We start from the raw sequence: 55,579 nt of genomic DNA, 5'->3' as shown, positions 1-55,579 counted from the left end.
CAGCAAACAAGACATTTACTTTGTTATGATCCAAGCGGATAACATCTTGGATATTCATATCTTGTTTGTCAGTGCCTTGAGTCACAGCACTACCGACCACACCGCTAAATGCGGCGATCGCATCTTGAACTCGTGCCCAAATACCTTGATCTGCATCTTGTCCTGTCAGTTCTCGAACGCCCAAAACTTCTACAACACCTTTGAGCTGCTCTTGGTGAGCGCGATTTTCAAAGTTAATGGTATTCAAAGGTCCAATTGCTGCCATTACATCAGCACCAACTTTTTGTGCAGCCTTGTGAACTAATAAGCCGCTCATCACTTGTTGATGCTTCAACAATTCGTGCTGAAATACTTTTTCAAAGAAAGTTAATTCAGAACCTTGCATTAGTTGGCGAACCTTGTCAACCATTTGTTGAACTGTATCTTTCGGTTGTCCTGGGTTGCCATATTGAACAATTACGGTTTCTAAAATGCCTAGATTTTTTTGGTCGTCTTCGAGTATCTTGCGGAAGCGATCGGATATTTCGCTATCGCTGGATTCTCTCAAAAATAGTTGCTCATTTTCAATAAGCAATTGTTGGATTAATTTTATATCTGCTAATTTTGTGGCAATAGCTTTGCGTTTTGTATCGTCTAAACTGGAAACCATTTTTTAGTTCTCCTCAAAAAAGTGTTCTTAATCAGTACTTGTTTTAGATTGACATAGTTTTTCTGGATTCTACCTCCTTCTTTTGAGCGATTACTTCACTACTAAAGACAGAAAGTCAAAGTTTTTTTCCAAGCTTTTATAACTATTCTTTTTGACAGATAAAATTTGAAAATTTACTCCATCGCCAGATAGATATATTTTTGATTTTATTTCTCTAAATTGGCTCAAGGATACTTAAAAGTGGAGATTCGGTGAGAATGCTAGAAAATCCTGGAATGGGAGAGCAAGCCCTAAATAAAGCCGCAGAAATAGGTTTATCTAGCCAGTTAGATGAAGTAGAAAAATTAGATGTAAATGTCAAAACCGATCCACTCAAAGTTGTGCAAGGACAAGTGGATTCAGTCACGATTGAAGGCGAAGGTTTGGTAATGCAAAAAGACCTCCGAATGGAGGAAATGCAAATGGAAATTGATAGTGTTGCTATCAATCCTCTGAGCGTCGCTTTTGGCAAAATCGAACTCACAAAACCTACTACTGGTAATGCACGGGTAGTTTTAACCGAAGCTGATATTAATCGTGCTTTTAACTCTGAATATGTTAGCTCTCAACTCCAAAGTCAAAAAATAAATGTCAATGGAAAACCAACGAAAATCACACCTCAACATATAGAGTTATCTCTACCTGGTGAAGATAAAATAGCATTAAATGCTGAGATATTATTAGCAGAAACTAGTGAAAGCAAGCAAGTTGCATTTTCTGCAATTCCCCGTGTTAGTGATAATGGTCAAAGTGTGGCTTTAGAAAATGTTGATTATAGCGAACGTGAAGAAATATCGCCCGAATTGACAAAAGCCTTGATAGAACAAACTAGCCAAATTTTGAATTTGAGTAACTTTGATTTAAAAGGAATGAGCCTGCGTCTGAAGCAACTAATTGTAGAAGTAGGCAAACTAACGCTGCAAGCTGAAGCTTACGTCGAGCAAATTCCCTCTACTTAAAAAGTAGGATACTACTCGTAGAAGCAGGCAAACTAACGCTGTAAACTAAAGCTGAGGTTGAGTAAATTTTTTCTACTTAAAAATAGGATACTAATCATGGAAACTACAGAACAAACAACTTCCACACCTTATCCCAATATTCCGCCATTAATTGAAAGCGACGATAGAGAATACGGCGATCCAGGCGTACCCAGCACAGTGGCGATCGCCGGACATCCCCTACACCCTCTGAGTGTGATTTTTCCCATAGCCTTTTTAGCCGCCGCCTTAGGAAGCGACTTCGGCTATTGGTTAACTGATGACTTCTTCTGGGCTAGGGCTTCGCTATGGTTAATCGGACTGGGATTAGGTGGAGGTTTATTAGCAGCTGCGATCGGCTTGAGTGACTTTGTGAAAATTGAACGAGTCCGCAAGCGCAGTGCTGGCTGGGCGCATCTAATTCTTAACATTTCTATATTAGTGTTGACACTCGTTAACTTTCTTCTACGGTTGGGCGATGCAGAAGCACGTATACTACCTTGGGGGTTATTACTCTCACTCGTTGTTGGTACGCTAACTAGCGCTTCTGGCTGGTTTGGGGCAGAACTATCCTATCGCCATAAAATAGGTGTGGTAGGCTCTGGTAGTAAAAGATATCCATAGAAGGCAGAAGGCAGAAGGCAGAAGGCAGAAGTCGCAAGTCGCAAGTCGCAAGTTATTCTCCCTCATCTCCCTCACTCTCTACTCTCTTTTTCAAGGCTAAAATTTTGCTTAGTCTTTAGCCTTGAGAATATGCTCAAAAACCGCAATCAAGATATATTTATTATCCTGTCTCTGCTAATTGTGGTAGTGATGGGCTTTTCCTTTAAGTACTACACTGGGCCTGCCCATCAATGGTTTAATAATTACGGAGCGGCTGTATTTTACGAAATATTTTGGTGTCTGTTCGCATTTTGGTTTTTTAGGAGTCGAACAGCCGTGAAGCAAATTCCAATATGGGTTTTGCTCGTTACCTGTATATTGGAGGTTTTGCAACTTTGGCATCCACCGCTGTTAGAAGAGATACGCGCTACATTAATAGGTAAATGGTTGCTTGGTTCTACCTTTAGTTGGTGGGATTTTCCTCATTATGTATTTGGCTGTATTTTAGGTTGGTTGTGGCTGCGACAGTTACAGAGAATAGGTTATGCAAAAAAAAGTTAAGGTTAAACCTAATTCAAAACTTCAAAAGATTGAAGAACAAATTGATGGCAGCCTCACCGTACATTTGAAATCTCCACCAGTAAACGGTAAAGCTAATGAAGAATTACTTAAAATACTAGCTGAAAAATTTGATGTGCCGAAATCGTATATCAGAATTAAATCAGGTTTATCCTCAAGGCAAAAGCTGATTGAAATTGATACAGAGATTTAACGAAACAGGGAACTAGAAGCTGGCTGCTAGAGTCTATTATTACTTAGCACTCCACTATCCCAAGTTGTAATAGTAATTCATCGATGTTTCTTTGGTAATGCTTATATACCTAGATTGAGATTTGACTCGTTCTAACCAAGCTTGAATAGCTGGAAATTTCGTCAAATCAAACCCGCCTTCATCAGCGACATGAGTATAAGCAAATAAGGCAATATCAGCGATAGTGTAACGTTCGCCCACAAAAAATGTGCGATCGCTTAAATGGTTTTCCATTACTGTTAATGCTGCGTAACCCTGTTCGCGTTTTTGCTCTATGGCTACATGATATTCCTCAGCTTTACCCAAAATATAAATCCAAAATCTTGAGGTAGCAATATAAGGTTCATGACTGTATTGTTCAAAAAATAACCATTGCAATACTTGCGCTCTTAAAAAGCGATCGTGTGGCAAGAATTCTGTGTATTCACTCAAATACACCAATATGGCATTTGACTCTGACAAATATTTCCCCGGCTCAATTTCCAAAACTGGTATCTTACCGTTGGGATTTTTACTTAAAAATTCCGGTGTTCGACTCTCTCCTTTTAAAATGTTAATCTCTACTCTTTCAAAAGGCATACCCATTTGTGTCAATAAAAGCCGTATCTTATAACCATTGCCAGAAGGTAAAAAATCGTACAGTTTTAGCGTTTCCATGCACAAAAATATAAGGTTGAATGTGTTGGGATATGAAGGTCTAAAATACAATATCTTACAAAATGATTATTGCGAAACAGGATATTTTTAATATTTTTTGTATCTGGATCTAAAACATTATTAATTATTTAAAAAATAAAAATAAAGTATTATTTATTCCTAGTATTAAAGCGTTGATTGTATTCAGTAGTTCCGAATAAAATTATGTGTGGAAGATTTACTTTAAACCAGTCAGCAGCAGCATTAGCCCAAGTTTTTGAGGTGCAGGCAGTACCAGATTTGGCGGCTCAATATAACATTGCACCTACGCAATTGGTGGGAACAGTGCTACATGACCCGCAAAGCGACGAGCGTGAATTTCAATATTTACGCTGGGGATTAATTCCTTCATGGGCAAAAGATCCAGGAATTGGAGTCAAGCTAATCAATGCTAGGGCAGAAACTGTAGCCGAAAAACCTGCCTTTCGTTCAGCTTTTAAGCACCGACGCTGTCTAGTACTCGCTGATGGTTTCTATGAATGGCAACGACAGCAGGGTAAGAAACAGCCATTTTATTTTCGTCTTGCAGATGGACAACCTTTCGGTTTTGCGGGATTGTGGGAAACATGGCGATCGCCGCAAGCAGAGGAAATAGTCTCTTGTACAATTTTGACAACGGCAGCTAACGAATTACTGCAACCAATCCACGATCGTATGCCCGTAATCATTGCGCCGCAAGACTACAATTTGTGGTTGGATACCCAAGGGCAAACAGCTGAAACTTTACAGCAACTATTGTCTCCCTATGATGCCCAAGCTATGACCGCTTATCCAGTTAGTACCTTAGTAAATAAATCTCAACATAATAGTCCAGAATGTATCATCCCCCTTAGTGAGGGTTAAAATTGGGGACTGGGATTAGGGACTAAGAAGTAGGGAATAGGCAATAGGGACTATAAGACTGTGTACTATGGACTAAAGAGAGTTTTCCCCACACCCAATTCCCAGCCCTAAAGTAGAGGCAAATATGCCAAGAACACAAAAGAACGATAACTTCATTGACAAATCCTTTACAGTGATGGCGGATATCATCTTGAAGATACTGCCAGCTAACAGAAAAGCCAAAGAAGCATTTGTTTATTATCGAGATGGAATGTCAGCCCAGGCAGAAGGAGAGTACGCCGAAGCATTAGAATATTACGAAGAAGCCCTCACACTAGAAGAAGACCCCAGCGATCGAGGTTATATTCTCTACAATATGGGGCTAATCTACGCCAGCAATGGCGACCACAGCAAAGCTTTGGAATTGTATCATCAGGCAATTGAGTTGAATCCACGTCTACCTCAGGCCTTGAACAATATCGCCGTAATTTACCACTATCAAGGCGAAAGAGCTAAAGAAGCTGGAGATATGGATGGTGGAGAAGCGCTGTTTGACCAAGCAGCAGATTATTGGATTAGAGCAATTCGCATGGCTCCCAATAACTATATTGAAGCCCAAAACTGGTTAAAGACCACTGGGCGATCGCAAGTTGACGTATTCTTTTAGTCAATGGTCAGCGATCGGTTTTTAATTAAGCGCTAACTCTTGTACAGACGCGATTAATCGCGTCTGTACGTCTCTACGACAACTAACTACTGACTACTGACAAAATCATGATTGACCGCGAACAAGTTCGTAAAGTAGCCCTTCTGGCCCGTTTAGAATTAACACCAGAAGAAGAGGAGCAATTCACTACTCAACTGGGAAGTATTTTAGATTACGTTCAACAGTTGAGCGAACTGGATGTCAGCGATGTACCTCCAACAACAAGAGCAATTGATGTTAGCAATGTGACGCGAGAAGATGAATTGCAACCGTATCCCGACCGCGAAGCGATTCTTAACAGCGCCCCCGAACAAGAAGGCGAATTTTTCAAAGTGCCAAAAATCCTCAATGCTGAATAGTCAGTGGTCAGTGGTTAATAGCAAAACACAACTAATAACTGACAACTGACCCTTACGGGTGACGCTTCTGCGTCGAAGAGCGCTCTTGAGATCGGCGGTTGCTACCTTGTGGGAAGCCCCAGAAGCGCAATCTAACCGCGATCGCATTTAGCTTTTAATTAATTTGTACTGCTAAAGCACATTGAAATATGCAACGCAGAATTTGAGAAACATTAGACTGACTTTTTAGATTAATTATTTTCCTCACTGTAAATGCCTCTGCAACCCCTGGAGAGGCATTTTGAGTTTGCATTTTCATGATTCTTGTTCAGTACTCAACTTTGTTAAAATGTTCCAAATTAAATTTGGATAAATCATCTACTAAATTTATTAATCATACTCAATTACATTTTTTTAACTTATGACACCAACTTTACTTGGTCGCTGGCAAACTCGATTACTACTATTTGCTACTGTGGGTGTATTAGTATCCTTGCCCTTTGCGATCGGCTTGATTGGCCCTGGTGCTAACTCTGTCTATTTTTGGATACTTGGCTATGTTGCCATTTTTGGGCTGGGTTGGGATGTCCTTTATAACTACATACAAAAATTTCGTTGGGACAGAGATTGGCCCGCAGCTTATCAACTGTTAGCTGGAATTTGGGAATTAGTGTTTATTTTCTGCGGAATAAAACTTTTTGGCTTCTTACCCATACCTTTGCCTAAAGAGGAACTGCCGCTAGGAGCTTTTTTATTCCACTACAGTGTTGTTTGGCTAGCAGTTTTTATTGCGTCACAAAGTCTGATGCGAGTTATTTTCCTACGTTGGCGTTTCCGAGGTGGTCAGTGGTTGTAGAAATAAGATAATAAGGTTAAGAAAACAGGAAACAAGAGAACTTTATTTAATTCCTTTTCTTCTTCCTTTTTTTGGTGAGATGCAGCAACACAATATCTTTACTATTTACGTATAAATTTCTACACAAAGTTAAAAATTTACTGCAAATAATATACAATACAATACAACTAACTCTTGCAATGTCCAATTTTGACAGGAGATTCAGCGCTGTTGCACTGAGTAGACAAAATGCTAGGCACAATTCTAGACAAGCGCTACAGAATTATTCAACAATTGGGTAAAGGTGGGTTTGGCGAAACATACCTTGCTGAAGACATTAGAAGAATGGAGAGGCAGTGTGTCGTCAAGCGTTTGCAACCAACTAGCAAAGATCCATACACATTGCGAGAGGCAAAGCTATTTTTTGATTCTGAGGCCAGAACCTTAGCAAAATTGGGACAACACGACCAAATTCCCGATATTCTGGACTACTTTGAGGAGAATGAAGAATTTTATTTAGTTCAGGAATTGGTTGATGGTGATTCTCTCAATCAAGAAATGACACCCGCTCAGTCTAGACCAGAAGCTGAGGTAATTGGTATTATTTCAGACGTGTTAAATGTCTTGAGTTATGTACACCAGTGTCAGGTAATTCACCGTGACATTAAACCCAGTAATTTAATGCGGCGGTACAAAGATAGAAAAATAGTTTTAATTGATTTTGGAGCTGTCAAGCAAGTTCACACGCAATATGTAAATTCACAAGGGCAGACGACTTTTTCGCGGGTGATTGGTACGCCGGGTTATATGCCCAACGAACAAGCTGGAGGTAGACCGCGTTTTTGTAGCGATATTTATTCTTTAGGCATAGTAGCAATAGAAGCCTTGACTGGTTTACATCCCAGTCAATTACAAGAAGATCCCCAAACGGGTGAAATTGTTTGGCACGAATATGCAAAGGTTAGTCCTCAGTTAACGACAATCATAGATAAGATGGTGCGATCGCACTTTAGCGATCGCTATCAATCCACAGACGAAGTACTCCGTGACTTAAAAAACTTACAATTTCCTCCAGAACCACCACCTCCGCCACCGCCTAATAATAAGAAATTAGTACTCATTAGTGCTTTTCTGGTACTAGGATTAGGTGCATTTGGAGGAGTTAGATATTTCGGACTACATCCCAATCAGGCTGATAACTTTTTTAACCAAGGATTAGAAAAAGTTGAAAAAGAAGATTGGAAAGGAGCAATCGCTGCTTTTGATAAAGCTATTGAGATCGACCCCAACAATGGCGAAGCCTATTTAAATAGAGGTAATGCCCATTCTCAACTTAAAGAATCGCAAAAAGCCATTGACGATTACGATCGAGCACTCACCAATTTAGAACAAGATGTTGCTGGTATTGGTGTTCAATGGCAAATTAGCGAAGAAACCAAGTTACTTACAGTTACTAGCGTCTACGAAAAAACTTCTGCCTTTGAGGGAGGGTTGAAAGCAGGCGATCGCATTCTCGCAATCGATGGTAAATCTACCAAAGGTCAAACTGTTAGTGATGCTGTGAAATTGATTCGTAGTGGTAAAGTCGGTACTCCAGTCACGTTGGATATTACCCGCGCTACTGGCGGTGAGTTCAAGTTAACGCTGAATCGGGTAAGCATTCCCAATAGCGATCGCGCCTCTGCTTACTACAACCGAGGTAAAGCCAATTCAGATGTAGGCAACAAACAAAAGGCAATTGATGATTACACAGAAGCGATTAAGATTAATCCTAGCTATACTGATGCTTACTACAAACGCGGGATTATTCGCTCTGAGTTAGGTAATAAACAAGACGCTATTAAAGACTATACAGAAGTTATTCGACTCAATTCTAATTATACTGATGCCTACTTCAAGCGGGGTTTTATTCGCTATGAATTAGGTAATCCATCAGGAGCAATTGAGGATTATACAGAAGTTATTCGGATTAATCCCAATAATGATGCTGCTTACTATAATCGGGGTGTTGCCCGCCAAGACCAAGGCAACAAGCAAGATGCAATTGAGGATTATACAAAAGCAATACAGATTAATCCTAACTATACAAATGCTTACATCAACCGAGGCAATGCCCTCGGAAATAAACTAGAAGCGATCGCAGATTATACTCAAGCCATTACAATTAATCCTAATTATGGTCTTCCTTACTACAACAGAGGTGTTGCTCAAGGCGCTTTAGGAAACGATAAAGAAGCGATCGCAGATTATACGCAAGCTATTCGTCTTGAACCCAGTCGTGCTGATGCCTACTACAATCGGGGAAATGCCCGCTTTCGTCTCGAAGATAAACAAGGTGCAGTTGCAGATTTGCAAAAAGCGGCAGAGCTTTATCAGCAACAAGGCAAGCAAGACCTTTACCAAAAAACACTCAGCCGTATTAGTCAATTGAGCTTAATTAAAAATTAAAAATGCTTTACTTATGGGGCATTATTTCCATGAGTAAAGCTAAATATTTACTACTACTCTGAAAAAACTTAAAGCAGCTTTTGAACAGCACCACTGAACTGCTCGTAAGCAGAAACTCCTATGATACTTTCTACTAAGTTTCCATCTTTGAAAAATAAAACTGCTGGAATACTACGAAGACCAAATCTTTTAAAAACTGGTTTATTGTTATCAATGTCTATCTTAACAACCTTAACACTATCTTGAAATTCTTCAGCGAGTCGATCCATCAGCGGACTTACAAGGCGACAGGGGCCACACCAACTAGCAGTAAAATCAACAACAACAACTTTCTCTTTGCTTAAGAGAGCATCAAATCCACTTTCTTCAACGTAAGCAACTGTATCAGTAGACATTATTTAATTTTCCAGTGTAAAACGAAACTTTTCGTAAAAAACTAACTATATAAACTATACTCCCTTTTGAGCATTGAATTTACCGATTGCTATAGTGAAAAATCCTTTTTAAAGTCAAATATCCAAAGATGCAGATACATAAAAATCTCAAAATAAATCAGATGAGGATTGTGACCCCACCTGATTTGAAGTTACTGAATTAACATCACTAAAGTATTCAGACCCTTGGACTATTTCTATTCAGATATTTTCGGTTTCCTAAACCAGAAATCATCTAGGATTAATGTGCCGTCTTGTTCCCCATCCTGGATTGACAATAGCGGCTAAATCTTCTTCAGACAATTTGTCAATCTCATTATTTAGTTCTTCGATAGTGAATTTATAGCCGCGTTCTTGAGCAATCTTAATAAAACCTTCTGGGTTAGCTGTTGCTTTGAGTTTTTCCTGTAGTGCTTGATCTTTTTTTACAGCTTGAAAAAGTCGGGCAGCATTTTCTTGTGTCATGACAGTCTGTCTCCCGTTTCAAATATCAGGTTTGAATGCAGAAATTTGACTCCTGCGAATTCACCAAATTCAATCAAGAATTTTTAGATATATAGTTTTGATTTTAAAACAAACCAGAAAAATGTGTGGATTACGACAAAAAAGTATAACTTCTAGGGTGATAATGTACTATTTCGTAAAGTTAAGTTTTAAGACAGTAGCAATATTTAGTTAAAATAGATTGATTCTATTGCGAATAGTCCGTTTAAGCTCTCGTTGATGAAAAATAAAATATCTCAGGACTATTCCACAGTGCGCACCTTTGTGATTATCTTGCAAGCGCTCATTTTAATCAGCTTGATGAAAATTACAGTAATCTTTACGAAGAATCGTAGCTAAACTAAAGACGAGCTACGATTCTAAGTGTTAGTTAAGCAGGAATTAACACTGTATCAATGACATGGATTACACCATTATCAGCAGCAACATCTGGTGTTGCAACAGAAGCATCATTTATCTTGACACCATTAGAAGCGTCAATTTTCACTTCCGATCCTTCAACAGTAGTAGCTGATTTCAGCTTCACTACGTCAGCAGCTAACACTTTACCTGAAACAACGTGATAAGTGAGGATCTTCTTTAGCTTAGGAATGTCCTTCAGTAATGCATCTACCGTACCTGCTGGAAGTTTAGCAAATGCTTCATCTGTAGGCGCAAAAACAGTGAATGGACCCTCACCTTTGAGGGTATCAACTAGCCCGGCTGCCTTGACAGCAGCAACTAAAGTGTTAAAGGAGCCAGCATTTACAGCGGTATCAACAATGTCAGCCATGTGTTTTGATTAATTTCTGTAGATTTCGTAACAAATGTAAACTTTCTTCACATTAAACGGTATCTGTCTTTAGACATATGCTTCATCAAAACAACTGTAAATAGCAAAAACACTGGTATTGCTTATAGCATTTTTTACCAGTGTTATAAATAAAAATCTTTACCTTCGTGGATAGGTATAGTTTTTAGCTATGGTTTGTCTGTCATCTCATAAAATCTCTATGGGCAGCTACAAGCATCTGTGCTTGCCTTAAAACGTTGCCAAATAAATAAGTGGGAATCTGCCAAGCTGCAACGGTAACTTCTTTAGTGAGATCCTGTACGCTAATTGCGATTAATTCATGCTCTAGCGGCTCTCCTTCAACTGCACCAGACCAAGTAAAAGCTAACAAGAAATCATCGTATCCAGGTAGAGATGCAACTAGGCATTCTTCTGGCGTTGCTTGGCAATTAATCCCGTATTCATTTGCCAGTGCTATTAGTTTTTGGAAGTTCTTTAAATTCGTCATTTGTCTTTTGCTTTACATCAACAACGGTTACTATCAAATTTTTTTAACTTGTGAAGATTTAAATGTTTGCTTGGGTTGAAAGTTCTTAAGTTTTTATCAAAGTTGATGCATAAATTTTAGTGCGAATGCTTTAATGTCATTAGCAACAATTGCTACCGTTCTATAAAAGTTTGATTACCTACTTTTTTGGGGATGAAAGAGATGAGAAGGAAGACAAGGAGATATGAAAGATAATTCTTTACTTCTGACTTGAAAAAGGGTGTAGGAAATATTACTTTTTCATGCATGGTGATGAAAATTTTTTCATCGGGACTGCCTTCTACCTCCTGACTTGTGAGAACTGACTACGTAGCAAGCTTTTAGTTGACAGTTATAGTCTAAACTCTGTTATTTTTGCCACAGGTATATCACACAAATCTCTCATGCAGATGTTTTTGCGGAATCAGAAATAATACTGATGTAGCGATAATTGCAGCATCCCAGTTGACTTTTTATTTTGGCTAGTACACAGAGCAAATCTGAAAGTAGGGGAGAAATTATTCAATTCAGAGACGCGAAATTTTACTCTTGTACAATTGCTGTTGTTTACTCTGGACTTAAAGATTGCTATATTTGCCTTTCGCAATCTTGCTATTTCTTCAAAAGGAATTCAAATGTCAAATTTTGAGCTAGTACTGAAGCTGTTGCTCCAGTTAACAGTTATTTTAGTAGCTTGTCGGTTGGTAACTTTTGTTGGACGACGCTATCTTGGGCAAACCGATGTAGTTTGCGAAATGATTGCTGGTGTGATGTTAGGCCCGTCATTGTTTGGCTTAATCGCCCCCGAACTACAGCAATGGCTGTTTCCCAAGGCTGCTATTTTGCTTGCCACAGGAGCAAAGATTCCTAATCCATCAATGTCAATTCTCTTTGCCGTCAGCCAAATTGGCTTAGTAATTTATATGTTCTTGATTGGCTTAGAGTTCAATACCGATTTGATTAAGCAGCGAATCAAGAGTGCAGGTTTAGTTTCTGGGGCGGGCATACTTGCACCATTTACTTTAGGTGCGGCTGCGTCTTTTTTATTGTATGGCAAAGCTGAACTCTTTAAAGAAGGGGTGACTCCTTGGGCAGCAGCTTTATATCTCGGTGCTTCTATGTCGATTACGGCGTTTCCGATGTTAGCCCGAATGCTGTACGAGCGGGGTATTGCTAAAACTCGTTTTGGAACTTTGGCATTAGCAGCAGGTTCCATAGATGATGCAACTGCATGGTGTTTGCTGGCTATTGTGCTAGCAAGTCTGAAAGCCAATGCAAGTATTGCTGCTCTGGCGATTGGTGGTGGTATTGGCTACGTGCTACTTTCAGTTTTTGTGGGACGTTCGGCATTGAGCATTTTCACTCGGATGACAAAACGTGATGGTGGCGTTAGTATTCAAACTCTGACTTTAGTATTAATTGTTTTGATGTTCTGTTCCTGGTTAACCGATGCAGCAGGTATATATGCAGTGTTTGGGGCATTTATTTTGGGTACAGCAATGCCACGCGGCGAATTTGCAGAGCAAGTACGCGATCGCACTGAATATTTGACTACTTCATTTTTACTGCCAATATTTTTTGTCTTCTCTGGACTTAACACTCAAATCGGACTAGTTAACACACCTGCTTTGTGGGCGATCGCGCTCTTAATTGTGGTAATAGCTATTCTAGGTAAAGGCATTGCTTGCATGTTAGCAGCAAGATTGGCAGGAGAAAATTGGCGAGAATCAGCAACTATTGGCGCTCTCATGAATGCTCGTGGTTTGATGGAGTTAATTATCCTGAACATTGGTCTTGAACAAGGTGTAATCACCCCAACTTTATTCACTATCATGGTTATCATGGCAATTGTTACAACGCTCATGGCATCACCGATAGTCGCCTTTTTATTGCAAGGTACAACCTATGCCAAACCCTCCACTTAAGGGGTTTCAAACTAAAAAAATATCCCATCGCTTTGGTGAGCAGAGGGAGCAGGGGGAACAGGGGAGGAAGAATCTTACAATTATCTTCGCTCTTACAATTGAATAATTTAACTTCTGGAAGTCCCGAAGCAAATTTAAACAAAAGCTGGAGAGTTAATAACCTAATATTTATTACTTATAACTTAAGTAAGTATTTACAAATTTACTTTGGTTCCAACTGCTGATTTATCGTAGTAGCGTTTTAGTGCTACTACAAATTCTATTTTTAAGAGCTATCAAGTAGAAAGGCAGAAGTAAAAACCCCAGCACAAGCAGTATTATCTGGTGAAAATTTTACATATAATTACCTTCAAGAACTTGTCTATTTAAATTGATATTGCCAATTCGTCAGTTATTATTGCGTTGAGCTAATCGTCATTTATTTTTCCAGATAATTCGCTTTTAATTCAGAGCTTTAGCCCTAGTTATATACAATTTGCATATTCGTTAGCTTATCTCTTCAATTCTTAATCATTTATTTGAGAATAATGCAAAGATGTTGTAACAACAATTAACATCACGACTAAAACAAGTCTGGGGTGTAAAGATAAAGGATAAAGCGAGAATTTCACGATATATGCTTCGACTGCAAGTAGTGTAAAAAATCAGATTTTGTGATATTCATATCCCATCCCTTATAGATGGAGTAATTTCATACTAGATACTTCACAACGGTATATGTTTCAATTGCAAATGCTGTAAAAATCAGATTTTGTAGTATTCACATACCTTTGTAGTTGAAGTAATTTCCCACTTTGTCTTACCTTTCCAGAAGTTGCCCAAAGGGTGTCTACATCCTTCAGCCTTGAGAAAGAAGATAGTCACTATTGAGGAAACTATGCAAACAGTTATTCTTGTTCTGGTTGAAGTGCTGATTGTTATTGGACTGTCACGGCTAGTAGGATTAGTATTCAAGTCAATTAAGCAACCGTTGGTCATTGGTGAGATTGTTGCTGGGATTATGCTCGGCCCTTCTTTATTTGGTTTAGTTGCTCCCCATCTAGCAGCTACCCTATTTCCACCAGAAACTATTCCTTTTTTAAATGTTTTGTCTCAGGTGGGACTGATATTTTTCATGTTTTTGATTGGACTAGAGCTAAATCCCAAATATCTCAACAATCAACTAGAAGTAGCAGTTTTAACTTCTCACGTCAGCATTTTAGTACCGTTTTCTTTAGGAACATTGCTAGCGCTGCTGCTTTATCCTCTGGTTTCCAATGCTAGTGTATCGTTTACCGCCTTTGCCCTCTTTTTAGGGGCGGCGATGTCAATTACAGCATTTCCAGTACTAGCTCGGATTATTACCGAGAACAATTTGCAAGGCACGCGCTTAGGGACATTAGCGCTAACTTGTGCAGCTGTGGATGATGTGACAGCTTGGTGCTTGCTAGCAGTAGCGATCGCAGTGGCAAAAGGAGGCGGTATTGCTCATGCATTTCCTACCATTATCGAAAGCTTAGTTTACATTGTTTTCATCCTGACGGTGGGTCGTTGGTTTCTGCAACGCTTAGAGCGTCACTACCAGCGTACCAAACGCCTCAGCCAATTATTAATAGCTTTAATTTACATGGGAGTGGTCGCTTCCGCCCTGATTACCGAAGTTATTGGTATTCATCTGATTTTTGGGGCATTTTTATTAGGCGCAGCTATGCCCAAAAATGCAGACTTAGTTAGAGAATTAGCAGAAAAAACAGAAGATTTTGTACTGGTATTTTTGCTGCCAGTGTTTTTTGCCTACAGTGGTTTGCGAACGCAAATTGGCTTGCTCAACCGTCCTAGTTTGTGGCTATTGTGTGCATTGGTTTTAGCAGTAGCGATCGCTGGCAAGTATATTGGCACTTATGTAGCAGCTCGCGTTAGTGGTATTAATAACCGCGAAGCCTCGGCATTAGGTTGGTTAATGAATACTCGCGGTTTGACCGAGCTGATTGTACTCAATATTGGTCTGGAGTTAGGAGTCATTTCACCTTTGATGTTCACCATGCTGGTGATTATGGCATTAGTAACAACATTTATGACCTCGCCACTGTTGGAATGGACATATCCGAAAAGGCTAATCAAGTTAGATGTAGTTGAAGCAGAAACGCAGGAGCAAACAAGTGAAGGCAACGAATCTTACCACCCTTACCGAATTTTAGTGCCAGTAGCTAATCCAAGCAGCCAAAAAGGTTTGCTACAGTTGGCAGCAGCCATTGGTTTTAACAACCAACAACCTGCCGTTGTCAATCCTTTGAGTTTGATTGAATTAGAAGAAGACTATGCTTTTGAGAGTACCCCAGTTGAGGCTAATAGATTAATTGCCCAGCGTCGCCAGCAGTTAGAAGACCTGATTAGCACTTTAGAACCAGTAATCGCCCAACAGTACGTTCATCCCATAGTTCGCATATCAAACAATGTTGCCAGAGAAACTGCACAGATCGCCAAAATCGATCGACCCGATTTAATTCTTGTAGGATGGCATCGCCCAGCATTTAGTAACAATCGCTTAGGCGGACGAGTCGGGCAAATTCTCAGTACAGCACCAGTAGATGTAGCAGTTTTCATCGACCGGGGAGGGGAAAGATTAGAAAATTTATTAGTTCCTTACTCAGCAAATACCCATGATGATTTGGCACTGATACTCGCTCTCAGACTGCTAGTTAATCGTGATACCCGCACTTTGCAGATTTTACAAGCGATCGCAGAAAAACCCATCCAGGATGAATTGAGTTATGAATTGCAGGAAATAATTAGGCAATTGCCAACTAATGTACGCGATCGCATTGAAATCAAGATTGTCGAAGCCTCAGAGCCAATCCAAACTGTAATTGCAGCCTCAGAAAATGTTGACCTCACTATTGCTGGTACTAGCCGCGCTTGGGGTATTGAACGCCAAACTTTAGGACGCTACACAGATGCACTAGCCATCCAATGCCGCTCCTCACTGCTGATTACCCGCCGCTACAGTCAAGTTAAGTCTCACCTCGCTTCCATAGTTTCTGAGGTTAGCAATTCAGAATCAATACTTAGCAACTGAAACAATGAATCATTTCAACTTCAAATCCTTAGCTTTCTACGGAGTAGCAATAGGTTCAGTTTTACTATTGTTTAAAGCTGTCACGGCTTATGGAGAAAACAATCTCAAAGCTCCAGCGACAATTAAGGGTCGTTATCGCCTGACGCTAGCTGAAAATTTTCCAAATTGTGCAAAATCAGATTCTCCGATTTTAGACATTCAGCAATCAGGTGTTTACTTGAATGTCTCTTTATTACCAGCAAACGCCAACGCAGACACAGAGGAACAACATTCCCTCACAGGTATCTTCAAAAATCAACACTCAACTTTATCTGGAAAAGTTGACAGCCATATTCTTTGTCATATCTCTGACACCCCAGGCGATCGTAACAAATTAGTCACAATCAAAATGCAACTGGTAGATCGAGGTAAGATGACTGGTCAACTGACCGTCAATGGCATTTCTCAAACCTTAGGATTTACAGGAATGCTACAGCAAGCCCAAGAGGAATCACAGAAGTCAAAAAGCCACTAAAAGTACTAAGTGCTGAGTTAGGAGCTAAGAAGAGGATAGGAAAGGAAGCTGGAGAGGCAGGGGAAGCAGAGGAGCAGAGGAGCAGGGGGAGATAACTCTTGTACAGACGCGATTAATCGCGTCTCTACTCAGCATTTTGCTATATAAGGAATACAAATAATGTACAAAAAACTAAAAACTAGGCAATTTTTTCAATGCAGCAAGCAGTTATTGCGCTTTAGCTTGTTTGGTTTTTATACAACAATTGCCCTAGAAACTAGTATTAGTATTGCTGCGCCAGTAGCAAAGCTAAATGATTGGCGTTTTTCTCCAGAAGCTCTGCAACTGGAAATTATACTCTCAGCAGGTGCAGTTCCTCGGTATTTTTACCTTTCCCAACCGGCTCGTCTAGTTGTAGATTTGCCAGATACTAAGTTAGGTCATGTTCCCACTCAAAAAAATTATTCGGGAGCAATCCAAAGAATTCGTGTTTCTCAATTAAATGCCACTGTCACTCGCATTGTTCTGGATTTGGCAGCAGGAACATCTATAGATCCCAAGCAGATACAACTAAAACCCGTGTCTAGAAAAAACTCCACTCGCTGGGTGTTACGTCATTTGATTTCTAGCTCTAGTCGTTCCTCTACACAACCGGGAAACTCCCAGCCTTCGCCCAACAACCCACAGCCAAATCCTGATAACTACTATCCACAACTACCTACTAACACACCTCCAAGCTGGAACTACCCACAAACAAGCAATCCAGCCCCAAGTAATTACCTTCAGTTGCCCAGCACGCTACCTGCAACTACTAACCAGCAACCCTTTGTGACTGTACCGCCCCTCGCTCCTAGCAGTTCCTCTCAACTACCTAGTTCTATTCTTCCTCCACCTGCTTTCCCCTATCAACCTAGTAATTTTCCAAACACTCCTCCGACCACAAGTCCTGATTTCCCTATCCCAACAATTCCTAATAACTATCCAACTCCTAAAGAGCAAAATGTTGAGGTGATTGAGTTTGGTCAACCTCTTCCTAAGCATTAATCTTAGATGCAATTTTGAGAACTACCTGCAAGTTCTGCATCTAGAATCTATCTGTTTCCTGAGACGGTGCAACAGCTCCAGGTTGAGACATAAAGAAGTTTTGAGCGGCTTCGTTTTGGTAAATACACCTAATATCAGGTTTTTCGCTGTCCAAGTTACCTGTAAAGCCAAAAGTATTTAGGCGATTCTTACATTCATTGACCTGTTGAGATGTTACAAGCTTGCGTTGCTCTAAAAGTGCCCAGTTATTTTGACGGAGAACACATCCAGGTCGCATACTTGGTTGAGCAACGTAGACATTGAAAGGGTTGAGAGTTACAAACAATCTCGCATCCATTACCATGGCGCTAGCCCCATATTGCACGCAAATTTCCGGGTTTGGTGCTTTAGTATCAATGAATTCACGGGAAGCTACATTTGATGGGCTTAACGTAGTTGTAGAACTAAAAGCAATGCCTATTCCAATTCCCAGAATAAGTACTCCTGCCAAAATAGCAATGGTGGTGAAGTTAAACAAAGGGGATTGGAAAGCAGAAGGTTTAGAAGTAGTAGCCGATCTACCAGTAGATTTACGTCTCATTTTTGCTGGATCGCTTTCATGCCTAAGAAAGTAGGGAGTGGTTTAACCTGTCCCTCTTTCAGTATGCCGAGTCTTGACTGTAATTGCCTGCAAGTTTCTAAAAATATTTTATTTAAATCACAAAAGTAGCAAAGTTTATCATCTCAGATTTAGTCATGCGATCGCTTCTTGTTTTTAGGTTAACGATCGCTTGAGTTTGCCATCAAGGCGATCGCTACTTTGACTTAATTAAGCTGCGATCGCCTTGATTTTTAGCCAACTATCCAGCTTGATAACTGGCTGAGAATGTCTTGGTTAGAGGTTGCCAACGAAAAGCGCGATCGCCACCCCTTTCAACGACCACCTTGACTCGTGGTTCCAAACTCGGCAAAGTTGCTAAAAACTCAACTTCTTGATCGGAAAGAATATGGCCTTCAATTATCCACAAAACCAGCCCCTTTGACTTTGGTGGTAATTGTTCTAATTGATAAGTAACAAGTGGTGGCAAATAGTATACGTAGCCTACTGCTGCGCCACTACCAGTACTTTTTTTTCCGAGATGCGGCGGTCTGACTCCATGAACTCCTGTCAGATAGGCAGCCACGTCGCCCAATCCCCTAGCAGTAATATGAAGAGTAGTATAGCCAGCAGCACGCAACCTGCGTTGATAACGACCTTCAAAACCTCCTTCTAAAGGAACGTACACACCAACAGAGCCAAATTTTTCCAGATCGCGAATTAAACCATTGCCAGTGGTAATTAGTGCCATAGATTTTTGTCCTATCCCACCTAGATATCTCTATTATTTACCGTCGAGCGAAAGATTAAGTTAGATAAACTTCATCCTTTAGTTTATCTGTACCGCGTCAAACCTAAAAATCAATCTCTAAATTCCTGGACAAAGATAAAGAAATGATTTATATTGTTAGATTGTGACCAAACGTGCATTTTCGACTACCTAATGACTGCGATTCTGAACTAGTGTTGGCTAAAGGCTGACGGCTCAATTTAAAAGAGTCTAAACTAGTGCAAACTAGCAGGAGACTGGTAAACTAGAAAAGCTTTCCGGTCAACTTAGGAGCCGACGGCTAGAAAAAAACTCCAGCCAATCCTCAGCTCCATATTTTTGCTCCTGTAGCCCACCCGAACAAACTAAGCAAAACCTCAAACTATAGTTTGAGATGTTTAGTAAAGTAGAAACTGAGCGATAATGTTGGTTTCATGACATTATGTTGGTCTCAGTTAACGGATACTGGGCGGTAAAATCCGCTTAAGTCCCACTACCAGCAAGGCGATCGCCTGCCACTTGTAAAGGTCGTCGGGAAAGCCGGCGAACGCAGTGGCTTTTTAGTTGGGAAACCAACCAAAAGCGATACCTCCAGAAAGTGCCATAGCAATTGCTTGGACGAAAGCATTGCTGCACAAAGCGCAAAGCTCTAAAGCATTGCCTTGATTCTAGAAGTTATTTCTTTCCGTAGGGAAGGCGCTTGTGTCTGTTCTGGCGATCGAGTGACGTTAAAGTAACCGAATTCACCAAACAGTGAGGGCATTAATTGTGTTCGGGAGAAGTTGGAACAACTTCTGGAGGCTCGTCCGTCCTCAACCGTGATTTACACAGTGGTCTTACAAAGTTCGATTCCAAGGTCAGCAAGTAGATAAGGAGAACCAGTTACTGTGTCTGTAGGTATTCTCGGCACCAAGCTGGGCATGACCCAAGTATTTGATGAAGCAGGAGTAGCGATTCCTGTAACTGTCATTCAAGCGGGTCCGTGCACTGTTACACAAGTTAAAACGAAACAGACTGATGGTTACGCCGCCATTCAAGTTGGTTTTGGTGAAGTCAAGCCAAAGGCGTTAAATAGACCATTGTTGGGTCACTTGGCCAAATCATCTGCCCCAGCATTACGTCACTTAAATGAGTATCACACAGATAGCTCTAGCGATTATGCTTTAGGTCAAGAGATTAAAGCAGATATTTTTAGTGCAGGTCAAATTGTAGACGTAGTCGGTACAAGTATCGGTCGCGGTTTTGCTGGCAACCAAAAGCGTAATAATTTTGGTCGCGGTCCCATGTCACATGGTTCCAAAAACCATAGAGCGCCTGGTTCCATCGGTGCTGGTACAACACCAGGTCGTGTTTATCCAGGAAAACGGATGGCAGGGCGTTTGGGTGGTAAGCGCGTCACAATTCGCAAGTTGATTGTGGTGCGAGTTGATGCAGAACGCAACTTATTGCTCATTAAGGGAGCTATTCCTGGTAAACCAGGAGCATTAGTGAATATTCTGCCTGCAAAGCGAGTTGGGAAGTAGTCATGAGTCATGAGTCATGAGTCATTAGTCATTAGCTAAGGACAAATGACAAAAGACAAATGACAAAAGACAAATGACAAAGGACAAATGACGAGATGGTAGAGAGTGTAGTTAAAAATTGGCAAGGAGAACAAGTCGGGCAGGCGACGCTCGAATTGCGAGTTGCCAAAGAAGAAACGGCCGCTCATATTGTTCACCGAGCTTTAGTAAGACAACAAACTAATGCTCGCCAAGGCACAGCCAGTACAAAAACTCGTGCCGAAGTCAGAGGTGGCGGTCGCAAACCTTGGCGGCAAAAAGGTACTGGTCGCGCTCGTGCGGGGTCTATTCGTTCGCCACTGTGGCGTGGTGGTGGTGTAATTTTTGGGCCAAAGCCTAGAGAATTCAACTTAAAGTTAAACCGCAAAGAGCGACGTTTAGCACTGCGGACAGCACTAGTCAGCCGTATCGACGACTTGATAGTAGTAGAAGAATTTAGCAACGAGCTAACCCGCCCAAAAACCAAAGAATTGATCGCAGCACTAGCTCGTTGGGGCGCAGAACCAGAAAATAAAATACTGTTAATTTTGTCTGAGATTGCGGAGAACATTCATTTGTCAGCCCGCAACGTAGAAAATTTAAAACTCATAGCAGCGAACCAATTAAATGTTTATGATTTGCTGCACGCTGACAAAATTATAGTTACAGCATCAGCCTTAGAAAAAATTCAGGAGGTCTACAGTGCCTAACTTCGACCCCCGCGACCTTCCTGACTTAGTGCGTCGCCCAATTGTTACAGAGAAGGCGACCATCCTGATGGAGCAGAACAAATACACTTTTGAAGTGACTCCAAAGGCAACTAAGCCACAAATCAAAGCGGCAATTGAAGACTTGTTTCAAGTCAAGGTCGTAAAAATAAATACAGCCTTACCACCACGTAAAAAGCGGCGAGTTGGTAAGTTTATCGGTTTCAAGCCTCAATACAAGCGGGCCATTGTCACCGTCGCACCTGGGGACGAAGAAAAGATCAGACAAGTTCTATTCCCAGAAGTCTAAAAAAGTTGAGAGTTATGAGTTAAGAGTTACTACACTCAGCACTCAGCACTCAGCAACGCCACTTGCTCCACTTAGGGAGACCCCAAGACCCTAAAGGGTTCGGCAGTTACTCCACTTGGGGAAACCCCAAGACCGTACTGCTTCACCGCAGTGGCTCCTCAGCACTCAGCACTCAGCAAGCACTTAAAACTATGGGTACTCGTTCTTATCGCCCTTATACCCCCAGTACTCGCCAAGTTACGATCTCCGACTTTTCCGAAATCACCAAAACGGAGCCGGAAAAATCGCTAACGAAGTACGTACATCGTCCCAAAGGTCGCAACAATCAAGGGCGGATAACCAGCCGTCGTCGGGGTGGCGGACACAAACAACTTTATCGGATTATTGATTTTAAAAGAGATAAGCGTAGTATTCCTGCCACAGTTGCAGCGATTGAATACGATCCCAACCGTAACGCTCGGATTGCGCTTTTACATTACGAAGATGGCGAAAAGCGCTATATCCTTCAGCCCAACGGATTGAAAGTTGGTACAAGAATTATTGCTGGGCCTGAGTCTCCTATAGAAGATGGCAATGCGTTACCACTCTCGAATATTCCTTTAGGTACGAGCGTTCACAACGTAGAACTGACTCCTGGAAAAGGCGCTCAAATTGTGCGTTCAGCTGGTGCGACAGCGCAAGTTGTCGCAAAAGAAGGTAATTATGTGACCCTCAAGCTGCCTTCAGGAGAAGTTCGGCTGATTCGCCGAGAATGCTATGCCACCATTGGGCAAGTAGGCAACACCGATGCTAGAAACCTGAGTGCAGGTAAAGCAGGGCGCAATCGCTGGAAGGGTCGCCGTCCCAAGGTTAGAGGTAGCGTAATGAACCCTGTTGACCACCCCCACGGCGGTGGTGAAGGTAGAGCGCCTATCGGTAGGTCTGGGCCTGTAACACCTTGGGGTAAACCAACTTTGGGTGCGAAGACCCGCAAACCCAAAAAAGCCAGCAGTAAATTGATTGTGCGCCGTCGTCGCAAATCATCTAAACGCGGTCGTGGTGGTCGTGAATCTTAAAAAGTTATGAGTAGCGAGTAACCAGTGCTGAGTGGAATTTTTAAACTCAACACTTGAAACTCAAGACTCAAAACTTCAAACTCAAAACTCAGCACTCAGAACTCAGCACTAAAAAATATGGGTCGTTCTCTAAAAAAAGGTCCTTTCGTTGCCGATCATTTACTCAGCAAGATTGAAAAGCTGAACGATCGAAACGAAAAACAAGTTATCAAAACTTGGTCGAGAGCATCGACAATTTTGCCCCTGATGGTAGGTCATACGATCGCCGTTCATAACGGAAGACAACACGTTCCAGTTTTTATCAACGAGCAGATGGTAGGACACAAGTTAGGTGAGTTTGCCCCGACACGCACTTATAGGGGTCATGGTAAAAGTGACAAAAAAGCGGGTAGGTAAGTTGTCAGTTGTCAGTTGTTAGTTGTTTATTGCTACTGACAATTGACCGCTGACCGCTGACAAAATTGGAGAAAATTATGGCTGTTGATACTAATGAAGTAAAAGCGATCGCCCGTTTTATACGCATGTCTCCCTTTAAAGTGCGGCGCGTACTCGACCAAATTCGAGGGCGGTCATACCGAGAAGCGCTAATCATCCTGGAATTTATGCCCTATAGGGCTACCGATCCAGTATTGAAACTTCTAAGAAGTGCTGCGGCCAATGCCGAGCATAACGCTGGATTAGACCGGACTCAACTGATAATTACCCAAGCATACGCAGATCAAGGTCCAGTACTAAAACGGTTCCAACCTAGAGCGCAGGGAAGAGCTTATCAGATTCGCAAGCCGACATGTCATATTACTTTAGCCGTTGCTGCTAATCCCGATGCTGAATAAGCATCCTGACATGAGAAATCGGGTAAAGTAAGAAATTTTAGAGGAAGTATTTAGTGGGACAGAAAATTCATCCAGTTGGTTTTCGTCTGGGTATTACACAAGAACATCAATCTCGTTGGTTTGCCGTTCCTGACCGCTATCCAGAACTTCTCCAAGAAGACCACAAACTCCGTAAATACATAGAACAAAAGTTAGGCAGACTCGCTCAAAACAACGCCGGAATTTCCGAAGTCAGGATTGAGCGCAAAGCAGACCAAATAGACCTAGAAGTTCGCACGGCTCGCCCCGGTGTAGTAGTAGGTCGTGGTGGGCAAGGCATCGAAGCATTGCGTACCGGACTCCAAGAACTTTTGGGCAGCAATCGCCAAATTCGTATCAACGTAGTTGAAGTCCAACGAGTTGACGCTGATGCTTATTTAATTGCCGAGTACATCGCTCAACAATTGGAACGCCGCGTCTCCTTCCGACGGGTAGTAAGGCAAGCAATTCAGCGTGCCCAACGCGCCGGTATCCAAGGTATTAAAATCCAAGTCAGCGGTCGGCTCAACGGTGCAGAAATTGCTCGTACAGAATGGACGCGTGAAGGTAGAGTACCTCTACACACCTTAAGAGCAGATATTGACTACTCTTACTGTACGGCTAAGACAGTTTACGGCATTCTGGGGATCAAAGTTTGGGTGTTTAAGGGAGAAATTATCCCCGGACAGGAAGAAACTCCACCTCCACCAGCAGCACGCGAACGCGAGCGCGAACCCCGTCGCCGTCAACAACAGCGCCGTCGCCAGCAATTTGAAGATCGCTCAAATGAAGGGTAATAAGGACTGGGGACTGGAGACTGGGTACTGGGTAAAATTGCACCCAATCCCCAATCCCTAATCCCCAATCCCTAATCCCCAATCCCTAATCCCCAGTACCTAGTCATGTTAAGTCCTAGAAGAACGAAATTCCGCAAGCAACAGCGCGGACGGATGGAAGGTCTAGCCTTCCGTGGCAGTACCCTCAACTTTGGTGATTTTGCACTCCAAGCTCAAGAACCAGCTTGGATTACCTCTCGTCAAATTGAGGCTTCTCGTCGGGCAATGACCCGTTATATTCGTAGGGGCGGACAAATCTGGATTCGGGTTTTCCCTGACAAACCCGTAACTATGCGCCCCGCTGAAACCCGGATGGGTTCCGGTAAAGGTTCGCCAGAATTTTGGGTAGCAGTAGTCAAGCCTGGAAGAATTTTGTTTGAAATCGCTGGCGTTTCCGAAGAAATCGCCCGTGAAGCTATGCGCTTGGCTTCATTTAAGCTGCCAATCAAAACCAAGTTTATTGTGCGCTCTCAGCCACAGGAGCAGGAGTAGGTTATGCCTCTTCCCAAGATTTCAGAAGCTAGAGAATTAAGTGACGACAAATTGGCTCAGGAAATTGTCGCCATTAAAAGACAACTATTTCAGTTGCGCTTGCAAAAAGCCACAAGACAGCTAGAAAAGCCCCACCAGTTCCGACACGCCCGCCATCGCCTAGCCCAATTATTGACAGTAGAGGCAGAACGCAAACGGGCAGCAAGTCAACCGCCTCAAGAAGAAAAGTAGGAGATTATGGCAATCAAAGAACGAGTTGGCTTGGTAGTGAGCAACAAAATGCAAAAAACGGTAGTAGTTGCCGTAGAAAACCGCGCTCCCCATCCCAAGTACGGCAAGATTGTAGTTCAAACTCGGCGCTATAAAGCTCACGATGAAGAAAATCAGTGCAAAGTGGGCGATCGCGTGCGAATTCAGGAAACCAGACCCCTGAGCAAAACCAAGCGCTGGCAAGTCACAGAAGTCCTGAACGCCAAAACTACAACTTAATGGTTGTTAATTAAGTAACAACTTCACAAGGGAGATTAATTGTGATTCAACCCCAAACTTACCTGAATGTCGCGGATAATAGCGGTGCGCGTAAACTCATGTGCATCCGCGTTTTAGGCGCGGGCAACAGTCGTTATGGTTTTATCGGCGACAAAATAATTGCCGTTGTCAAAGATGCCATTCCTAACATGGCAGTCAAAAAGTCTGATGTTGTGGAAGCGGTGATTGTTCGCACTCGCCACAATATCCGTCGCGACAGCGGTATGACTATTCGCTTTGACGATAACGCTGCTGTAATTATCAACAAAGATGGTAACCCCAGAGGCACGCGGGTCTTCGGCCCAGTTGCACGGGAACTGCGCGACAAAAACTTCACCAAAATTGTTTCTCTGGCTCCGGAGGTGCTGTAATGGCAAACCAAAAGCCGAAAGTATTCTACAAAATGCACGTCAAAACTGGCGATACAGTGCAAGTAATTGCAGGCAAAGACAAAGGTAAAGTTGGTGAAGTGATTAAAGCACTACCCCAACTGAGTAAAGTTGTTGTTAAAGGTGTAAACATTAAAACCAAGCACGTTAAACCCCAGCAAGAAGGGGAATCGGGACGAATTGTCACTCAAGAAGCTCCTATCCATAGCTCTAATGTGATGCTTTATTCCACCAAACAAAACGTTGCTAGTCGAATTTGCTATACCTTTACAGCAGAAGGGAAAAAAGTCAGAAAACTCAAGAAAACTGGCGAAATCCTCGATAAATAGCGGACAGTGAAGAGTTAAGTATTAAATTTGACTTATAACTCATAACTGATAACTTTGTCCCCTGACCAAGACCAGGGAGAATCAAAACAAAAACTATGGCGACTACAAGACTCAAAAACTTATACCAAGAGACAATCGTCCCCAAGCTGACTAATCAGTTTCAATATACCAACATTCATCAAGTACCGAAGTTGGTGAAAGTTACTATTAATAGAGGATTGGGGGAAGCGGCTCAAAATGCCAAGGCGCTGGAAGCGTCTTTAAATGAAATTGCCCTGATTACCGGTCAAAAACCAGTAGTGACGCGGGCAAAAAAGGCGATCGCTGGCTTCAAAATTCGTCAAGGTATGCCTGTGGGCATTATGGTGACTCTTAGAGGCGAGAGGATGTATGCCTTTCTCGACCGACTAGTTAGCTTGGCACTGCCTAGAATCCGGGACTTTCGCGGCGTTAGCCCTAAAAGCTTTGACGGTCGCGGCAACTATACTCTAGGTGTGAGAGAACAACTAATTTTTCCAGAAGTCGAGTACGACAGCATCGATCAAATCCGTGGTCTGGATATTTCCATCATCACCACAGCGAAAAATGACGAAGAGGGCCGCGCCTTACTTAAGGAATTGGGAATGCCCTTTCGCGATCAATAAGTTCATCTAAAGAGGGAACGATGGCGGCTAACGACACAATTGCAGATATGCTGACGCGCATCCGCAATGCTAATTTGGCAAGGCATCAAACTACACAAGTGCCAGCCACAAAAATGACACGTAGTATTGCCAAAGTACTGCGGGAGGAAGGTTTTATTTCTGAATTTGAGGAAGCAGGAGAAGGAATAAAGCGGAATCTGGTGATTTCCCTGAAATATAAGGGTAAAAATCGTCAGCCTCTGATTACCACCTTAAAGCGAATTAGTAAACCTGGTTTGCGCGTGTATTCCAACAGAAAAGAATTACCAAGGGTACTAGGTGGCATTGGCATTGCCATTATTTCTACATCCAGTGGCATCATGACAGACCGCGAAGCACGTCGTCAGAACTTGGGTGGTGAAGTACTTTGCTACGTTTGGTAATTATTAGTCATTAGTCATTAGTAAAGACTACTGACAACTGACAAATGACAAAGGATAAAAGTCATGTCTCGTATTGGTAAACGTCCAATTACTATTCCCGCTAAAGTACAAGTAACGATTGATGGCACAAAGGTAATTGTGAAAGGGCCTAAGGGGGAACTTTCTCGCAATCTACCAGTAAATGTCACAGTCTCTCAAGAAGGGGAAACATTACAAGTAACCCGTCGGGATGAATCTCGTACCTCCCGCCAACTGCACGGTTTAAGCCGGACTTTAGTTGCCAATATGGTCGAGGGAGTTTCCCAAGGTTTTCAACGCCGTTTGGAAATCCAAGGTGTGGGCTATCGGGCACAAGTTCAAGGTCGTAACCTAGTTTTGAACATGGGTTATAGCCATCAGGTGCAAATTGCTCCACCAGATGGAATTCAGTTTGCAGTGGAAGGAACTACTAACGTTATTGTCAGCGGCTATGACAAAGAAATAGTCGGCAACACAGCGGCTAAAATTCGTGATGTTCGTCCGCCAGAGCCTTACAAAGGTAAAGGTATTCGCTATGCAGGCGAAGTGGTAAGACGCAAAGCTGGTAAGACTGGTAAGAGTGGTAAGAAGTAAAAATGAAACTTACTCGTAAAGAATCAAAACAGCGTCGTCATCGACGTATCCGTGGCAAAGTTCACGGTTCTTCAGAACGCCCACGTTTAGCCGTATTTCGCTCTAACGAGCATATTTACGCTCAAGTAATTGATGATACTAAGCATCATACTTTAGTGGCAGCATCAAGTGTAGAACCTGAATTGAAATCTAGTTTAGCTTCCGGAGCTAACTGCGAAGCATCATCGCAAGTCGGCAAATTACTTGCCGCGCGATCGCTAGAAAAAGGCATCACCCAAGTAGTATTCGATCGCGGTGGTAACTTATATCATGGTCGTGTCAAAGCGCTAGCTGAGGCCGCACGCGAGGCTGGTTTAGATTTCTAAATCGGTCAGTGGTCAATAGTCAGTAGCAACTGACAACTGACAACTGACAACTGACAACTGACTAATAGAGAGCATTAATTATGGCAACTGGTCGTCGTAAAGCTAATCGCGCAAAAAAAGAAGAAACCAACTGGCAAGAGCGAGTCATCCAGATCCGACGAGTCAGCAAGGTCGTTAAAGGAGGTAAAAAACTCAGCTTCCGAGCAATTGTGGTCGTCGGTAACGAACGCGGTCAAGTTGGTGTCGGAGTAGGCAAAGCCTCAGATGTCATCGGTGCTGTGAAAAAAGGCGTAGCTGATGGCAAAAAACATCTAATCGACATCCCAATCACCAAATCCAACTCGATTCCCCATCCCATTGATGGCATTGGTGGCGGTGCTAAGGTGATTATGCGTCCTGCCGCACCCGGTACTGGAGTAATTGCTGGCGGTGCTGTCCGGACTGTATTGGAGTTAGCCGGAGTTCGTAACGTCTTAGCTAAACAACTCGGTTCCAATAATCCACTTAATAATGCTAGAGCCGCAGTTAACGCCTTATCTACACTGCGTACTTTTGCTGAAGTCGCTGAAGATCGCGGCATTGCTATTGAAAATCTCTACATCATCTAAGTCATTGGTCATTAGTCATCAGTTAAAAAACACTGACAACTGACCCTTACGGGTGACGCTCCTACGTCGCTAACGCTTCGCTAACGCCAGTCGCTTATGGGGGAAACCCCCAAGACCGCGCTAGCTCACAACTCACAACTGACAATTTTTAGCTTATGAGACTCAACGATGTTAAGCCCCAAAAAGGCTCAAAAAAGCGCCGCCGCCGTGTAGCGAGAGGGATTTCCGCCGGACAAGGTGCTAGTGCTGGTTTGGGTATGAGAGGTCAAAAATCTCGTTCTGGTAGCAGTACTCGACCGGGTTTTGAAGGAGGTCAACAGCCGTTGTACCGTCGTCTACCCAAACTGAAGGGCTTTCCGATTGTGAATCGGAAGAATTACACTACGATTAATGTAGAGAAGCTAGCTTCTCTTCCTGCCAATACAGAAGTAAATTTGACCTCTTTGAAAACAGCAGGAATTCTGACTGCCGTCAAAGGGCCATTGAAAATTTTAGGTAATGGCGAATTAAATGTGCCTCTTAAGGTACAAGCAGCAGCTTTTACGGGTCAAGCTCGTAGCAAAATTGAGGCAGCTGGTGGAAGTTGTGAAGTTTTATAAAGAATGAAGGATGAAGGATAAAGGATGAACAATTTAGACTTCACATTCTATACTTCAAACTTTGGACTTCACACTTCAGACTTCATACTCCAAAGGTAGCACTCTATGATCAGTCGAGATAAAGCCCCAACGGCTCAAGAAACTTTTATGCAGATGGCACAAGCAGCTGGACTCAGAGGTAGGCTGCTTGTCACCGTCGGTATTTTAATTTTGGTGCGTCTGGGCATCTTTCTGCCCGTACCCGGTATTAATAGAGAGCGGTTTCACGAAGCTATTTCGGGCAATAATTCCATATTTGGTTTATTAGATATATTTTCTGGGCGAGGACTTTCGACTTTGGGAGTCTTTGCTTTGGGAATTTTGCCCTTCATTAATGCGTCCATTATCATCCAATTACTAACCGCTGCAATTCCATCTTTAGAAAATTTACAGAAAAACGAAGGCGAAGCAGGTCGGCGGAAAATCTCCCAAATTACACGTTATGTGACTGTAGGTTGGGCAATTGTTCAAAGTACAGCTTTTTCAGCTTTATTCTTGCAGCAATTTGCTTTAACTCCAGGTCCGCTATTTGTAGCTGAAACTGCGATCGCCTTGACTGCCGGTTCAATGTTCGTCATGTGGGCATCGGAACTGATCACAGAACGCGGTATTGGTAACGGAGCATCATTGCTGATTTTTGTCAACATTGTCGCTTCATTACCCAAATCATTAGGCGATACCATTGATTTGGTGCAAGTTGGCGGCAGAGAAATAATTGGTCGCGTGATTGTGCTGGTGCTGGTATTCCTGGCAACGATTGTTGGTATTGTCTTTGTTCAAGAAGGCATTCGCCGCATCCCAATTATTTCAGCCCGTCGCCAAGTTGGTCGGCGAGTTTTAGCAGAACAGCGTAGCTATCTACCACTGCGGCTCAATTCCGGCGGTGTAATGCCGATTATTTTTGCAGCAGCCATCCTGAGTTTGCCACTTTTAATCGCCAATTTCACCAAAAACCCGGAAATAGCAAATATTGTCAACACTTACTTGAGTCCTGGTGGTTCTGCACCTTGGGCTTATGCCTTGGTTTACTTAACCTCAATTGTTTTCTTCAGCTACTTCTATTCTTCATTGATTGTCAATCCAGTAGATGTAGCGCAGAACTTGAAGAAAATGGGTTCTAGTATTCCGGGTATCCGTCCAGGTAAGGCGACTAGTGAGTATATAGAACGGGTGATCAATCGACTTACTTTTTTAGGTGCTATCTTTTTGGGCTTTGTTGCTATTATCCCCACCGCTGTCGAAAGTTCTTTGGGAGTGCCAACCTTTAAAGGATTGGGTGCTACCTCTTTACTAATTTTGGTCGGTGTGGCGATTGATACAGCCAAACAAGTTCAAACTTATGTTATTTCTCAGCGCTATGAAGGAATGGTGAAACAATAGTGACGCGATTAATCTTCTTGGGGCCGCCTGGATCTGGTAAAGGAACTCAATCTCAAACTTTGGCTGAAAACCTACATATCCCCCATATTTCCACAGGTGAAATATTAAGGCAAGCCATGAAAGAGCAAACTCCGTTGGGAATCAAAGCTCAAAACTATGTAGATAGCGGCGAGTTAGTTCCAGACCAGCTCGTACAGGATTTGGTTCAGGAGCGTCTTAACCAGCCAGATGCCCAATCTGGTTGGATTTTGGATGGTTTTCCTCGCAAAGTGACACAAGCAGTTTTTCTAGAAGAACTGCTGGAAAAAATCCATCAAAGTGGCGAAAAGGTAGTTAATTTGGATGCGCCAGATGAAGTTGTGGTAGCACGTTTACTGGCTAGGGGACGAAAAGATGATAGCGAAGAAGTGATTCGTCGTCGTCTAGAAGTTTACCGCACGGAAACCGCTCCTTTAATAGATTACTACCGCGATCGCCAAAAGCTCCTAACTGTTAACGGCGACCAACCCCAAGAAGAAGTAACTAGCGAACTTCACAAGGTAATCGCTTGAGAAGAAAGGATTCGGGAGTAGTGAAGATTCACTACTTCCTACCTGACAGGAAGTAGATCGATTTTAGCTAAGATATATTAAGAAACTGTTGATATATTTTTTAAAATGTGTTCTCTTGCAGCTATGTGCTGCGGCTGAACAGGAGAATGTTGAGTTGAGGAAAAAATAATTGTCTAAGCAAGATTTGATTGAAATGGAAGGCACGGTTACAGAGTCTTTGCCCAATGCGATGTTTCGCGTTGACTTGGACAATGGCTTTAACGTTTTAGCACATATCTCCGGCAAGATTCGCCGCAATTACATCAAGATTTTACCTGGCGATCGCGTCAAGGTAGAATTAACTCCTTACGACTTAACTAAAGGTAGAATCACCTACCGTTTGCGTAAGAAGTAAATGCAACTTAATATCTTCATCGGAGGCAAGTAAATTATTTAACCGAACAATGGCTATTTAGTCTTGGCTTATCTCCCCGCGAACTGTCAATAGATCGAAATTTTACTTGGCGATCGCGTCAGAGTGAAGTTTGACAGTGCTGACATGACAAAAAGCAGAGTTACCTATCGGTTTCGTAAGAAGTAACAAGTATATGTAGAAGATACCATAAAACCATTTTTTTTGGTTTTACTCATTCATTTAACTGAATAAATGTCCATAGAAATGCTATAATTTGCTATTTGGAGTCAGTTAGAAAAGGCATGAAAGTTAGAGCCTCAGTCAAGAAAATTTGTGAAAAGTGTAACGTAATTCGCCGTCGTGGGCGCGTGATGGTGATTTGCGTGAATCCCAAGCACAAACAACGTCAAGGATAGCGCTCTTAGATTTCTGAGAGTGAGGTGCGATCGCACACAGTCACCAAAAATAAGTATAGACGCGATAATTTCGCGTTTTTGCAACAGTAATTGCCAGAAAAATAGGGAGAGATTGATTGTGGCACGTATTGCCGGAGTAGACCTTCCACGCGATAAACGCGTTGAGATTGGTCTGACTTATATCTACGGAATTGGGTTATCCAGATCGCAGGAAATTCTAGCGGCTACAGGCGTAAACCCAGACACCCGCGTTAAAGACCTAAATGATGCTGATGTGGCAGCCCTGCGAGGCGAAGTAGAAAGCAACTATCAAGTTGAAGGGGATCTGCGGCGCTTAGAGGCAATGAACATCAAGCGCTTAATCGACATTGGAGCTTATAGAGGCCGCCGTCATCGCATGGGCTTACCAGTTAGGGGCCAAAGAACCCGCACGAATGCTAGAACCCGTCGGGGCAGAAGGCAGACAGTGGCAGGTAAGAAGAAGGCTCCAGGCAAATAATTCTTCAACCCTTGCTAATCAGAGCAAGTTTTACCTTAAATTAATCGAACAAACATGGCAAGACAACCAACTAAAAAAACTGGGAGTAAAAAACAGAAGCGGAACGTTCCCAACGGAATGGCCTACATCCAGTCTACTTTCAACAATAGCATTGTCACCATTACCGATCAAAACGGAGATGTCATCTCTTGGGCCAGTGCTGGTTCTAGCGGTTTTAAAGGTGCAAAAAAGGGAACTCCCTTTGCAGCCCAAACCGCTGCTGAAAGTGCAGCACGTCGAGCTATAGATCAAGGGATGCGGCAAATTGAGGTGATGGTCAGCGGGCCGGGAGCAGGTAGAGAAACTGCTATTCGGGCACTCCAAGGAGCAGGACTGGAAATTACACTGATTCGGGATATTACCCCCATTCCTCACAATGGTTGCCGTCCTCCCAAGCGTCGCCGAGTTTAAATACAACCTGTGAGGCGGTATGTAGGCGAAAAGTTTGAGCCAAGAAAAGTCACCTGAAATGGTTGCTTGAGCGTTTGGCATACAAACTGTCAAGCAGGGTGAGTGCGAAACAAATGAAGCACAGATTGGGCGATCGCAAGCAAATCAGCTCTTCCTAACTTAGGAGGGCTGCTCAACTTTGGATAACCCAAAATGACAATCGCTTGGAGACCTAAATTAGGAATATCAAACACGCCGATCGTATATTGGCAATTTGATACACCTAAAGGCATCTCAAGGCAATAAAGTAAATTAAATTTCGAGAGGCAATTGATTTGCCTGCTAGCAGCACCTTAACACAAGGGAGGCTACTCCGTGGCGCAGTTTCAAATTGAATGTGTAGAGTCTAATACAGAGGAAAGTCGAAGCCATTATAGTAAATTTGTTCTGGAACCTCTAGAGCGCGGTCAAGGAACAACAGTTGGCAACGCGCTGCGGCGGGTTTTACTGTCCAATCTAGAGGGGACAGCAGTTACAGCAGTGCGGATTGCAGGCGTTACACACGAGTTTGCGACAGTTCCGGGCGTGCGCGAAGACGTGTTGGAAATCCTCATGAAAATGAAGGAAGTAATCCTCAAAAGCTATTCATCGCAACCCCAGATTGGTAGATTGCTCGTAAACGGGCCTGCTACAGTCACTGTGGCTCATTTTGATTTACCCAGTGAAGTAGAAGTCATCGATCCCACCCAGTATGTAGCCACCTTAGCAGAGGGCGGCAAACTGGAAATGGAATTTCGGATCGAGAAAGGCAAAGGGTATCGTACCGTAGAGCGCGGGCGTGAGGAAGCGACATCTTTGGATTTTCTGCAAATCGACTCGGTATTTATGCCAGTGCGGAAAGTTAACTATAGTGTCGAGGAAGCCCGTGGAGATGGCTCTAGCTCTATTACAAAAGATCGACTTTTATTGGAAGTTTGGACAAATGGTAGTGTCTCGCCTCAAGAAGCACTATCCTCAGCCGCTGGGATCTTGGTAGAGTTATTCAACCCCCTAAAAGATATCTCCCTCGACCAACCCGGCCCAGACTCAGAAATTCCGGACGACCCCACTGCTCAAATTCCTATCGAAGAGTTGCAACTTTCTGTACGGGCGTATAACTGTCTCAAGCGAGCGCAAGTTAACTCTGTGGCCGACTTATTGGATTATACCCAAGAAGACCTGTTAGAAATTAAAAACTTTGGTCAGAAGTCAGCAGAAGAAGTTGTTGAAGCTTTACAGCGACGCTTAGGCATTACCCTGCCACAAGAAAGAGGGTCTAAACACAGTTAAGCTAAAACCGTTAATCATAACATAGTGCATTCTTATGCGTCACCGCAATCGAGTCAAAAAACTCAGTAAACCAGCCGATCAGCGCCGCGCTCTGTTGCGGGCGCTGACTACTGAACTGATCCGTCATGGTCGGATTACCACTACTTTAGTTAGAGCTAAAGTACTGCGAAGCGAAGTAGATAAAATGATTACCTTAGCTAAAGACGGCTCCTTAGAATCACGTCGGGCGGCTCTTGGTTACATCTACGACAAACAACTGGTTCATGCTTTGTTTGAGCAAGCGCCGACTCGGTACGCTAACCGCCAAGGTGGTTATACCCGGATTCTCCACACCGTACCTCGTCGGGGAGATAATGCTGAGATGGCAATTATTGAACTGGTTTAGAAGAAGGCAGAAGGCAGAAGCAGAAGCAGAAGGGTAATATGGCTCAGTTGTTTGAGACTTCATAACTCGATACTTCCGACCTCAGCCTAGAGTTAATTCTATGTTAGATAGCCACCAGCCTACACCAACTCAGCGAGTGGCCCTGGTAATTCAATACTTGGGCACTCATTTTCATGGCTGGCAACGGCAGAAGAAACATCGTACAGTTCAAGAAGAGATTGAAATAGCGATCGCTAAAATTCTTGGACATCATGTAACACTGCATGGTGCTGGGCGTACTGATGCTGGAGTTCATGCTGCCGCTCAAGTCGCCCATTTTGAAGCTACAGGTTTGATTCCGGCTCACAAGTGGGCCACAGTTCTGAACAGCTATCTGCCCCCAGATATATTAGTAAGAGCTTCAGCTAGTGTAGATAATCGTTGGCACGCTCGCTTTAGTGCAGCTTATCGACGGTATCGCTACACAATATACACTGAAGATCGACCGAACTTGTTCGTGAAACCCTTCAGTTGGCATTATTATTATGCACCTCTGGATGAATCCTTAATCCAAGCTGCCCTGAAACCTCTTTTGGGAAAGCATCATTTAGCTGCTTTTCACCGTGCAGGCTCAAAGCGATCGCATTCCTGGGTTGAGGTGCAAGCAGCGGAATGTCTTCGCAGCGGGCCATTTATCCATATTGAAATACAGGCAGATGGATTTTTATATGGTATGGTACGCCTTTTGGTAGGAATGCTGGCGCAAGTCGGCTCCGGACAGCGGACGCTGGCTAGCTTCACCGAACTCTGGAAAGAACAACGCCGAGAAGAAGTGAAACACGCCGCACCTCCGCAAGGCTTATGCCTGTTACGAGTCGGATATCCAGATTTTCCCTTCAAGAGCGAGATTTGGTACGACACCCTGCCAAAGCTAGTTATTAGTCAGTAGTCAGTAGTCAGTCGTTATTAGAACTGACAACTAACAACTGACAACTAACAATTAACAACTAACAACTGACAACTAACAAATGACAACAAGTAAAACATACCTTCCTCCTCAAGAATCCCTTGAGCGTGAGTGGTACGTAGTAGATGCTACTGACCAACGCCTCGGTCGCCTCGCCAGTGAAGTCGCCCAAATCTTGAGAGGCAAAAAGAAAGCTGAATATACTCCTCACTTAGATACAGGTGACTTCGTAATTGTCGTCAACGCTGAAAAAGTCGCAGTCACTGGTAAAAAGCGTACTCAGAAAGTCTACCACCGCCATTCTGGTCGTCCCGGTGGGATGAAGACAGAAACCTTTGCCAAATTGCAACAACGTTTACCAGAACGGATTGTCGAACATGCTGTTAAAGGTATGCTACCTAAAAATAGCTTGGGTAAACACTTGTTTACAAAATTGAAAGTTTACGCAGGGCCGACTCATCCCCACACAGCGCAAAAACCCAAAGAATTAATACTTAATACAATTCCTGGAGTAGAAAATTAATGGTAGTAGCAGAAAGCAATAGCGGTCGCGCCGTGTACTGGGGTACTGGTCGTCGTAAGTCCGCAGTAGCACGGGTACGCTTGGTTCCCGGTAGCGGTCAACTGATTGTGAATGGTAAGCCTGGAGATTTGTACTTCCAGTTCAATGCCAATTACCTGGGAGTTATTAAAGCGCCTTTAGAAACTCTCGGACTAGAAAACGAGTATGACATTTTAGTAAAAGCAGAAGGCGGTGGCTTGACCGGACAAGCTGACTCTGTTCGTTTGGGAGTTGCGCGTGCTTTATGTCAACTAGACCCAGACAATCGCCCACCTTTAAAAACTGAAGGTTATTTAACTCGCGATCCACGGGCAAAAGAACGGAAAAAATATGGTTTGCACAAAGCCCGCAAAGCACCTCAGTACTCGAAGCGATAGGCTATTGGGGAACTCGGGGTCCCCTCTGGGGATTAGGGGCAATGGGAATCGGGGATTGGGGATTGGGAAGAATTATCGATTTAAACTTTCCTCTTCTTACGTAGTCCCCAGTCCCTAATCCCATTTGAGACTTGAAAGTTATAATTTATATAGATTCACCACAAAAGGAACAATGGCTAAATCTGATATTCATCCCAAGTGGTATCCAGACGCGAAAGTATATTGCAACGGTCAAGTTGTGATGACTGTTGGTTCTACTAAACCAGAATTACACGTAGATGTTTGGTCTGGAAACCATCCTTTTTACACTGGTACTCAGAAGATTATTGATACTGAAGGTCGAGTAGAGCGCTTCCTTCGCAAATACGGTATGTCGGGCGAACAAAGCTCTGGCGGCAAAAAGAAAAAGTAGCGGGTTGGCTCTGCTGTTAACGACGACCCCGCATCAGCTGGGTCGATTGTCATTTTTTGCCGAGCCAATTTGTTATTTTAAGGAGCGATCGCACTCGTCATGGCTGAATCATACTTACTGGATAAACTAAAATCCGTTGAACAAACCTTTAATGAATTAACACGTCGTCTTGGCGACCCCGATACCGCTAGCAACCCTGATGAGTATCAACAAATTGCTAAGTCTCGTTCTTCTTTGGAAGAGGTAGTTAATACCTATGAAACTTGGAAAACAGCTCAAGAAGACTTGATCGGAGCGCGTCAGGTTTACAAAGAATCTGCGAGTGACCCAGAGTTGCAAGAAATGGCAGCACTGGAAGTAAAGGAACTAGAAGAAAAAATAGAATATTTAGAGACTCGCTTGAAAGTCTTACTGTTACCACGCGACCCCAATGATGAAAAGAATATCATGTTGGAAATTCGTGCTGGCACTGGTGGCGATGAAGCAAGTATTTGGGCTGGCGATTTGATGCGGATGTACACCCGCTATGCCCAGACACAAGGTTGGAAAGTTTCTCTAGTGAGCGAATCTCTGGGAGAAATGGGTGGCTGGAAAGAGGTGATTCTAGAAATTAAAGGTGATGACGTTTACAGCCAGTTAAAGTTTGAAGCGGGAGTGCATCGCGTGCAGCGCGTGCCGACTACCGAAGCTGGGGGACGAGTCCACACCTCGACAGCCACTGTAGCTATCATGCCAGAAGTGGATGATGTGGAAATACACATTGACCCTAAAGATATTGAAATGACCACAGCGCGTTCTGGTGGTGCTGGCGGACAAAACGTCAACAAGGTAGAAACTGCCGTTGACTTGATGCACAAACCGACAGGAATCAGAATTTTCTGTACCGAAGAACGCAGCCAGTTGCAAAACAAAGAACGGGCGATGCAAATTTTGCGGGCGAAGTTGTATGAGATGAAGTTACGCGAACAACAAGAAGCTGTAACTTCCATGCGGCGATCGCAAGTTGGTACGGGATCGCGATCGGAAAAAATTCGTACCTACAATTATAAAGATAACCGCGCGACCGACCACCGTTTAGGTCAAAACTTTTCTCTGAACCCTGTTCTAGAAGGTGATTTGGAGACGGTTATTCAATCTTGTATCTCTCAAGATCAGCAGGAACGTTTGGCAGAGTTAGCCGCTTCTGGTGTTGCTAGCTAATCGTCTGTATCAAAGAATCTGGAAAACCGCTTGTTGTGCTGTTGCTTACACAGGCGGTTTTTTTATGCAATATACTTCTTGCAGAAGTCGGGAAAGCGCAAAAAGTCCCTTTTTTTAAATATCGCAAGTCAGAAGATAGAAACGCCAAGTCAAAAGCACTGCACTTACGAGCAGCCCTAGTACTAAACCCATCCATAAACCGATAGCGCCCCAACCTAAAGTTACTGCCATCAAATAGCCTCCACCTAGACCAACTCCCCAGTAAGCAAACATAGCGATCGCCATTGGCACTTTGGTATCTTTCAACCCGATCAAAGCACCAGCAGCAATAGCTTGAATAGAATAGAAAAACTGAGCTATTGCCGCCATCTCTAGAAAAAAAATAGCCGTTTTCAGTATCTCAAGATTATTTAAATTACTTGTATCTAAGAACATTGCCACAATAGAGTTGGGAAATAGCCAAAAAATTAATACCACGATGCTCGCAAAAGGAACAATAAGAGCAATTCCCACCAATCCTGCTCTAAAAGCACCCCTAAGATCGTTTTGTCCTCTCAGTTGTCCCACTCTCATTGTGATGGCATAAGAAATACCTATAGATATCGTCTCGAAAAAACTTTCTGTCTCGACAGCAATTTCATGAGCTGCTAATGTCTCTGTGCCAAACCACCCAATCAGTAATGCAATGGCAGTGAATACTCCAATTTCCGCCCCATACTGTAAACCCAAGCACCACCCAGTTTGGAAGATATCAACAAACATATCTTTATCGAACTGATGTAGAGCGCAACCAAGTTGAAAATCTTTAAAGTGCTTATCAAAACAAATCCATCCAGCGGCGGCGATGAAATTCAGCCAGAAAACGATTGTGCTAGCCCAACCTATACCAGCTAAACCAAGAGCCGGTAAACCAAATTTACCGAACATAAGTACGTAATTAGCAGCTGTATTGATTAACAATCCAGCCACTGTAATTACTGTTAAGAATTGAGGGCGATTGAGGGCAGAGCTAACTTCTTTTAAGATACAGAAGCCAAGTGCAGCAGGAAAACCCCAAATAATAGAATGCAAATATGTTTTAGCCAGTAAAACATTGCTTTCTTCTTGACCACTAAGTAGCAAAATAGAGTCAAAGTGCCAAATGAGAAACATTACGGGTATGGACATGAGAATCGCTAACCAGATTCCCTGACCTGTGGCACGACTAACTTGGTCTATTTTTCCTGCACCAAAAGCATTTGCGACGCTTGCACCTACAGCTGAAAGAGTAGAACGACAAACGGAAGCTAGGGTTGAAAAGGTTACTGCACCTAAAGCACCAGCAGCTAAAGCTTGACTATTAAGTAAGCCCATCATCACTCCATCCAATAAAGGAATGCCTGCTTCCAATATTTGAGAAATGACCAAAGGAACTGCTAATTGCAGGCAGGCTTGGACTTCTAATATCAAATCTGACTTAAAATTTTTTGAAGTTAACTCCATTCCAACGCAAAATTAAGGAAGCTGCTAAAAAAGTAATACTTACGTACATTAAGATATATTAAGATATTTTCACGATCGAACATATTTAATTTGTATAAAGACTGATAGCGATCGCTGTCGTTTTGAGATTACTGCTGGACAAACGTCAATAAAGGCGATCGCAAATTGTTACGGGGTTGCGATCGGAAAAAATTCGCACCTACAATTATAAAGATAACCGCGCGACTGACCACCGCTTAGGTCAAAACTTTTCTCTAAACCCCGTTCTGGAAGGTGATTTGGAGACGGTTATTCAATCTTGTATATCTCAAGATCAGCAGGAACGTTTGGCAGAATTAGCAGCTTCTGTTGCGATGAACTAATATTTAGTATTGAATAATGTGGAAAACCGCTTGTGTTGTTACTTTGAATACAAACAGGCGGTTTTCTATTGCAATATGGACTATTTATTATTTGGGACGCATTACATTTGTCCATATGTTATGAAAACTAGCTTTTCAAAATCTTGGAAATTAAAGCTTGGTTGCTTTTTAGTATCTTTAACATAGTAGACTTTGTTATCTTGAAATTCAAAGAAGGAGCCGAATATAGGTAATTCTTCGCCTTTAAGTTTAAAAATTATTGTGTTCAGTTTATATTTTCCATACTTGTTAATTAGATATACAAAGCTATCAAAATTTCCACTTACAGCTTTTTCAAATTCTAGTGTATCCTTCTCTAGTTTATTAGAGCTTTGTAAGATTAATGGTGGTATATCTCTCAAACTATTGAGATGAAGACTCATAAAATCTTTATCTTTCTTTGTATATGCAATAATTTGATGATAATTATATAAAATACCAATCTTTGAACAAGATTTTTTGAGGTATCTTTGAATCTGTTTCTCGTGATTCTGTAAGTTTTCTTCTTCTCGCTTCACTTCCACAATCATCACTGGTGGTTGATATGGTTTAAAATATTCATTTTTGACAGATCTGTATAATTCTATGTCGTGATTGTTGGATTCAACTTTAATAATAATTTCATTTGGAAATAACTCACTTTCATTTACTAAGAAATAGATAAACAGTTGTCTAACTTTTTCTTCTGGCCTTCCATCAATAACAATTTCTCTGCCTCTAATCAAACACTTTGTATATTCTGCATAATTCCTATTATATATATTTAGTTTTTTAAATATTTCCTCATTTAAGCTAGTCATAATTAAGGTTATTTTAGTTAACAATTGACTTTTTGAGACGCAATTTGGTTGCGTCTCATTATATTTATCATGCAATTTTCAATTGCTTTATACTTATTCTTCTCCGAAAAAACTTAATATTTTAGTAACTAATTCTGCCCAATACTGCCCTGCTTTAATCTCTAAAAATGTATTTAAGCTTTGCTCACTTTCTAATTCGTTCTTAAATGTTAGACATACATTACCTGTATAGTTTTCACCTGGAAGTTGTACCTTACCTTTTTCATTAATTAGAGCCTTCCAAAACTCAGAATCTTCGCTTTGAGGTGATAGTTTTCTGATAGCTTCATATTGAATTTCTACACCTACTTCACTTATAAAATTGTCATAAAAGGAGTTAAATTGTATAAATAATTCAGGAATAAGCGTTTTTAAAGACTCATTTATAGATGTAAGATCATTTAAAATACATTCCAATTCTCGTTTTGGTTCTTTGGTAAACTTCTTTAACATTTCATCTTCATTTAGCCCCTCAGCAATTACTCTCATGTCGTAATATATGTCTATATTCCTTGGTTCATAGTAACCAAAGTTTCTATGGATAGCGTGTTTGGTATTCCAAGCTTTATAAACAGTACGATAGTATTCAACATATTTAGTAACAAAACCTTTATCTTGGCCTTTGTCTTGATAAAGAAAACTTTGTACTCTTTTATTCAAATAGCGCAAATCTTTTATTTTATGAATAGCATTTTCAATTGCCTTAATTTCTGCTTCTGTCAAAGCATCACCATTTTTTATTTTTGTGAAACTTTCTTTGATATCCTTGATTTCTTCTAATAAAATATTTCGTCTACGTTCTATTACATCGGTTATGGCTTGGAGAAATTGATTTTTATCTGCTTGTATATCTTCTTTTTCGTAGATTTCATTTAGCTTGACTATATCATCACGATAGTATCTCAAAGCATCATAAAACAAGATATTTTCCAAGAAAAAATCTAAGTTCAATTTCTTGAATGTATCTTGGATTTCTTCTTTTCTAACTTGAATTCCTATATCATAATTACCATCACATTCATGAACTTTCTCAGGCTCATTTTTTTTGGGTAATACCAAAGTTACGAATCTGTGATGAAAGTCTTTAGATTTGGAAGTAAGATGATAACCTATTAATGTCCTAATATTAGCTTCAGGAGCATCATTGAACGGAGTTACAAACAGACAGATGGTATCCTGATTTTCAATATATTTCTGCAAGTCTTTACGAATTGGATTTACATCAAGTCCTTTGGTATCAATGATTGAATCGAACTGAGACAAGTTTGAACCAGATAAAACATCATAGCTCACATAAAGATATATTTTTCTAGGAATAGCGAACTCTTTGAACTCAACATTATTAATTGCAGCAAAAGTGTTTTTTATCCATGCTTGCTCATTATTTTGATTATCAAATTCAATTTTATTTGTAGTTCTAGATTCAAGTTTTGCATTATTTAACGCAAGTTTTTTAAATCCATCTAATCCTACTTTATCAAATTCTTCTTTAGCGGTATCAATTATTTCATTTTTCTTTTTGTCACCATCAGAAATTGTTTTGTATCGTAATTTCATATCTACAACATTTCTAATTGCTCTTTCAAGTTCTTTAGAAATAATTATCTTCTGATCTAGTTGAGTATTGTCTTTGTCTTTATCTGCAATGTAATCGCAGAATTCAAAAATAAGATTTTCCATCTCATCAACTGGATAAGGCTCTATCTCTATGTAAGTTTTTTCTCCAGCTTTGATAATTACTTCACATATAGTAGTTTTACCTGCTCCCGTTGATAGTAACTCTTTAGTTTCCACGACATCTTTAGTCTTACTGGCAATAGTCTTGGAAACTTTGAATTCGCTTATTAAGTTAAACAGATGACAAATAGCTGTCGTCTTTCCTTGACCAATAGTACCTATAAAAGCAATTTTATATTTTTCTATACTAAGAATTTTTTCTATTTCATCTAATCGTTCTAACTTGGCTTTTAGGTTATTTATGCAAATATAATTAGGTATATTGAATTCTGAGTTACGTGATATTTTATTTATTTCATTTGTCAAATTTTGTTTTAATGATGCAATTTCTTCTTGCCACGTTATTGTCAACATACTGTTTACCTTGTTTAGATGTTTACTTACTTGATATTTACAGTATGCCCATTATGGTTGCATATCTAACAAAAGCCTTATAAACCAACAAACAAATACGTCTTTGATAGTCCTTCTACTGCTTGGTAATGAGCAAGATGTCACTAATTGGGCTGAGTTCGGAGTTATGGTAGCAACATAATAAATGTACCTTAACTTAAAAATGCTTTTTAGATGTCTCAATAAAGTAGAAATACTGGCAGTTAGAAATAAATAGTTTTAAAATTGTGAAAATCAGAATTTTAAAGGTGTGCAGCTATGTCACTACGCAATGAACCCTTGAGTTGGCAACTCGAATCAAATGTTGCTTACGTGCCGATATACCATAAAGGTAATTTGGTGGGATTTTTTAAGCAAGAATACGCAAGTGGAATTATTAAGTTTTTAAATGAGGATGAAATTTTAAAAAAAGCACTTAAAAAAGCTTGTACCGATTTACTTATAAAAACTGGCAACGATCCTAGTAAAGTTAATTATTTAATCCAAAAATATATACAAATTAGCGAACGTCCAAAGTATGGAACTAGAGCGATCGCTTTGCTACTTAATGAGAGACAAAAGGAACTCGATCTGAGTAATCAAGAATTTATTAAATTCTGCGATACCTTTAAATTATCTCCCACCGAACTAAATAATATTTATGCTGGGGAAACGGTAGATGATAGTTTATTAATGCCACTTGTACGTATATTAGGAATTACAAAAGAAAGATTGTTAGAAGTAAGAGATGGTTCAGAGGATGTATAGTTAGCAATTAAAATTTTCTCCGACATCGTGAAAACCGATAGTATTTTTTATCGTCTATTTCAAGATTTTCCAGATATCTTTGTTTGAGCTGATTGGCGATTCTCCTGATTTGGTAAACATCTATCAATTTTCCTCAGTTGAAGTAAAACAAACATCATTCAGGATTGATGGTGTGTTTGTTCCTATTGAAAGCGATCGGCCAATCTATTTTGTTGAAGTGCAGTTTCAAGCAGATGAAAAAATTTACTCACGACTTTAATAGAGACTATCCTGTTGTACAAATTGCCCACAATTAGTAGGGAGGAGTTGGAAGAAATGTTTAGTCTTAGTGAATTAAGAAATACTAGATATTTTCAGGACGTTTTTCAAGAAGGTGAGCGCAGTGGCAAATTAAAAGCAGTGATACCAATGTTGGCAGCGGGATTGAGTGTAAAGCAGATAGCTGAGGCTTTAGATTTGAGCATAGAAGAAGTACAACAGGCTGCACAACAGCAATCTTCCAGGGAAGGTGAATAATAGCGCAGAAAACAAGAATGTTGAGTTAATTTTTGTTAATATTGGAAGCGTTGTTAGTACTTCGTCCTCAACTACCTACTCCCTACCTGAGAGAAACTTGATGCTGCGACTCGAACATATCAGTAAAATTTATCCCACAGGCGAGGTTCTCAAAGATATCAACTGGGAAGTCAAACCAGGCGATCGCATTGGCTTAGTCGGTGTCAACGGTGCGGGAAAATCTACCCAACTGAAAATCATCACTGGGGAAATTGAACCCACCGCAGGCGAAATTATCCGTCCTGCTAGTTTGCACATAGCTTACCTCAACCAAGAGTTTGAAGTAGACCCCAGTCGTACCGTTAGAGAAGAATTTTGGACAGTCTTTAAAGAAGCTAACTCCGTGCAGCTATCTCTAGCGCAGGTACAGCGAGATATGGAAAAGGCTAACCCAGAGGAACTAGATAAATTAATTAATAAATTGGATCGCTTACAGCGCCAGTTTGAAGCTTTAGATGGTTACGGCTTAGAGGCACGTATCGGGAAAATTTTACCAGAAATGGGGTTTGAGCCAGAAGATGGCGATCGCCTTGTGAGTGCTTTCAGCGGCGGTTGGCAAATGCGGATGAGTTTGGGGAAAATCCTGCTGCAAAAACCCGACTTATTACTACTGGACGAACCGACTAACCACATAGACTTAGAAACTATCGAGTGGTTAGAAAATTATCTTAAAGGGCTAACTACCCCGATGGTAATTGTCTCCCATGACCGAGAATTTCTTGACCGCCTCTGCACCCAAATTGTAGAAACCGAACGCGGAGTTTCAGCCAGCTACCTGGGTAACTACTCGGCATACCTGGAACAAAAAGCCGAAAATCAGTCAGCACAATTGAATGCTTACGAACGCCAGCAGAAAGAACTAGAAAAACAGCAAGCTTTTGTAGATAGATTTCGCGCCAGTGCGACTCGCAGCACCCAGGCAAAAAGCCGGGAAAAACAATTAGACAAAGTTGAACGCATCGAAGCACCCACTGGTAGCGTCAGAACTTTACACTTCCGCTTTCCGCCTGCACCCCGTAGCGGACGAGAGGTAGTGGATATTAAAGATTTAACTCATATCTATGACGATAAGATTTTGTTTTTAGGAACAAATCTTTTGATTGAAAGAGGCGATCGCATTGCTTTTCTTGGCCCCAACGGTGCAGGAAAATCTACGCTTTTACGCGTGATTATGGGGATGGAAACACCTACCGAAGGCAGCATAAAGTTAGGCGATCACAACGTGATCCCCGGTTACTTTGAACAAAATCAGGCAGAAGCTTTGGACTTGAAGAAAACCGTCATGGAAACTATCCATGATGAAGTTCCTGATTGGAAAAATGAAGAAGTCAGGACACTTTTAGGACGGTTTTTATTCACTGGTGACACGGTATTCAAACCTGTTGGGGCATTGAGTGGAGGGGAAAAAGCTCGTTTGGCATTGGCAAAAATGCTTTTACGCCCAGCTAATTTACTGATATTAGATGAACCGACAAACCATCTTGATATTCCAGCCAAAGAAATGCTGGAAGAAGCGCTGCAAAATTACGAAGGCACTGCCATTGTTGTTTCCCACGATCGCTATTTTATCTCTCAGGTAGCCAACAAAATTGTCGAAATTCGCGACGGTGAATTCCGCGTCTACTTAGGAGATTATCATTACTACCTTCAGAAAATTGCCGAGGAAAAAGAACAAGCAAGGTTAGCTGCAATAGCTGCCGAAAAGGCTGCAAAAAAAGCTGCCAAAGCTGCTAAATCTTCGGGGAAACGCAAGTAATATACAACAGAATTCAGGAGTCAGAATTCAGTACGAGTGACGATAATGTTAGGGGGTTTAAGCCCCCACCCAATCTAGCCTGCAAAATGCTATGCAAAGTGTGAGTTTGGTCTTCTATTCAGTGGAGAATTTTAGCTCCGCTACTCATTAATTCTGAATTCTGAGTTCTGATTCAAATATCACAAAATCCACACAATAGTTAGAGAATTTTAAAAAACACTGTTACTAATTCATAAAAGAAGTTAATAAGCAGAAATTCACTTGCACCTGGGATTAGCAATGGTATCATTCGGGTATTACAAAAAGTAAAGGGCAATTTTACTATGACCAAAGCACCTGTTGCTCCTGTGGTGCTAGTCATTTTAGACGGATGGGGCTACTGCAAGGAGACACGAGGAAATGCGATTGCTGCTGCTCAAACTCCAATTGTGGAAAGCTTATGGACAGCTTACCCGCATACACTCATCCGCACATCAGGAAAAGCCGTAGGGTTGCCAGAGGGTCAAATGGGCAACTCGGAAGTTGGTCATTTGAATATTGGTGCTGGGCGAGTGGTTCCCCAAGAATTAGTCCGCATCTCAGATGCAGTTGAAGACGGTTCTATTCTCACTAACCCAGCACTTGTGAAAATTTGCCAGTCAGTTCGCTCTCGTAATGGCAAGTTACACCTAGTAGGGCTTTGTTCTGAGGGAGGGGTGCACTCGCATCTCAGCCATCTATTCGGACTAATTGACTTAACCAGGAAAGAGCGAATTTCGGAAGTTTGTATCCATGCGATTACTGACGGTCGCGATACCGCCCCTACAGAGGGGATCAAAGCGATCGCGCAACTGCAAAACTACATCGACCGTACAGGAGTTGGGCGCATAGTCACTCTCAGCGGTCGCTACTACGCCATGGATCGCGATCGCCGTTGGGATCGAGTCAAACGCGCCTACGACGTAATGACACAAGATGGTATGGGTAATGGCCGCAAGGCTGTGGAAGTCTTGCAAGCATCTTACGCCGAAGGAGTGACAGACGAATTCATCGACCCAGTGCGAATTGCGCCTGGTGCAGTAGAACCAGGAGATGGAGTAATATTTTTCAACTTCCGCCCCGATCGCGCCAGACAATTGACTCAAGCTTTTGTCAGCGACAAATTTACAGGTTTTGAAAGACAGCAAATCGCGCCGCTGTCTTTTGTCACCTTTACCCAGTACGATCCAGATTTACCAGTTGATGTAGCTTTTGCGCCACAGAATTTAAATAATATTCTGGGAGAAGTAATTGCTAATCGCGGTCTGAAGCAGTTTCGTACCGCCGAAACAGAAAAATACGCCCACGTCACCTACTTCTTTAACGGGGGACTAGAAGAACCTTTTGCTGGAGAAGATCGGGAACTTGTCAGCAGTCCCATGGTAGCGACTTACGACAAGGCCCCAACCATGTCAGCAGAAGCAGTTACAGATGTTGCGATCGCAGCAATTCAAAAAGGCATCTACTCTCTAGTGGTGATTAACTATGCTAACCCAGACATGGTAGGGCATACAGGACAAATAGCAGCTACGGTGACAGCCATTGAAACGGTGGATCGCTGTTTAGGTCGCCTTGTTGAGAGCATTGTGAAAGCCGGCGGCACAACAATTATTACTGCCGATCACGGCAACGCTGAGTATATGCTAGATGAGGAGGGTAATCCCTGGACGGCTCACACCACCAACCCAGTTCCTTTAATATTGGTGGAAGGAGAGAAAGTTAAAATTCCTGGATACGGTACAAATGTCGAACTGCGAGACGATGGCAAGCTAGCCGACATTGCTCCGACAATTCTAGAGATTTTACAATTACCTCAGCCTCCAGAAATGACAGGGCGATCGCTGCTCAAACAAGCAGAATACGATGTGCAACTCACTCGTACTCCCGTGCAAGTGGGACTGTAAATAAATGGAGTTAGGGGAAATTTTTTAACTCCTAATTCCTGTAGGGCGAACGGCCGTTCGTCCCTACCAATTCCTAACTCCTCTTTTTGAAACTTCTTATAAATGAGATTGCTACCATGACAGTTACTAGTATTGTGCAAGGCATTTGGGCATTTTCTGCAATTGGTTTGATTGTTTTAGTATTGTTGCATAGCCCCAAAGGAGATGGTATTGGAGCTATTGGCGGACAAGCTCAACTTTTTAGCAGCACCAAAAGCGCAGAAAATACCTTGAACCGAGTTACTTGGGCATTAACAGTTATTTTTCTCGGTTTAACAGTAGTTTTAAGCGCAGGTTGGCTACCTAAATAAAACAAGGATGGAAAATCGGGAAATGGGAAGAACCCAATACCCAAAATTTAATACCCTGAAAAATTTAATTAAATCTCGATTATTAGCAGCTCTGGTATTAGCTATAAGTACAGGGCTGCTTGTCATTTTGTCTAACATTCAATTTAGTGGTGTATTGGCAACACCAAAACATAATTCAGAATTAATAATTGCCCTAAAATCCCATCCCCTCCCGCCGACATTAGCGCAATGGCAAGACAATACAAACAGTGGTGACTACTTTTCCCAAGTCCAACAAACCCAAGTGGGTTATTTAGTCTGGTCACAATTTCCCGTGCGAGTTTACGTAGAACCGCCAAAAGCAATCAGTGACAAACAAGCTCAAGCATGGGTTAATAGTGTTTTACAGGCTGTGCAGGAATGGAGTGCTTATTTACCTTTGACAGCAGTCGCAAACCCAGAGGTAGCTGATATCAGCATTTTGCGAAAAGCACCTCCTCTTCAGATGTCGCCTAATAACAAGATTCCGCGCGCGCGTTCTGCACAAACCACTTACGAGTTATACACCAGCAACAATGTTTTGTTGCACCGCTTCACCATCCTACTAAGTCCTAGCCAAACTGGAAATTATCTGATTGCAGCAGCTCGTCACGAACTCGGTCACGCCTTGGGGATTTGGGGGCATAGTCCGCTACAAACTGATGCCCTATACTTTTCTCAAATTCGCAACCCACTGCCTATTTCTCCTAGAGATGTGAATACCTTGAAGCGGGTTTATGAACAACCGACTAGTTTGGGGTGGTCTTTGGGAGATAAGCAGGGGGAGCAGGGGGAGCAGGGGAAGCAGAGGAGATAAAATTACTAACTCTTGTACAGACGCGATTAATCTTGTCTCTACTGAAAAATGCCACGCCCGTTTTTAGCAAACTCGTCAATGGTTTGCGCTGAGAGTTCATGAGTGGTTAGAGACTGTAACATAGCCAAAGGTAGGGTGAGATGATGAGCGCCGGCTTGTAGAGATGCTACTGCTTCTTGAGGAGATTTGATGCTGGCTGCCAGAATTTCTGTATTGCTACCTGCTAGTACGCTAGCCATTTCTCGCACCAAAGCTACTCCATCACCCAATAGTTTAGTAGCCCGATTGACGTAAGCGATCGCGTATTTAGCACCCGCCTCTTGAGACACAGCAGCTTGAGCCGCACTATATATTGCTGTGACTGCACAGGGAATTTCTGGGGAAAGGCAAGCAACTACCTGAAAGCCTACTAACGAAGCTGGAATCTTCAGTACAGTTTGGTGTCCAATCAGTTCAAAAGCTGCCCGCCCTTCTGCCACCATTTCATTAAAATCAGAAGTTATCAGTTGGTAAAATACTGGCCCAGTAGTTAACTCTGTAAGACGCTTGAATATAGTTTGTATTGGTAAATCGCTTTTAGCTAACAAAGTCGGGTTGGTAGTGATGCCTTTGACCCAACCTAATTCTCTAGCAGCTTCGGCTTCCGCTGCGATCGCTGAGTCAAGATAAATACTCACTTGTCTAGTCTCCTCTGAAATTTTGTGTTACTAGGATCGTACAGACTTGTATGTATAATTGTGTTGATTGTCAGCAGTAAACGACTTTTTGGATGATGTGTTTTAGCCGATCGGTTACTTTTTGCGATGAGGAGAGTAAAGCGATCGCTACTGCCATCTGACGCGAAAATGCCCTAGCTTTGTACTGGTGAGTGATCGCCTTTGATATCCTCCGCGACGATATCTTTTTTCTCCACCATTAACTTAAATAGATTAAGAAAAACTTCATACTTTATGAAGATGACGAGTATCTTCTTGTGATTAGATATTTCTCACAAGCTCTCTAGTAGAAGTTTTGGCATCTGTAATATGGGCATGGATCGAGAAACCACGTTGAATGCAGATTTGCAATTAGCCACTCCAAAATTACCTCAGCTAAATTGCGATTGCCGAGCATCTATTATACAGTCAGGATCTTTGCCCAGTTGGCACAATCTTTTACAAGCAGTGGCACAAGCAACAAAAGCTTTATTGACAAACAGCGATCGCATTACCGCTATTAATCAAGCTTTAGCTGTCCTAGGACAAGCTACAGCAGCACACCAAGTTTATATTTATGAGTATCATGCCCATCCCATAAATGGGGAACTTGCCTTCAGTTGCCGATTTGAATGGGTTCGCTCAGATATTATCTCCCAGCATCACAATCCAGTTTTACAAAATCTCAGCCATAGTGAATTCGATTTACAAGAATGGCATCAACGTCTGACTGCTGGTTATTCTTTGAGTGCGATCGCTCGTACTCTACCACAACCGCAGAAGCAATTTCTGGAATTTCTGCAAGTTCAGTCAATCTTATTAGTACCTATTCCCGTTGAAAATCAAATCTGGGGTTTCATCGGCTTTAGCGATTGCCATAGCGAAAGACAATGGTCGCAGGATGAACAAGCAGCCTCGATTGCAATGGCGGCGGCTGTGGGTAGTACTATGTATGGACAAATGTCAGATGTCCTCTACAACGAACGTCAACTTCAAAGGCAACTTGCTGAAAGTGAAGAACGCTTTCGGTTGATGGTAGAAGGTAGCGAACAAGTCTTTTTTTATATCTACGACAATGCTCATGTATTTGAGTACGTTTCACCTTCAGTACAAGCCGTACTGGGCTATACTCCGCAAGAGTTAGTGGGTAATGTCTGCCATCTGATAATACATGAATCGTCCCAAACACTGACTGCTGAAGCGACACAAGCATTATTAATGGGAAAATCGGTAGATACTTTCGCTATTTCTGCTCTACACAAAGATGGTCGCCTATTAGTATTGGAAATTACCGAAACTCCGGTGATGAGAAAGGGTCAGGTGGTAGGAATACAAGGATTTGGCCGTGATATTACCGACCGCCATCAGACATTAGAAAAATTAAAAGCGATCGCCAAACGCGATCGCTTATTAAGAAGAATGGGGGAGAGAATTCGCACTTCTTTGGACTTACAAACAATTCTCAATACAACTGTGGCGGAGGTACGAGAATTTTTGCAAGCAGACAGAGTATATATTGTTAATACTAAGACCCGTGATTCTGATAGTGTAGTCACCGCTGAATCAGTAGCAGCTAATTATCGCTCCATCCGAGAGTGGACATTAACCTCGAAAATTCATGAAGAAGCGCTACATTCTTACTTTAATCCTAGAGTGATTTATGTAGTTAACGACACGAGTACTAAGGCAGATTTACCACCAGTGATTGCCCAGGATTTTCTCAATTTCCAAATGCGAGCGATTGTTGGCGTGCCCATCATGGTTGATGACCAATTCTATGGTTTGCTAGTTGTTAACCAGTGTGCCAAACCGCGTGAGTGGCAACATTTTGAAATAGATTTGCTCGAAGAATTCTCAACCCCAGTAGCGATCGCTATTCAGCAAGCTAAACTCTATCAAGAGTTGCAATGCCTCAATACTCAATTAGAGCAGCAAGTCGAGAAGCGCACCCAAGAGTTACAACAAAAATATAGCGAACTCGAAGAATTGCAGAACATCAAAGATGAGTTTCTTCACGCCTTCTCCCATGACCTGCGAACTCCAATTATGGGTATCTTGTTGGTGATGAAAAACTTCCAAAGTCTCAGCAACGGCGAACCTGTGACAATTTCTGCTCCTATTTTGGAGCGAGTGATTCAAAGTAGCGAACGCCAACTCAAGCTCATCGAGTCGCTATTAGAAGCGCACTCTAGTGATGTCAAAGGATTAACAATCCAGCAGTTACCCTTACCACTAAACTCCTTTACTCAAGCAATCATCAAAGACCTAGAGCCACTGCTTGCCAAACACCAAGCTACAATTAGCAATCAGATTAGCGTACATCTGCCATTAGTAACTGCCGATTCTTTACATTTGCGGCGAGTATTTGAAAATCTGATTACCAACGCTCTCAACCATAATCCACCAGAGCTACACCTTATCTTGAATGCCACGGTAGAAAATGGGATGATGCGCTGCACAATTGCTGATAATGGTGTGGGAATAGATTTAGAAATCTGCGAGCGATTATTCGACCGTTATATTAAGGGTAGGCGATCGCAATCCACAGGTATTGGTTTGGGTTTGTATCTTTGTCAGCAAATTATCTCCGCTCATCGGGGAGAGATTGGTGTTATCAGCGAACCGAATGTCGGCGCAAAGTTTTGGTTTACCTTACCACTAGCGAACCCATTTTTAGACTTATAGAAAATCGGTGTGCCAGCATAGGAAAATTAAGTGCGATCGCTTTATCGGTGAAAATGGTAAAGTAACATGGAACGCCCCTATAAACACTAAATGCAATCTTAATGCTCCTTTGTAACTTCAACCAAAGACAGCAATATATAGCAGATAAGCTTGATAAAGACTTCAAGCCATTCTGCGAAATTAATCCTCATGTTCAAGCTGGATATCAGCAGGATAGTAACCAACCTTGAAAGTCATTAACTTCCTACTAGTAAGAATAGACTGAAATAAAACGATAGATAGCAACTGGTGAATCACTGCTAAAGATTAAGATAAAGAATACAGGAATTGGATTAGATCAGATGATGCTAAGTTAAATCTGTTGGTGAGTAGTCAATATTTAATTAAAGATTTGCTGCAATTTAGTAATAAACTTATGTTTTTAAAACCTAATCAAGCTATTAAACTGTTTTATTCTTATGCCCACGAAGATGAAAAACTACGAGATAAATTAGAAAAGCACCTAAGTAGTTTGCAGCGAGAAGGTTTTATTACCGGATGGCATGACCGAAGAATTACACCAGGAAAAGAATGGCAGAATGAGATAGACGATAACTTAAATTCTTCTCAAATAATTTTGCTACTTGTAAGTGCAGATTTTATCTATTCAAATTATTGCTGGGATGTTGAAGTGAGACGGGCAATGGAACGTCATGAAGCTCAAGAAGCCAGAGTTATTCCTATAATTCTGGACTCTGTTGATTGGATGAATACACCGTTTGCCATGCTTCAAGCTTTGCCCAAAGACAGCAAACCTGTAAAAAAGTGGGGCAATCGAAGCGACGCATTTTTAAGTATTGCTCAAGGTATCCGGATAGTAGCAAAAGAATTAGCAGAAAATTTATAATAACATCACTGCTTAAACTGCATCCATCATTAGAATTAAATCCATTTATCAAAAAATTAAACAATCGTCTTTGAGAGTAAGACAAAGATTCATTTATCTTAATAATTACTAAAGTCAATGTTTGCAAATAAGCTTGTAAAAATTTTTTATTGCTGCTCAGACTTTGCCAAGGATGAAGAGATGCGGCAACAACTAGAGGAACACCTCAGTATTTTGCAACGGGAGCGTGTGATTCAAGGATGGCATCGAGGCATGATCAGTCCAGGAAAAGAATGGAAAAGTGAGACTGATAATAATTTAAAAAGTGCTGATATAATTTTACTTCTAATTAGTTCAAAATTTACTGCTTCGGATTATCATTGGGGAGATTTAATGAAGCAAGCTATGAAACAACATACAAAAAAAATTTCCCGTATTATTATTATACAGCTTCGTCCAGTTGATAATTATTGGATGAAAGCCATGTTTCCTAAAGTCAAAGTTTTGCCTGATAATGGAAGACCTATAACTGAATGGAAACCTTATGATAAAGCTTTTAAAAATATTGCTGAAGGTATCCGCAAAGAAGCTGAAGAACTCACCGATCCTATTTACCATATCAAAAAGGTTCTTCAGAACTTGTGGGAAATTATGATGTCTATTGTAAAACCTATTAGTAATGCTTTTATATATCTCACAAAAAAAAGCTTTTTTTCCTTTATTAACTTATCTAATTCATTAAGGTCTCGTCGCTACCGTCGGTCAAATAAGATACTTGTTAAAGTCATTTTTATACTATCCGGGATATTTATGCTTTTTATTCTTCAATCACACAATATATCAGAAATTTTTTCATCAGAGCCATCAGTAATTACTAGATCAGAATCTTCTCCTATTATAAGTTCAACACAAATAAGAAATTCTACTGGCTGGATTAGGATAGGTAAGGTTAATACTAGATCAGGTAGCTTGACTGATGGGGAGCCACTACTTGAAACTTCAATTTCTCCTCCTATTATTCCATCACTACAATCAGTGGTAACTGTTAAATACGAAGTAGATTTGAATAAAGAAAAATATTCCTCGTCGAAGTTACTTCAAAAACTGAAACCAGGAGAAAAGGTAACAATATTCAATGTAGAATCTATGACTAAATCTGGTCAGAATTCACCATTTGTTGAAGTGATGGCGCAAGTTCGTAAATGTAATCAAACTTGTAATCAGTGAGAATCAGGTTACTATCTAATTTAGTTAGCTACCAAGTTTGATAACTCAATGCGATCGTAGTTTGACTGTTATCTAGCTTTGTTGTATCAGTTCTACTATAAACACTAAAAAAGCGCCCTCGTGATGAGAGCGCTTTTGATATTATTCGACAGAGTTAGAATTAACCGTTGATAGCAGGAGCGCTGATTGCAACAGGAGCGCTATCAAGTGTAGCTAAATCCAGAGGGAAGTTGTGAGCGTTACGCTCGTGCATTACTTCCATACCCAAGTTAGCGCGGTTGATGATGTCAGCCCAAGTGTTGATGACGCGACCTTGAGAGTCAATCACAGACTGGTTGAAGTTGAAACCGTTCAGGTTGAACGCCATTGTGCTGACACCCAAAGCGGTGAACCAGATACCGATTACAGGCCAAGCAGCCAGGAAGAAGTGCAAGGAACGGCTGTTATTGAAGGAAGCGTATTGGAAGATTAAGCGACCGAAGTAACCGTGTGCTGCAACGATGTTGTAGGTTTCTTCTTCTTGACCGAACTTGTAACCGTAGTTTTGAGATTCGCTTTCGGTGGTTTCACGAACCAAGGAAGAAGTTACTAGAGAACCGTGCATTGCAGAGAATAAGCTTCCACCGAAGACACCAGCCACACCTAACATGTGGAAGGGGTGCATTAAGATGTTGTGTTCCGCTTGGAAAACAATCATGAAGTTGAAGGTTCCGGAGATACCCAAGGGCATACCGTCAGAGAAGGAACCTTGTCCAATAGGGTAAATCAAGAATACTGCGGTGGCTGCTGCTACGGGTGCGGAGAATGCTAGGCAAATCCAAGGACGCATTCCTAAGCGGTAGCTGAGTTCCCACTCACGT

The 55,579-nt window shown here is 41.8% G+C and carries 66 protein-coding genes and 3 pseudogenes (1 of these 69 cut by a window edge); 54 read left to right on the top strand and 15 right to left on the bottom strand.

All coding sequences use genetic code 11. The annotated features are described in order from the left end of the window. Positions 1-649, bottom strand: the 5' portion of a protein-coding gene (locus I8752_RS26780) for a hemerythrin domain-containing protein (protein WP_214435264.1). It extends 407 nt beyond the left edge of the window; only the first 649 of its 1,056 coding nucleotides appear in the window; the start codon lies at positions 647-649; its stop codon lies off the left edge, out of view. 257 nt (positions 650-906) lie between these two features. On the opposite strand from I8752_RS26780, the gene I8752_RS26775 reads away from it, so the two are divergent. The 4 genes from I8752_RS26775 to I8752_RS26760 all read left to right on the top strand — a co-directional run bounded on the left by I8752_RS26775 (position 907) and on the right by I8752_RS26760 (position 3,040). After that, the gene (locus tag I8752_RS26775) at positions 907-1,647 is read left to right on the top strand and encodes an LmeA family phospholipid-binding protein (protein WP_214435263.1); all 741 of its coding nucleotides are present in this window, start codon (positions 907-909) and stop codon (positions 1,645-1,647) included. Between the two features lie 96 nt (positions 1,648-1,743). Then, a complete protein-coding gene (locus I8752_RS26770; RefSeq protein WP_214435262.1) occupies positions 1,744-2,289 on the top strand; it encodes a DUF2231 domain-containing protein in 546 nt (181 codons plus the stop codon). Positions 2,290-2,418: 129 nt separating this feature from the next. Then, complete coding sequence (locus I8752_RS26765) at positions 2,419-2,829, top strand: ribosomal maturation YjgA family protein (RefSeq protein ID WP_214435261.1); 411 nt, start codon at positions 2,419-2,421, stop codon at positions 2,827-2,829. Further along, complete coding sequence (locus tag I8752_RS26760; protein ID WP_214435260.1) at positions 2,813-3,040, top strand: DUF167 domain-containing protein; 228 nt, start codon at positions 2,813-2,815, stop codon at positions 3,038-3,040. Before I8752_RS26765 ends, I8752_RS26760 begins: the two co-directional genes overlap by 17 nt. A 54-nt stretch (positions 3,041-3,094) precedes the next feature. Here I8752_RS26760 and I8752_RS26755 read toward each other — a convergent pair whose 3' ends face one another. Next, a complete protein-coding gene (locus I8752_RS26755; RefSeq protein WP_214435259.1) occupies positions 3,095-3,736 on the bottom strand; it encodes a glutathione S-transferase family protein in 642 nt (213 codons plus the stop codon). Between the two features lie 204 nt (positions 3,737-3,940). Between I8752_RS26755 and I8752_RS26750 the strand changes: the two genes are divergently transcribed. The 5 genes from I8752_RS26750 (at position 3,941) to I8752_RS26730 (ending at position 8,924) form a co-directional block, all read left to right on the top strand. Next, positions 3,941-4,618 carry an SOS response-associated peptidase gene (locus I8752_RS26750; protein ID WP_214435258.1) on the top strand — a complete coding sequence of 226 codons (678 nt, stop codon included), beginning with the start codon at positions 3,941-3,943 and terminating at the stop codon, positions 4,616-4,618. A gap of 124 nt (positions 4,619-4,742) precedes the next feature. Beyond that, a complete protein-coding gene (locus I8752_RS26745) occupies positions 4,743-5,264 on the top strand; it encodes a photosystem I assembly protein Ycf3 (protein ID WP_214435257.1) in 522 nt (173 codons plus the stop codon). 107 nt (positions 5,265-5,371) lie between these two features. Continuing rightward, positions 5,372-5,662, top strand: coding sequence for an Asp-tRNA(Asn)/Glu-tRNA(Gln) amidotransferase subunit GatC (gene gatC / locus I8752_RS26740; protein WP_214435256.1), 291 nt, complete (start codon positions 5,372-5,374; stop codon positions 5,660-5,662). Positions 5,663-6,062: 400 nt separating this feature from the next. Continuing rightward, positions 6,063-6,497 carry a hypothetical protein gene (locus I8752_RS26735; protein WP_214435255.1) on the top strand — a complete coding sequence of 145 codons (435 nt, stop codon included), beginning with the start codon at positions 6,063-6,065 and terminating at the stop codon, positions 6,495-6,497. Positions 6,498-6,725: 228 nt separating this feature from the next. Next, positions 6,726-8,924: a tetratricopeptide repeat protein gene (locus I8752_RS26730; RefSeq protein ID WP_214435254.1), complete on the top strand. Its 2,199-nt coding sequence runs from the start codon at positions 6,726-6,728 to the stop codon at positions 8,922-8,924. 68 nt (positions 8,925-8,992) lie between these two features. Here the strand turns inward: I8752_RS26730 and trxA are convergent, their stop codons facing one another. From trxA to I8752_RS26710, 4 genes are all read right to left on the bottom strand, one after another. Then, the gene (gene trxA, locus I8752_RS26725) at positions 8,993-9,319 is read right to left on the bottom strand and encodes a thioredoxin (RefSeq protein ID WP_214435253.1); all 327 of its coding nucleotides are present in this window, start codon (positions 9,317-9,319) and stop codon (positions 8,993-8,995) included. A 270-nt stretch (positions 9,320-9,589) separates the two neighbouring features. Beyond that, a complete protein-coding gene (locus tag I8752_RS26720) occupies positions 9,590-9,823 on the bottom strand; it encodes a Nif11-like leader peptide family natural product precursor (protein ID WP_214435252.1) in 234 nt (77 codons plus the stop codon). Between the two features lie 409 nt (positions 9,824-10,232). After that, positions 10,233-10,634: a fasciclin domain-containing protein gene (locus tag I8752_RS26715; RefSeq protein ID WP_214435251.1), complete on the bottom strand. Its 402-nt coding sequence runs from the start codon at positions 10,632-10,634 to the stop codon at positions 10,233-10,235. Between the two features lie 202 nt (positions 10,635-10,836). Continuing rightward, positions 10,837-11,142: a hypothetical protein gene (locus I8752_RS26710; RefSeq protein ID WP_214435250.1), complete on the bottom strand. Its 306-nt coding sequence runs from the start codon at positions 11,140-11,142 to the stop codon at positions 10,837-10,839. Between the two features lie 653 nt (positions 11,143-11,795). Here I8752_RS26710 and I8752_RS26705 point away from each other — a divergent pair. From I8752_RS26705 to I8752_RS26690, 4 genes are all read left to right on the top strand, one after another. Next, on the top strand, positions 11,796-13,085 hold the full coding sequence (locus I8752_RS26705) for a cation:proton antiporter (RefSeq protein ID WP_214435249.1): 1,290 nt from the start codon (positions 11,796-11,798) through the stop codon (positions 13,083-13,085). Between the two features lie 877 nt (positions 13,086-13,962). Then, a complete protein-coding gene (locus tag I8752_RS26700) occupies positions 13,963-16,140 on the top strand; it encodes a cation:proton antiporter (RefSeq protein WP_214435248.1) in 2,178 nt (725 codons plus the stop codon). A gap of 4 nt (positions 16,141-16,144) precedes the next feature. Beyond that, positions 16,145-16,654, top strand: a complete 510-nt coding sequence (locus I8752_RS26695; RefSeq protein WP_214435247.1) for a hypothetical protein — start codon at positions 16,145-16,147, stop codon at positions 16,652-16,654. Between the two features lie 159 nt (positions 16,655-16,813). After that, positions 16,814-17,677, top strand: a complete 864-nt coding sequence (locus I8752_RS26690) for an AMIN domain-containing protein (RefSeq protein ID WP_214435246.1) — start codon at positions 16,814-16,816, stop codon at positions 17,675-17,677. A 40-nt stretch (positions 17,678-17,717) separates the two neighbouring features. On the opposite strand, the gene I8752_RS26685 is transcribed toward I8752_RS26690, so the two are convergent. The 3 genes from I8752_RS26685 to I8752_RS26675 all read right to left on the bottom strand — a co-directional run bounded on the left by I8752_RS26685 (position 17,718) and on the right by I8752_RS26675 (position 19,659). Next, positions 17,718-18,257 (bottom strand): DUF3172 domain-containing protein, encoded by a 540-nt coding sequence (locus I8752_RS26685; protein WP_214435245.1) that lies wholly within the window; start codon positions 18,255-18,257, stop codon positions 17,718-17,720. 259 nt (positions 18,258-18,516) lie between these two features. Beyond that, on the bottom strand, positions 18,517-19,005 hold the full coding sequence (gene ndhN / locus I8752_RS26680; RefSeq protein WP_214435244.1) for an NAD(P)H-quinone oxidoreductase subunit N: 489 nt from the start codon (positions 19,003-19,005) through the stop codon (positions 18,517-18,519). 501 nt (positions 19,006-19,506) lie between these two features. Next, the gene (locus tag I8752_RS26675; protein ID WP_214435243.1) at positions 19,507-19,659 is read right to left on the bottom strand and encodes a hypothetical protein; all 153 of its coding nucleotides are present in this window, start codon (positions 19,657-19,659) and stop codon (positions 19,507-19,509) included. A 251-nt stretch (positions 19,660-19,910) separates the two neighbouring features. Here I8752_RS26675 and rplC point away from each other — a divergent pair, with 251 nt between their 5' ends. From rplC to rpsK, 24 genes are all read left to right on the top strand, one after another. Beyond that, on the top strand, positions 19,911-20,546 hold the full coding sequence (gene rplC, locus I8752_RS26670; RefSeq protein ID WP_214435242.1) for a 50S ribosomal protein L3: 636 nt from the start codon (positions 19,911-19,913) through the stop codon (positions 20,544-20,546). Positions 20,547-20,641: 95 nt separating this feature from the next. Next, entirely contained in the window at positions 20,642-21,274 is a 633-nt protein-coding gene (gene rplD, locus I8752_RS26665) for a 50S ribosomal protein L4 (protein WP_214435241.1), read from the top strand. Beyond that, entirely contained in the window at positions 21,267-21,581 is a 315-nt protein-coding gene (locus I8752_RS26660; RefSeq protein ID WP_214435240.1) for a 50S ribosomal protein L23, read from the top strand. The genes rplD and I8752_RS26660 overlap by 8 nt, the downstream gene beginning before the upstream one ends. 191 nt (positions 21,582-21,772) lie before the next feature. Beyond that, a complete protein-coding gene (gene rplB, locus I8752_RS26655) occupies positions 21,773-22,636 on the top strand; it encodes a 50S ribosomal protein L2 (protein WP_214435239.1) in 864 nt (287 codons plus the stop codon). A 117-nt stretch (positions 22,637-22,753) separates the two neighbouring features. Then, entirely contained in the window at positions 22,754-23,032 is a 279-nt protein-coding gene (gene rpsS / locus I8752_RS26650; protein ID WP_214435238.1) for a 30S ribosomal protein S19, read from the top strand. A gap of 77 nt (positions 23,033-23,109) precedes the next feature. After that, positions 23,110-23,469 (top strand): 50S ribosomal protein L22, encoded by a 360-nt coding sequence (gene rplV / locus I8752_RS26645; protein WP_214435237.1) that lies wholly within the window; start codon positions 23,110-23,112, stop codon positions 23,467-23,469. A gap of 53 nt (positions 23,470-23,522) precedes the next feature. Then, positions 23,523-24,284, top strand: coding sequence for a 30S ribosomal protein S3 (gene rpsC, locus I8752_RS26640; RefSeq protein ID WP_214435236.1), 762 nt, complete (start codon positions 23,523-23,525; stop codon positions 24,282-24,284). Between the two features lie 105 nt (positions 24,285-24,389). Beyond that, on the top strand, positions 24,390-24,815 hold the full coding sequence (gene rplP / locus I8752_RS26635) for a 50S ribosomal protein L16 (RefSeq protein ID WP_214435235.1): 426 nt from the start codon (positions 24,390-24,392) through the stop codon (positions 24,813-24,815). A 3-nt stretch (positions 24,816-24,818) separates the two neighbouring features. Further along, positions 24,819-25,046: a 50S ribosomal protein L29 gene (gene rpmC / locus I8752_RS26630; protein WP_214435234.1), complete on the top strand. Its 228-nt coding sequence runs from the start codon at positions 24,819-24,821 to the stop codon at positions 25,044-25,046. Between the two features lie 6 nt (positions 25,047-25,052). Further along, on the top strand, positions 25,053-25,304 hold the full coding sequence (rpsQ, locus tag I8752_RS26625) for a 30S ribosomal protein S17 (RefSeq protein WP_214435233.1): 252 nt from the start codon (positions 25,053-25,055) through the stop codon (positions 25,302-25,304). Positions 25,305-25,345: 41 nt separating this feature from the next. Next, positions 25,346-25,714: a 50S ribosomal protein L14 gene (gene rplN / locus I8752_RS26620; RefSeq protein WP_193896007.1), complete on the top strand. Its 369-nt coding sequence runs from the start codon at positions 25,346-25,348 to the stop codon at positions 25,712-25,714. Continuing rightward, entirely contained in the window at positions 25,714-26,061 is a 348-nt protein-coding gene (gene rplX / locus I8752_RS26615; protein WP_214435232.1) for a 50S ribosomal protein L24, read from the top strand. Before rplN ends, rplX begins: the two co-directional genes overlap by 1 nt. A gap of 95 nt (positions 26,062-26,156) precedes the next feature. Then, positions 26,157-26,705: a 50S ribosomal protein L5 gene (gene rplE, locus I8752_RS26610; RefSeq protein ID WP_214435231.1), complete on the top strand. Its 549-nt coding sequence runs from the start codon at positions 26,157-26,159 to the stop codon at positions 26,703-26,705. Between the two features lie 20 nt (positions 26,706-26,725). Next, positions 26,726-27,127 (top strand): 30S ribosomal protein S8, encoded by a 402-nt coding sequence (gene rpsH, locus I8752_RS26605; RefSeq protein WP_214435230.1) that lies wholly within the window; start codon positions 26,726-26,728, stop codon positions 27,125-27,127. A 63-nt stretch (positions 27,128-27,190) separates the two neighbouring features. After that, a complete protein-coding gene (rplF, locus tag I8752_RS26600; RefSeq protein ID WP_214435229.1) occupies positions 27,191-27,739 on the top strand; it encodes a 50S ribosomal protein L6 in 549 nt (182 codons plus the stop codon). Positions 27,740-27,741: 2 nt separating this feature from the next. Continuing rightward, on the top strand, positions 27,742-28,104 hold the full coding sequence (gene rplR / locus I8752_RS26595; RefSeq protein WP_214435228.1) for a 50S ribosomal protein L18: 363 nt from the start codon (positions 27,742-27,744) through the stop codon (positions 28,102-28,104). 80 nt (positions 28,105-28,184) lie between these two features. Continuing rightward, on the top strand, positions 28,185-28,712 hold the full coding sequence (gene rpsE, locus I8752_RS26590) for a 30S ribosomal protein S5 (RefSeq protein ID WP_214435227.1): 528 nt from the start codon (positions 28,185-28,187) through the stop codon (positions 28,710-28,712). Between the two features lie 155 nt (positions 28,713-28,867). Continuing rightward, the gene (gene rplO / locus I8752_RS26585; RefSeq protein ID WP_214435226.1) at positions 28,868-29,311 is read left to right on the top strand and encodes a 50S ribosomal protein L15; all 444 of its coding nucleotides are present in this window, start codon (positions 28,868-28,870) and stop codon (positions 29,309-29,311) included. Positions 29,312-29,416: 105 nt separating this feature from the next. Beyond that, entirely contained in the window at positions 29,417-30,730 is a 1,314-nt protein-coding gene (secY, locus tag I8752_RS26580; RefSeq protein WP_214435225.1) for a preprotein translocase subunit SecY, read from the top strand. Then, positions 30,730-31,281, top strand: a complete 552-nt coding sequence (locus I8752_RS26575; protein WP_214435224.1) for an adenylate kinase — start codon at positions 30,730-30,732, stop codon at positions 31,279-31,281. The genes secY and I8752_RS26575 overlap by 1 nt, the downstream gene beginning before the upstream one ends. A 169-nt stretch (positions 31,282-31,450) precedes the next feature. After that, entirely contained in the window at positions 31,451-31,675 is a 225-nt protein-coding gene (infA, locus tag I8752_RS26570; protein ID WP_006276978.1) for a translation initiation factor IF-1, read from the top strand. 302 nt (positions 31,676-31,977) lie between these two features. After that, positions 31,978-32,091: a 50S ribosomal protein L36 gene (rpmJ, locus tag I8752_RS26565; protein WP_010998333.1), complete on the top strand. Its 114-nt coding sequence runs from the start codon at positions 31,978-31,980 to the stop codon at positions 32,089-32,091. Between the two features lie 118 nt (positions 32,092-32,209). Continuing rightward, positions 32,210-32,590, top strand: a complete 381-nt coding sequence (rpsM, locus tag I8752_RS26560; protein ID WP_214435223.1) for a 30S ribosomal protein S13 — start codon at positions 32,210-32,212, stop codon at positions 32,588-32,590. A gap of 54 nt (positions 32,591-32,644) precedes the next feature. Beyond that, a complete protein-coding gene (rpsK, locus tag I8752_RS26555; RefSeq protein WP_096558115.1) occupies positions 32,645-33,040 on the top strand; it encodes a 30S ribosomal protein S11 in 396 nt (131 codons plus the stop codon). Between the two features lie 89 nt (positions 33,041-33,129). On the opposite strand, the gene I8752_RS26550 is transcribed toward rpsK, so the two are convergent. Beyond that, complete coding sequence (locus I8752_RS26550; RefSeq protein ID WP_214435222.1) at positions 33,130-33,312, bottom strand: hypothetical protein; 183 nt, start codon at positions 33,310-33,312, stop codon at positions 33,130-33,132. 82 nt (positions 33,313-33,394) lie between these two features. Here I8752_RS26550 and I8752_RS26545 point away from each other — a divergent pair, with 82 nt between their 5' ends. From I8752_RS26545 to prfA, 7 genes are all read left to right on the top strand, one after another. Beyond that, positions 33,395-34,348 carry a DNA-directed RNA polymerase subunit alpha gene (locus tag I8752_RS26545; protein WP_214435221.1) on the top strand — a complete coding sequence of 318 codons (954 nt, stop codon included), beginning with the start codon at positions 33,395-33,397 and terminating at the stop codon, positions 34,346-34,348. 34 nt (positions 34,349-34,382) lie between these two features. Next, on the top strand, positions 34,383-34,733 hold the full coding sequence (gene rplQ / locus I8752_RS26540; RefSeq protein ID WP_214435220.1) for a 50S ribosomal protein L17: 351 nt from the start codon (positions 34,383-34,385) through the stop codon (positions 34,731-34,733). Between the two features lie 100 nt (positions 34,734-34,833). Then, the gene (gene truA / locus I8752_RS26535; RefSeq protein WP_214435219.1) at positions 34,834-35,661 is read left to right on the top strand and encodes a tRNA pseudouridine(38-40) synthase TruA; all 828 of its coding nucleotides are present in this window, start codon (positions 34,834-34,836) and stop codon (positions 35,659-35,661) included. A 79-nt stretch (positions 35,662-35,740) separates the two neighbouring features. Continuing rightward, the gene (rplM, locus tag I8752_RS26530; protein WP_214435218.1) at positions 35,741-36,202 is read left to right on the top strand and encodes a 50S ribosomal protein L13; all 462 of its coding nucleotides are present in this window, start codon (positions 35,741-35,743) and stop codon (positions 36,200-36,202) included. Next, complete coding sequence (gene rpsI, locus I8752_RS26525) at positions 36,202-36,618, top strand: 30S ribosomal protein S9 (RefSeq protein ID WP_096558111.1); 417 nt, start codon at positions 36,202-36,204, stop codon at positions 36,616-36,618. The genes rplM and rpsI overlap by 1 nt, the downstream gene beginning before the upstream one ends. A gap of 172 nt (positions 36,619-36,790) precedes the next feature. After that, positions 36,791-37,030: a 50S ribosomal protein L31 gene (rpmE, locus tag I8752_RS26520; RefSeq protein ID WP_214435217.1), complete on the top strand. Its 240-nt coding sequence runs from the start codon at positions 36,791-36,793 to the stop codon at positions 37,028-37,030. A 99-nt stretch (positions 37,031-37,129) separates the two neighbouring features. Further along, positions 37,130-38,230 (top strand): peptide chain release factor 1, encoded by a 1,101-nt coding sequence (gene prfA, locus I8752_RS26515; protein WP_214435216.1) that lies wholly within the window; start codon positions 37,130-37,132, stop codon positions 38,228-38,230. A 114-nt stretch (positions 38,231-38,344) separates the two neighbouring features. On the opposite strand, the gene I8752_RS26510 is transcribed toward prfA, so the two are convergent. Further along, positions 38,345-39,712 carry an MATE family efflux transporter gene (locus I8752_RS26510; RefSeq protein ID WP_214435215.1) on the bottom strand — a complete coding sequence of 456 codons (1,368 nt, stop codon included), beginning with the start codon at positions 39,710-39,712 and terminating at the stop codon, positions 38,345-38,347. A gap of 152 nt (positions 39,713-39,864) precedes the next feature. Here I8752_RS26510 and I8752_RS26505 point away from each other — a divergent pair. Beyond that, positions 39,865-40,074: pseudogene (locus tag I8752_RS26505) on the top strand (peptide chain release factor 1); the annotation flags it as partial. A 101-nt stretch (positions 40,075-40,175) separates the two neighbouring features. Here the strand turns inward: I8752_RS26505 and I8752_RS26500 are convergent. Further along, on the bottom strand, positions 40,176-40,913 hold the full coding sequence (locus I8752_RS26500) for a type I restriction enzyme HsdR N-terminal domain-containing protein (protein ID WP_214435214.1): 738 nt from the start codon (positions 40,911-40,913) through the stop codon (positions 40,176-40,178). 93 nt (positions 40,914-41,006) lie between these two features. Further along, positions 41,007-43,043, bottom strand: a complete 2,037-nt coding sequence (locus tag I8752_RS26495) for a hypothetical protein (protein WP_214435213.1) — start codon at positions 43,041-43,043, stop codon at positions 41,007-41,009. 297 nt (positions 43,044-43,340) lie between these two features. Between I8752_RS26495 and I8752_RS26490 the strand changes: the two genes are divergently transcribed. The 6 genes and pseudogenes from I8752_RS26490 (at position 43,341) to I8752_RS26465 (ending at position 49,247) form a co-directional block, all read left to right on the top strand. After that, entirely contained in the window at positions 43,341-43,829 is a 489-nt protein-coding gene (locus tag I8752_RS26490) for a hypothetical protein (RefSeq protein ID WP_214435212.1), read from the top strand. Positions 43,830-43,856: 27 nt separating this feature from the next. Further along, positions 43,857-44,345, top strand: a pseudogene (locus I8752_RS26485) (DUF2887 domain-containing protein). A 100-nt stretch (positions 44,346-44,445) separates the two neighbouring features. Continuing rightward, complete coding sequence (locus I8752_RS26480; protein WP_214435275.1) at positions 44,446-46,140, top strand: ABC-F family ATP-binding cassette domain-containing protein; 1,695 nt, start codon at positions 44,446-44,448, stop codon at positions 46,138-46,140. 323 nt (positions 46,141-46,463) lie between these two features. Further along, positions 46,464-48,062, top strand: coding sequence for a 2,3-bisphosphoglycerate-independent phosphoglycerate mutase (gpmI, locus tag I8752_RS26475; RefSeq protein WP_214435211.1), 1,599 nt, complete (start codon positions 46,464-46,466; stop codon positions 48,060-48,062). 116 nt (positions 48,063-48,178) lie between these two features. Continuing rightward, the gene (secG, locus tag I8752_RS26470; RefSeq protein WP_214435210.1) at positions 48,179-48,412 is read left to right on the top strand and encodes a preprotein translocase subunit SecG; all 234 of its coding nucleotides are present in this window, start codon (positions 48,179-48,181) and stop codon (positions 48,410-48,412) included. A gap of 22 nt (positions 48,413-48,434) precedes the next feature. Continuing rightward, a complete protein-coding gene (locus I8752_RS26465) occupies positions 48,435-49,247 on the top strand; it encodes a peptidase (protein WP_214435209.1) in 813 nt (270 codons plus the stop codon). Between the two features lie 38 nt (positions 49,248-49,285). Here the strand turns inward: I8752_RS26465 and I8752_RS26460 are convergent, their stop codons facing one another. After that, the gene (locus I8752_RS26460) at positions 49,286-49,924 is read right to left on the bottom strand and encodes a transaldolase family protein (RefSeq protein WP_214435208.1); all 639 of its coding nucleotides are present in this window, start codon (positions 49,922-49,924) and stop codon (positions 49,286-49,288) included. 354 nt (positions 49,925-50,278) lie between these two features. On the opposite strand from I8752_RS26460, the gene I8752_RS26455 reads away from it, so the two are divergent. The 3 genes from I8752_RS26455 to I8752_RS26445 all read left to right on the top strand — a co-directional run bounded on the left by I8752_RS26455 (position 50,279) and on the right by I8752_RS26445 (position 54,719). Continuing rightward, positions 50,279-52,627 carry a sensor histidine kinase gene (locus tag I8752_RS26455; RefSeq protein ID WP_214435207.1) on the top strand — a complete coding sequence of 783 codons (2,349 nt, stop codon included), beginning with the start codon at positions 50,279-50,281 and terminating at the stop codon, positions 52,625-52,627. A 415-nt stretch (positions 52,628-53,042) separates the two neighbouring features. Next, the gene (locus I8752_RS26450; RefSeq protein WP_214435206.1) at positions 53,043-53,513 is read left to right on the top strand and encodes a toll/interleukin-1 receptor domain-containing protein; all 471 of its coding nucleotides are present in this window, start codon (positions 53,043-53,045) and stop codon (positions 53,511-53,513) included. Positions 53,514-53,630: 117 nt separating this feature from the next. After that, positions 53,631-54,719: a hypothetical protein gene (locus tag I8752_RS26445; protein WP_214435205.1), complete on the top strand. Its 1,089-nt coding sequence runs from the start codon at positions 53,631-53,633 to the stop codon at positions 54,717-54,719. A gap of 160 nt (positions 54,720-54,879) precedes the next feature. On the opposite strand, the pseudogene I8752_RS26440 reads toward I8752_RS26445, so the two are convergent. Next, positions 54,880-55,579, bottom strand: a pseudogene (locus I8752_RS26440) (photosystem II q(b) protein); the annotation flags it as partial.

It is taken from the genome of Dendronalium phyllosphericum CENA369 (assembly GCF_016056275.1).
In the GTDB taxonomy this organism is placed as follows: Bacteria; Cyanobacteriota; Cyanobacteriia; order Cyanobacteriales; family Nostocaceae; genus Dendronalium; species Dendronalium phyllosphericum.
Note: the sequence above shows the minus strand (reverse complement) of the source record. Positions and strands in the feature narration are given on the sequence as shown.

Coding starts and splice junctions, on each gene's coding strand:
- I8752_RS26775 (WP_214435263.1), top strand. CDS start 907: ATGCTAGAAAATCCTGGAATGGGAGAGCAAGCCCTAAATAAAGCCGCA.
- I8752_RS26770 (WP_214435262.1), top strand. CDS start 1,744: ATGGAAACTACAGAACAAACAACTTCCACACCTTATCCCAATATTCCG.
- I8752_RS26765 (WP_214435261.1), top strand. CDS start 2,419: ATGCTCAAAAACCGCAATCAAGATATATTTATTATCCTGTCTCTGCTA.
- I8752_RS26760 (WP_214435260.1), top strand. CDS start 2,813: ATGCAAAAAAAAGTTAAGGTTAAACCTAATTCAAAACTTCAAAAGATT.
- I8752_RS26755 (WP_214435259.1), bottom strand. CDS start 3,736: ATGGAAACGCTAAAACTGTACGATTTTTTACCTTCTGGCAATGGTTAT.
- I8752_RS26750 (WP_214435258.1), top strand. CDS start 3,941: ATGTGTGGAAGATTTACTTTAAACCAGTCAGCAGCAGCATTAGCCCAA.
- I8752_RS26745 (WP_214435257.1), top strand. CDS start 4,743: ATGCCAAGAACACAAAAGAACGATAACTTCATTGACAAATCCTTTACA.
- gatC (WP_214435256.1), top strand. CDS start 5,372: ATGATTGACCGCGAACAAGTTCGTAAAGTAGCCCTTCTGGCCCGTTTA.
- I8752_RS26735 (WP_214435255.1), top strand. CDS start 6,063: ATGACACCAACTTTACTTGGTCGCTGGCAAACTCGATTACTACTATTT.
- I8752_RS26730 (WP_214435254.1), top strand. CDS start 6,726: ATGCTAGGCACAATTCTAGACAAGCGCTACAGAATTATTCAACAATTG.
- trxA (WP_214435253.1), bottom strand. CDS start 9,319: ATGTCTACTGATACAGTTGCTTACGTTGAAGAAAGTGGATTTGATGCT.
- I8752_RS26720 (WP_214435252.1), bottom strand. CDS start 9,823: ATGACACAAGAAAATGCTGCCCGACTTTTTCAAGCTGTAAAAAAAGAT.
- I8752_RS26715 (WP_214435251.1), bottom strand. CDS start 10,634: ATGGCTGACATTGTTGATACCGCTGTAAATGCTGGCTCCTTTAACACT.
- I8752_RS26710 (WP_214435250.1), bottom strand. CDS start 11,142: ATGACGAATTTAAAGAACTTCCAAAAACTAATAGCACTGGCAAATGAA.
- I8752_RS26705 (WP_214435249.1), top strand. CDS start 11,796: ATGTCAAATTTTGAGCTAGTACTGAAGCTGTTGCTCCAGTTAACAGTT.
- I8752_RS26700 (WP_214435248.1), top strand. CDS start 13,963: ATGCAAACAGTTATTCTTGTTCTGGTTGAAGTGCTGATTGTTATTGGA.
- I8752_RS26695 (WP_214435247.1), top strand. CDS start 16,145: ATGAATCATTTCAACTTCAAATCCTTAGCTTTCTACGGAGTAGCAATA.
- I8752_RS26690 (WP_214435246.1), top strand. CDS start 16,814: ATGTACAAAAAACTAAAAACTAGGCAATTTTTTCAATGCAGCAAGCAG.
- I8752_RS26685 (WP_214435245.1), bottom strand. CDS start 18,257: ATGAGACGTAAATCTACTGGTAGATCGGCTACTACTTCTAAACCTTCT.
- ndhN (WP_214435244.1), bottom strand. CDS start 19,005: ATGGCACTAATTACCACTGGCAATGGTTTAATTCGCGATCTGGAAAAA.
- rplD (WP_214435241.1), top strand. CDS start 20,642: ATGGTAGAGAGTGTAGTTAAAAATTGGCAAGGAGAACAAGTCGGGCAG.
- rplB (WP_214435239.1), top strand. CDS start 21,773: ATGGGTACTCGTTCTTATCGCCCTTATACCCCCAGTACTCGCCAAGTT.
- rpsS (WP_214435238.1), top strand. CDS start 22,754: ATGGGTCGTTCTCTAAAAAAAGGTCCTTTCGTTGCCGATCATTTACTC.
- rplV (WP_214435237.1), top strand. CDS start 23,110: ATGGCTGTTGATACTAATGAAGTAAAAGCGATCGCCCGTTTTATACGC.
- rplP (WP_214435235.1), top strand. CDS start 24,390: ATGTTAAGTCCTAGAAGAACGAAATTCCGCAAGCAACAGCGCGGACGG.
- rpmC (WP_214435234.1), top strand. CDS start 24,819: ATGCCTCTTCCCAAGATTTCAGAAGCTAGAGAATTAAGTGACGACAAA.
- rpsQ (WP_214435233.1), top strand. CDS start 25,053: ATGGCAATCAAAGAACGAGTTGGCTTGGTAGTGAGCAACAAAATGCAA.
- rplX (WP_214435232.1), top strand. CDS start 25,714: ATGGCAAACCAAAAGCCGAAAGTATTCTACAAAATGCACGTCAAAACT.
- rplE (WP_214435231.1), top strand. CDS start 26,157: ATGGCGACTACAAGACTCAAAAACTTATACCAAGAGACAATCGTCCCC.
- rpsH (WP_214435230.1), top strand. CDS start 26,726: ATGGCGGCTAACGACACAATTGCAGATATGCTGACGCGCATCCGCAAT.
- rplF (WP_214435229.1), top strand. CDS start 27,191: ATGTCTCGTATTGGTAAACGTCCAATTACTATTCCCGCTAAAGTACAA.
- rplR (WP_214435228.1), top strand. CDS start 27,742: ATGAAACTTACTCGTAAAGAATCAAAACAGCGTCGTCATCGACGTATC.
- rpsE (WP_214435227.1), top strand. CDS start 28,185: ATGGCAACTGGTCGTCGTAAAGCTAATCGCGCAAAAAAAGAAGAAACC.
- rplO (WP_214435226.1), top strand. CDS start 28,868: ATGAGACTCAACGATGTTAAGCCCCAAAAAGGCTCAAAAAAGCGCCGC.
- secY (WP_214435225.1), top strand. CDS start 29,417: ATGATCAGTCGAGATAAAGCCCCAACGGCTCAAGAAACTTTTATGCAG.
- rpmJ (WP_010998333.1), top strand. CDS start 31,978: ATGAAAGTTAGAGCCTCAGTCAAGAAAATTTGTGAAAAGTGTAACGTA.
- rpsK (WP_096558115.1), top strand. CDS start 32,645: ATGGCAAGACAACCAACTAAAAAAACTGGGAGTAAAAAACAGAAGCGG.
- I8752_RS26550 (WP_214435222.1), bottom strand. CDS start 33,312: ATGCCTTTAGGTGTATCAAATTGCCAATATACGATCGGCGTGTTTGAT.
- rplQ (WP_214435220.1), top strand. CDS start 34,383: ATGCGTCACCGCAATCGAGTCAAAAAACTCAGTAAACCAGCCGATCAG.
- truA (WP_214435219.1), top strand. CDS start 34,834: ATGTTAGATAGCCACCAGCCTACACCAACTCAGCGAGTGGCCCTGGTA.
- rplM (WP_214435218.1), top strand. CDS start 35,741: ATGACAACAAGTAAAACATACCTTCCTCCTCAAGAATCCCTTGAGCGT.
- rpsI (WP_096558111.1), top strand. CDS start 36,202: ATGGTAGTAGCAGAAAGCAATAGCGGTCGCGCCGTGTACTGGGGTACT.
- rpmE (WP_214435217.1), top strand. CDS start 36,791: ATGGCTAAATCTGATATTCATCCCAAGTGGTATCCAGACGCGAAAGTA.
- prfA (WP_214435216.1), top strand. CDS start 37,130: ATGGCTGAATCATACTTACTGGATAAACTAAAATCCGTTGAACAAACC.
- I8752_RS26510 (WP_214435215.1), bottom strand. CDS start 39,712: ATGGAGTTAACTTCAAAAAATTTTAAGTCAGATTTGATATTAGAAGTC.
- I8752_RS26500 (WP_214435214.1), bottom strand. CDS start 40,913: ATGACTAGCTTAAATGAGGAAATATTTAAAAAACTAAATATATATAAT.
- I8752_RS26495 (WP_214435213.1), bottom strand. CDS start 43,043: ATGTTGACAATAACGTGGCAAGAAGAAATTGCATCATTAAAACAAAAT.
- I8752_RS26490 (WP_214435212.1), top strand. CDS start 43,341: ATGTCACTACGCAATGAACCCTTGAGTTGGCAACTCGAATCAAATGTT.
- I8752_RS26480 (WP_214435275.1), top strand. CDS start 44,446: ATGCTGCGACTCGAACATATCAGTAAAATTTATCCCACAGGCGAGGTT.
- gpmI (WP_214435211.1), top strand. CDS start 46,464: ATGACCAAAGCACCTGTTGCTCCTGTGGTGCTAGTCATTTTAGACGGA.
- secG (WP_214435210.1), top strand. CDS start 48,179: ATGACAGTTACTAGTATTGTGCAAGGCATTTGGGCATTTTCTGCAATT.
- I8752_RS26465 (WP_214435209.1), top strand. CDS start 48,435: ATGGGAAGAACCCAATACCCAAAATTTAATACCCTGAAAAATTTAATT.
- I8752_RS26455 (WP_214435207.1), top strand. CDS start 50,279: ATGGATCGAGAAACCACGTTGAATGCAGATTTGCAATTAGCCACTCCA.
- I8752_RS26450 (WP_214435206.1), top strand. CDS start 53,043: ATGTTTTTAAAACCTAATCAAGCTATTAAACTGTTTTATTCTTATGCC.
- I8752_RS26445 (WP_214435205.1), top strand. CDS start 53,631: ATGTTTGCAAATAAGCTTGTAAAAATTTTTTATTGCTGCTCAGACTTT.